General features: G+C 56.5%; 48 protein-coding genes and 1 tRNA gene (2 of these 49 running past the window's edge). 15 read left to right on the plus strand and 34 right to left on the minus strand.

The features are described from left to right. Positions 1–917, plus strand: the 3' end of a protein-coding gene (locus AC1RSM_RS13575; RefSeq protein ID WP_492933079.1) for a penicillin acylase family protein. Its footprint begins 1519 nt before the window's first position; 917 of the gene's 2436 nt are visible here — the last part of the coding sequence; the start codon falls outside the window, past its left edge; its stop codon occupies positions 915–917. A 64-nt stretch (positions 918–981) separates the two neighbouring features. On the opposite strand, the gene AC1RSM_RS13580 is transcribed toward AC1RSM_RS13575, so the two are convergent. Both AC1RSM_RS13580 and AC1RSM_RS13585 read right to left on the minus strand, forming a co-directional pair. After that, positions 982–2094, minus strand: a complete 1113-nt coding sequence (locus AC1RSM_RS13580; protein WP_492933080.1) for a GGDEF domain-containing protein — start codon at positions 2092–2094, stop codon at positions 982–984. Positions 2095–2209: 115 nt separating this feature from the next. After that, positions 2210–3133 carry a LysR family transcriptional regulator gene (locus tag AC1RSM_RS13585; RefSeq protein ID WP_492933081.1) on the minus strand — a complete coding sequence of 308 codons (924 nt, stop codon included), beginning with the start codon at positions 3131–3133 and terminating at the stop codon, positions 2210–2212. A gap of 106 nt (positions 3134–3239) precedes the next feature. Here AC1RSM_RS13585 and AC1RSM_RS13590 point away from each other — a divergent pair, with 106 nt between their 5' ends. After that, positions 3240–4829: a sulfatase family protein gene (locus AC1RSM_RS13590; RefSeq protein ID WP_492933082.1), complete on the plus strand. Its 1590-nt coding sequence runs from the start codon at positions 3240–3242 to the stop codon at positions 4827–4829. Positions 4830–4866: 37 nt separating this feature from the next. Next, positions 4867–5838, plus strand: a complete 972-nt coding sequence (locus AC1RSM_RS13595) for a Bug family tripartite tricarboxylate transporter substrate binding protein (RefSeq protein WP_492933083.1) — start codon at positions 4867–4869, stop codon at positions 5836–5838. A 122-nt stretch (positions 5839–5960) separates the two neighbouring features. Here the strand turns inward: AC1RSM_RS13595 and AC1RSM_RS13600 are convergent, their stop codons facing one another. The 3 genes from AC1RSM_RS13600 to AC1RSM_RS13610 form a co-directional block, all read right to left on the minus strand. After that, positions 5961–6935 carry a Bug family tripartite tricarboxylate transporter substrate binding protein gene (locus tag AC1RSM_RS13600; protein ID WP_492933084.1) on the minus strand — a complete coding sequence of 325 codons (975 nt, stop codon included), beginning with the start codon at positions 6933–6935 and terminating at the stop codon, positions 5961–5963. A gap of 23 nt (positions 6936–6958) precedes the next feature. Next, a complete protein-coding gene (locus AC1RSM_RS13605; RefSeq protein WP_492933085.1) occupies positions 6959–7852 on the minus strand; it encodes an MBL fold metallo-hydrolase in 894 nt (297 codons plus the stop codon). A 179-nt stretch (positions 7853–8031) separates the two neighbouring features. Further along, positions 8032–8817, minus strand: a complete 786-nt coding sequence (locus AC1RSM_RS13610; protein ID WP_492933086.1) for a GntR family transcriptional regulator — start codon at positions 8815–8817, stop codon at positions 8032–8034. 156 nt (positions 8818–8973) lie between these two features. On the opposite strand from AC1RSM_RS13610, the gene AC1RSM_RS13615 reads away from it, so the two are divergent. Beyond that, on the plus strand, positions 8974–12585 hold the full coding sequence (locus AC1RSM_RS13615; protein ID WP_492933087.1) for an ATP-binding protein: 3612 nt from the start codon (positions 8974–8976) through the stop codon (positions 12583–12585). A 40-nt stretch (positions 12586–12625) separates the two neighbouring features. Here AC1RSM_RS13615 and AC1RSM_RS13620 read toward each other — a convergent pair whose 3' ends face one another. Next, on the minus strand, positions 12626–14230 hold the full coding sequence (locus tag AC1RSM_RS13620; protein WP_492933088.1) for a phospholipase D family protein: 1605 nt from the start codon (positions 14228–14230) through the stop codon (positions 12626–12628). A gap of 153 nt (positions 14231–14383) precedes the next feature. Between AC1RSM_RS13620 and AC1RSM_RS13625 the strand changes: the two genes are divergently transcribed. Continuing rightward, a complete protein-coding gene (locus AC1RSM_RS13625) occupies positions 14384–15307 on the plus strand; it encodes an EamA family transporter (protein WP_492933089.1) in 924 nt (307 codons plus the stop codon). A gap of 13 nt (positions 15308–15320) precedes the next feature. Here the strand turns inward: AC1RSM_RS13625 and AC1RSM_RS13630 are convergent, their stop codons facing one another. From AC1RSM_RS13630 to AC1RSM_RS13680, 11 genes are all read right to left on the minus strand, one after another. Next, a complete protein-coding gene (locus tag AC1RSM_RS13630) occupies positions 15321–16805 on the minus strand; it encodes an NAD(P)H-hydrate dehydratase (RefSeq protein ID WP_492933090.1) in 1485 nt (494 codons plus the stop codon). Between the two features lie 93 nt (positions 16806–16898). Then, on the minus strand, positions 16899–17921 hold the full coding sequence (locus tag AC1RSM_RS13635; RefSeq protein WP_492933091.1) for an XdhC family protein: 1023 nt from the start codon (positions 17919–17921) through the stop codon (positions 16899–16901). A 24-nt stretch (positions 17922–17945) separates the two neighbouring features. Further along, positions 17946–19616 carry a TRAP transporter large permease gene (locus AC1RSM_RS13640; protein WP_492933692.1) on the minus strand — a complete coding sequence of 557 codons (1671 nt, stop codon included), beginning with the start codon at positions 19614–19616 and terminating at the stop codon, positions 17946–17948. Between the two features lie 11 nt (positions 19617–19627). Continuing rightward, a complete protein-coding gene (locus AC1RSM_RS13645; RefSeq protein ID WP_492933092.1) occupies positions 19628–20236 on the minus strand; it encodes a TRAP transporter small permease subunit in 609 nt (202 codons plus the stop codon). Positions 20237–20274: 38 nt separating this feature from the next. After that, positions 20275–21036, minus strand: a complete 762-nt coding sequence (locus AC1RSM_RS13650) for an ABC transporter permease (RefSeq protein ID WP_492933093.1) — start codon at positions 21034–21036, stop codon at positions 20275–20277. Continuing rightward, positions 21029–21808: an ABC transporter ATP-binding protein gene (locus tag AC1RSM_RS13655; protein WP_492933094.1), complete on the minus strand. Its 780-nt coding sequence runs from the start codon at positions 21806–21808 to the stop codon at positions 21029–21031. Before AC1RSM_RS13655 ends, AC1RSM_RS13650 begins: the two co-directional genes overlap by 8 nt. Beyond that, positions 21808–22827, minus strand: coding sequence for an ABC transporter substrate-binding protein (locus AC1RSM_RS13660; protein WP_492933095.1), 1020 nt, complete (start codon positions 22825–22827; stop codon positions 21808–21810). The genes AC1RSM_RS13655 and AC1RSM_RS13660 overlap by 1 nt, the downstream gene beginning before the upstream one ends. 44 nt (positions 22828–22871) lie before the next feature. After that, positions 22872–24056: a xanthine dehydrogenase family Fe-S subunit gene (locus AC1RSM_RS13665; protein WP_492933096.1), complete on the minus strand. Its 1185-nt coding sequence runs from the start codon at positions 24054–24056 to the stop codon at positions 22872–22874. Between the two features lie 3 nt (positions 24057–24059). After that, positions 24060–24896, minus strand: a complete 837-nt coding sequence (locus tag AC1RSM_RS13670) for an FAD binding domain-containing protein (RefSeq protein ID WP_492933097.1) — start codon at positions 24894–24896, stop codon at positions 24060–24062. Then, positions 24893–27283, minus strand: a complete 2391-nt coding sequence (locus tag AC1RSM_RS13675) for a xanthine dehydrogenase family protein molybdopterin-binding subunit (protein WP_492933098.1) — start codon at positions 27281–27283, stop codon at positions 24893–24895. The genes AC1RSM_RS13670 and AC1RSM_RS13675 overlap by 4 nt, the downstream gene beginning before the upstream one ends. A gap of 24 nt (positions 27284–27307) precedes the next feature. Next, the gene (locus tag AC1RSM_RS13680) at positions 27308–28405 is read right to left on the minus strand and encodes a TRAP transporter substrate-binding protein (RefSeq protein WP_492933099.1); all 1098 of its coding nucleotides are present in this window, start codon (positions 28403–28405) and stop codon (positions 27308–27310) included. 378 nt (positions 28406–28783) lie between these two features. Between AC1RSM_RS13680 and AC1RSM_RS13685 the strand changes: the two genes are divergently transcribed. The 4 genes from AC1RSM_RS13685 (at position 28784) to AC1RSM_RS13700 (ending at position 32300) form a co-directional block, all read left to right on the plus strand. Then, positions 28784–29098, plus strand: coding sequence for a non-heme iron oxygenase ferredoxin subunit (locus AC1RSM_RS13685; protein ID WP_492933100.1), 315 nt, complete (start codon positions 28784–28786; stop codon positions 29096–29098). Positions 29099–29131: 33 nt separating this feature from the next. After that, positions 29132–30409, plus strand: coding sequence for an NAD(P)/FAD-dependent oxidoreductase (locus AC1RSM_RS13690; protein WP_492933101.1), 1278 nt, complete (start codon positions 29132–29134; stop codon positions 30407–30409). Between the two features lie 70 nt (positions 30410–30479). Next, positions 30480–31769 carry an aromatic ring-hydroxylating dioxygenase subunit alpha gene (locus AC1RSM_RS13695; RefSeq protein WP_492933102.1) on the plus strand — a complete coding sequence of 430 codons (1290 nt, stop codon included), beginning with the start codon at positions 30480–30482 and terminating at the stop codon, positions 31767–31769. A 12-nt stretch (positions 31770–31781) separates the two neighbouring features. Then, a complete protein-coding gene (locus AC1RSM_RS13700) occupies positions 31782–32300 on the plus strand; it encodes an aromatic-ring-hydroxylating dioxygenase subunit beta (protein ID WP_492933103.1) in 519 nt (172 codons plus the stop codon). Between the two features lie 1229 nt (positions 32301–33529). Here AC1RSM_RS13700 and AC1RSM_RS13705 read toward each other — a convergent pair. The 4 genes from AC1RSM_RS13705 to AC1RSM_RS13720 form a co-directional block, all read right to left on the minus strand. Further along, the gene (locus AC1RSM_RS13705) at positions 33530–34105 is read right to left on the minus strand and encodes an N-carbamoylsarcosine amidohydrolase (RefSeq protein WP_492933693.1); all 576 of its coding nucleotides are present in this window, start codon (positions 34103–34105) and stop codon (positions 33530–33532) included. A gap of 34 nt (positions 34106–34139) precedes the next feature. Continuing rightward, on the minus strand, positions 34140–35192 hold the full coding sequence (locus tag AC1RSM_RS13710) for a 2,5-dihydroxypyridine 5,6-dioxygenase NicX family protein (protein ID WP_492933070.1): 1053 nt from the start codon (positions 35190–35192) through the stop codon (positions 34140–34142). 81 nt (positions 35193–35273) lie between these two features. After that, a complete protein-coding gene (locus AC1RSM_RS13715) occupies positions 35274–36098 on the minus strand; it encodes an alpha/beta fold hydrolase (protein WP_492933104.1) in 825 nt (274 codons plus the stop codon). Positions 36099–36100: 2 nt separating this feature from the next. Beyond that, positions 36101–37072, minus strand: coding sequence for an amidohydrolase family protein (locus AC1RSM_RS13720; RefSeq protein WP_492933105.1), 972 nt, complete (start codon positions 37070–37072; stop codon positions 36101–36103). Between the two features lie 290 nt (positions 37073–37362). Here AC1RSM_RS13720 and AC1RSM_RS13725 point away from each other — a divergent pair, with 290 nt between their 5' ends. Next, on the plus strand, positions 37363–37923 hold the full coding sequence (locus AC1RSM_RS13725; protein WP_492933106.1) for a MarR family winged helix-turn-helix transcriptional regulator: 561 nt from the start codon (positions 37363–37365) through the stop codon (positions 37921–37923). Positions 37924–37939: 16 nt separating this feature from the next. On the opposite strand, the gene AC1RSM_RS13730 is transcribed toward AC1RSM_RS13725, so the two are convergent. The 5 genes from AC1RSM_RS13730 to AC1RSM_RS13750 all read right to left on the minus strand — a co-directional run bounded on the left by AC1RSM_RS13730 (position 37940) and on the right by AC1RSM_RS13750 (position 44084). Then, positions 37940–38707 (minus strand): ABC transporter ATP-binding protein, encoded by a 768-nt coding sequence (locus tag AC1RSM_RS13730; protein WP_492933107.1) that lies wholly within the window; start codon positions 38705–38707, stop codon positions 37940–37942. After that, positions 38704–39720 (minus strand): FecCD family ABC transporter permease, encoded by a 1017-nt coding sequence (locus tag AC1RSM_RS13735; RefSeq protein ID WP_492933108.1) that lies wholly within the window; start codon positions 39718–39720, stop codon positions 38704–38706. Before AC1RSM_RS13735 ends, AC1RSM_RS13730 begins: the two co-directional genes overlap by 4 nt. After that, entirely contained in the window at positions 39717–40796 is a 1080-nt protein-coding gene (locus tag AC1RSM_RS13740) for an ABC transporter substrate-binding protein (RefSeq protein ID WP_492933109.1), read from the minus strand. The genes AC1RSM_RS13735 and AC1RSM_RS13740 overlap by 4 nt, the downstream gene beginning before the upstream one ends. 39 nt (positions 40797–40835) lie before the next feature. Next, positions 40836–42887, minus strand: coding sequence for a TonB-dependent receptor plug domain-containing protein (locus tag AC1RSM_RS13745; RefSeq protein ID WP_492933110.1), 2052 nt, complete (start codon positions 42885–42887; stop codon positions 40836–40838). Between the two features lie 294 nt (positions 42888–43181). Continuing rightward, positions 43182–44084 carry a LysR family transcriptional regulator gene (locus AC1RSM_RS13750; protein ID WP_492933111.1) on the minus strand — a complete coding sequence of 301 codons (903 nt, stop codon included), beginning with the start codon at positions 44082–44084 and terminating at the stop codon, positions 43182–43184. 117 nt (positions 44085–44201) lie between these two features. On the opposite strand from AC1RSM_RS13750, the gene AC1RSM_RS13755 reads away from it, so the two are divergent. Further along, positions 44202–45689 (plus strand): chlorohydrolase family protein, encoded by a 1488-nt coding sequence (locus AC1RSM_RS13755; RefSeq protein WP_492933112.1) that lies wholly within the window; start codon positions 44202–44204, stop codon positions 45687–45689. A 27-nt stretch (positions 45690–45716) separates the two neighbouring features. Beyond that, entirely contained in the window at positions 45717–46694 is a 978-nt protein-coding gene (locus tag AC1RSM_RS13760; protein ID WP_492933113.1) for a Bug family tripartite tricarboxylate transporter substrate binding protein, read from the plus strand. A gap of 29 nt (positions 46695–46723) precedes the next feature. On the opposite strand, the gene AC1RSM_RS13765 is transcribed toward AC1RSM_RS13760, so the two are convergent. The 6 genes from AC1RSM_RS13765 to AC1RSM_RS13790 all read right to left on the minus strand — a co-directional run bounded on the left by AC1RSM_RS13765 (position 46724) and on the right by AC1RSM_RS13790 (position 53124). Next, a tRNA-Val gene (locus AC1RSM_RS13765) sits at positions 46724–46798 on the minus strand. 95 nt (positions 46799–46893) lie between these two features. Next, a complete protein-coding gene (dnaQ, locus tag AC1RSM_RS13770) occupies positions 46894–47616 on the minus strand; it encodes a DNA polymerase III subunit epsilon (RefSeq protein ID WP_492933114.1) in 723 nt (240 codons plus the stop codon). A 92-nt stretch (positions 47617–47708) separates the two neighbouring features. Continuing rightward, complete coding sequence (locus tag AC1RSM_RS13775) at positions 47709–50786, minus strand: efflux RND transporter permease subunit (protein ID WP_492933115.1); 3078 nt, start codon at positions 50784–50786, stop codon at positions 47709–47711. Between the two features lie 9 nt (positions 50787–50795). Next, positions 50796–51842 (minus strand): efflux RND transporter periplasmic adaptor subunit, encoded by a 1047-nt coding sequence (locus AC1RSM_RS13780; protein WP_492933116.1) that lies wholly within the window; start codon positions 51840–51842, stop codon positions 50796–50798. 71 nt (positions 51843–51913) lie between these two features. Next, positions 51914–52366: a ribonuclease HI gene (gene rnhA / locus AC1RSM_RS13785; protein WP_492933117.1), complete on the minus strand. Its 453-nt coding sequence runs from the start codon at positions 52364–52366 to the stop codon at positions 51914–51916. Next, a complete protein-coding gene (locus AC1RSM_RS13790) occupies positions 52363–53124 on the minus strand; it encodes a class I SAM-dependent methyltransferase (RefSeq protein ID WP_492933118.1) in 762 nt (253 codons plus the stop codon). Before AC1RSM_RS13790 ends, rnhA begins: the two co-directional genes overlap by 4 nt. A 23-nt stretch (positions 53125–53147) precedes the next feature. Between AC1RSM_RS13790 and gloB the strand changes: the two genes are divergently transcribed. Genes gloB through fabI form a run of 3 tightly spaced genes read left to right on the plus strand, consistent with a single transcriptional unit; the run spans position 53148 to position 56194 of the window. Beyond that, on the plus strand, positions 53148–53957 hold the full coding sequence (gene gloB / locus AC1RSM_RS13795) for a hydroxyacylglutathione hydrolase (protein WP_492933694.1): 810 nt from the start codon (positions 53148–53150) through the stop codon (positions 53955–53957). Positions 53958–53967: 10 nt separating this feature from the next. Continuing rightward, the gene (locus AC1RSM_RS13800) at positions 53968–55377 is read left to right on the plus strand and encodes a transglycosylase SLT domain-containing protein (RefSeq protein WP_492933119.1); all 1410 of its coding nucleotides are present in this window, start codon (positions 53968–53970) and stop codon (positions 55375–55377) included. A 31-nt stretch (positions 55378–55408) separates the two neighbouring features. Next, positions 55409–56194, plus strand: a complete 786-nt coding sequence (fabI, locus tag AC1RSM_RS13805; protein ID WP_492933120.1) for an enoyl-ACP reductase FabI — start codon at positions 55409–55411, stop codon at positions 56192–56194. 120 nt (positions 56195–56314) lie between these two features. On the opposite strand, the gene AC1RSM_RS13810 is transcribed toward fabI, so the two are convergent. Continuing rightward, complete coding sequence (locus tag AC1RSM_RS13810; RefSeq protein ID WP_492933121.1) at positions 56315–57655, minus strand: sigma-54-dependent transcriptional regulator; 1341 nt, start codon at positions 57653–57655, stop codon at positions 56315–56317. Between the two features lie 2 nt (positions 57656–57657). Next, positions 57658–57671 carry the end of a sensor histidine kinase gene (locus tag AC1RSM_RS13815; protein ID WP_492933122.1) on the minus strand. The gene runs 1843 nt beyond the window's last position, so only the last 14 of its 1857 coding nucleotides appear in the window; its start codon lies off the right edge, out of view — the gene reads right to left on this strand; it ends in the stop codon at positions 57658–57660.

Here is a 57671-nt window from a genome sequence, read left to right on the forward strand (position 1 = left end):
ACAAGGCCTATGGCGCGCTGCTGGCGGATAACTCCAATTTTTCCTATGTGGATAGAGTCCAGGAACTGCTGGCTCCCCTGCAAGCCAAGCAACGCTTAAGCGACGAGGAAATATGGGGCATTGATTCCTTAGGCGCTCGCTCTGACCTGAATGCGCGTTACTTCTCCCCCATTATTCAGGAAGCGGCCAAGCTGCCACGCGCCAGTGCCCTGGCCCGCCAAGCTGCCCAGCAATTACAAGGCTGGGACTACAAGTTGCAGCTGGCTGGCAATGGCAAGCAGTACGAAGGTGCAGCCCCTGCCGTCATGCAGGCCTGGATGCGCGCTGCCGTACCCGTATTCCTGAAGGGCCGTTTGCCCGACAGCGTTTACGCCACCTACACTCAAAGCCTGTATCCGAACATGGATGACCCGCGCAGCGCTCAACCCGCCGCGGTCGCCAAGCTAATCTGGAACGCTATCCAGGGTGCCGATTCTGGTGTGCCTCAAAGCATTGATTTCCTGCAAGGCCGCGCGGCCCAGGAACTGGTTCTCGACGCCCTGGAACAAGCGGTAGCTTCACTTCAAAAGGAGCAAGGCCCTCGTGCGCAACAGTGGCGTGCACCAGCCGTGTCCATGCTGTTCGCGGCGCGCAATGCCATTGGAGTGCCATGGGGAGATCCAGCCCATGAGCGTCGTGTCTGGCCCTATCTGAACACCGGCAGCGCTCGCTTCCAATACGTGCTGGACCCACAGGGTGTGCGCATGTGCTCGGTGATGGCTCCAGGGCAAAGCGGCTTTATCAATCCCAAGGGCGAAGCCGATCCGCATCACTCGGACCAACTGGACATGTATGTCTCGTTCAAATGCAAGAGCGATGCCATTACAGAGCAAGATATCGCCAAGGCAAGCCAGAACAGCCAGACATTACGCTATTGATCCAATACGAAACAGGGCCTGGAGCATCTAAGGTTCCAGGCCCTGTTTGAATCGGATAGTAGGGTCAGCCTTCGGCAACCACTTGATTACGGCCCGCACGTTTGGCCCGGTACAAGCGTTCATCCGCCAGCTGCAATACGGCATCAATCTGCTGGCCAGGCTGGCATACCGCCAGCCCTATGCTGGCCGTAATCTGAAAGGGTTCACGGTCGTGGTTATAAAAGGTTTGTTCCTGCACCTGACGCAGTAAACGACGGGCAAAATCCAGCGCTTGATCGTCCTGGCGTCCTGCCAGAATCAGCATGAATTCCTCGCCACCGTAGCGCGCTGCCAGATCCTGCGGCCCCAGTTGCGACTTAAATAAAGAGGCGGTGCGCATCAAAACATCGTCCCCGACCGAGTGCCCGTGGGTATCGTTGATCTGTTTGAAATGGTCCAGATCCACCATCAGAACATGCAGGACTTCATGAGTCGCTTCCTGCCCCAACTGGCGGCTTAGCGCCCCCCGGTTCAAAAGCCCTGTCAGGGTGTCATGGGTCGCCTGCCGATATAAGCGCAGCAAGAGCCCCAAGTGGAAATAGTTAGCGGTCAGCGCCACCACCAATAAAGCGCTTAATAGCCACAGGTCCTGCAAACCTTTCACACTAAGCCAGGTTCCGCTACTGACGCTGGCCAAAATCTGCAAGGCAATTAGCGCGCCCCCGACCAAGGCTGATTCCAGCAAGGTGAAGGGAAAAATACTTAAGGTCGCAACCAATAAGAACGGGATAAAACCGTAGCCCAGCACCACGTAATGCCCGGCGCCAGCCAGGGTCAATAGCATATAGGCGTAAAAAGAGGCGGGCAGGATAAAAACCAGTCCGCTCAAAATATAAATACGCGTAATACGCTGGTGGCCATTAAAGGCCAGCCAGACACACAGCACCAGCCCGCCCAGGCTCAAAATACGCATACCCATCAAATGCGCAGGCCAGCTGGGTAAAACCAGCCAGTCCATCAAGGTCCACAAGGGCGTGAGCAAAGCAAATAGCAGACCAACCAAGATTACTCGGCTGCGCAAATACTCCATTCGGGCGTGGATGAAGTCACGAGAATGATATTTCCCACTCAGTGTGTCGCGCACCGAGCTGATACTGATCGCTTGCAAGTTTTTCCAGCCTTCCAGGATTGTTCCCATCAATCAATTCGCTTAGAAGAAACAAAGTAACATATTGGCAATTTTTAGTTACAACGAATTGAAAAACAAGCTGTCAGTTCTCTCAGGGTCAGCATCCACTGACCCGGGCCTACAATCACACTGATTGAGGTAACTGATGCTGCTTGCTCATCCAAGTAATAACCTCTTCCAACATAGGCTCGCCCGAGTCCTGCGGACGCCACAATAGACCAAGCTGACCGTGCAAGCGCGGGTCGCTCCAGTCCAGTTCCAAAATGCACAAGTCCGGGTAGACCGGCACCATGCTGCGAGTCATGGGCACCAGAAACTGGCTGTCCACCGCCACGCGGGCATTAGTATGCGCGTAAGCCGACTCAATTGCACACGTGGGATAGGTCAGCCCCCTGGCGTCCAGGGCCAGTTCAAAACTGCGCCGCATGGGGCTGTTTTTCGGAGGCAAAATCCAGGGGTATTCCAGCGACTGTTCCCAGGTCACTTCATCCTGCTGAGCCAAGGGGTGTTTGCGACACGCAGCAACCCCCAAAGGCACGGGACCTAGTGGCATATACGCCATTGCCGGATTGCGCCCGGCTTCGTCCACACGCCCGATAACCAAATCCAGCTCACCCTGCTCCAAATTGCGGCTGAGCACATCCAGCGTCCCTTCCTGAATACGGATATGGCATTGCGGATCGCGCTCGTACAAATACACCAATAGCTGGGGCAGATAAACCGCCGCCACCATAGGCGAAATACCCAGAGCAAATTGCTGGCGAAAGCCTTGTCGATATTGTTCCAGAGTCGCGTTCATGCGATCCAGACGATTCAGCACCCCTTGCGCTTGTGCCACCAGCGCCAAGGCAGCTGGTAATGGCTCAATGCCGCGAGCGTGGCGCTCGAATAAGGGCATGCCGATATTCTCTTCAAAATCCTTGAGCCATTTGGACAAGGCAGGCTGAGTCATATTGGACTGCCGGGCCACATCGCTCATGCTTTTGTGTTCGCATAAGCGAATTAAAACCTGCAGATGCTTTAAGCGAATGCGTTCACTCCAGCTCATGACTTACCTATATGAAAGAGGTATATATACCTGCTAGTTATTCAATTTAACATTATGGCTACTGCTTCCATAATGGACATACTAAATGCTACAAAATAGGCACTTTATGTCTCAATCAGTACCCAATTTTTTATTGATCATCGCGGATCAACTTCGCGCGGATCATTTAGCTTGTTATGGCAATAAAGAAGTAAAAACACCCAATCTGGATGCTTTGGCTGCCGGTGGTTGGTGTGCCGACCGTTTTTACGTCGCCACCCCTATCTGTATGCCCAACCGCGCCTCCCTGATGACCGGGCGCATGCCCTCCGTACACGGAGCTCGCCATAACGGCGTGCCGCTGCCACTGGACTCCAGCACTTTTGTTGATGTCTTGCGTCAAGCCGGCTGGAAAACAGCCCTGGTTGGCAAGGCACACCTGCAAAACATCACCGATACGCCTCCGCTATACCCACGCCCGGATGATCCTCCTACTCAAGGAGAAGCCCGCCCGCCCTTAGCAACGAATGACTACGAGCAGGAATGTGGCCAACTGTGGCGTGACCGCGCAGACCACAGTGTCAGCCTGCCTTTCTATGGCTACGAACAGGTGGATCTGGCCATTGACCACGGCGATCAGGTCTGGGGAGACTACGGCCGCTGGCTGCAAGACGAGCACCCGGAGATTGCTGCCATGTCCGGCCCAGAACACGCCATCCCGACGCCAGACTACGAGTTAAGCCGTATCGGCCAGGCTTGGCGCACCCGCGTGCCAGAAGAGTACAGCACCACGGCCTGGATTGGTGACCGCACCCGCGCTGTACTGGACAAATATGCCCAGGAACAACAGCCTTTCTTTATTCAGTGTTCCTTCCCGGACCCGCATCACCCCTTTACGCCGCACGGCCAGTACTGGGACATGTACAAGCCAGAAGAAGTGAGCCTGCCCGACTCTTTCCACCTGGGCCCTCATCCCTTGCCCGCCCATCTGCAATTGCTGCATCAGTTGCGGGACGAAGGCAAAGCCATCAAGCACACGCCCACGCTATTTGCCTGCACCGAGCGGGAAGCGCGTGAAGCGATTGCTTTGAACTATGGCTCCATTACGCATATCGATGCCGAGATTGGACGCATTCTGGACCACCTGGAGCAGACTGGCCAGGACAAAAACACCATCGTTATTTTCATGAGCGATCATGGCGATTTCATGGGTGACCACCAACTGATGCTTAAAGGCCCGGTGCATTACCAAAGCATCATCCGCAGCCCCTTTATCTGGTTTGATCCAACAAATGCGCCAGCACAAGGCAGCAGCCCGGCCGTGTGTTCTACCATTGACGTTGCGCCCACTGTTTTGCAACGTGCAGGTCAACTGCCCTACAACGGCATTCAGGGACGCTCCTTGCTGGATTTGATGCAGCAAACGCAAACCGACTGGCGCACCGGCGTACTGATTGAAGAGGAAAATCAGCGCAAGCTGTTCAACACGCCCATTCGTACCAAGCTGCGTTCGCTGGTCACCCAGCACCACCGTTTGAGCCTATACGAGGGGGGCCAGATCGGTGAGCTTTATGATCTGCAAGCTGATCCGCTGGAACAGCATAATTTGTGGAATGAACCCTTTGCACAAGCGTTAAAAACAACGCTTTTGTGTCAATTGATCGATACCATGATGGCTCACAGCGAAACCAGTCCACTGCCACTGGCCATTGCGTGAGCTGAACACTCTTAACCATCCCTATCTGGAGACATCTATGCCCACCCTTTCCTTGCTGCGCAAAGTAAGCATTTGTGCGCTGATCTTACCTTTGGCTACGCCGGTGCAGAGTGCCGAAGTGGCCACCATTGTGGTCAGCTCCGTGGCAGGCGGCCCTCTGGATGTCTTGGGCCGCATGTTGGCCCGCGAGGCCACAGAAACAACCGGCCAAACGATTGTGGTAGAAAACCGTGCCGGTGCAGCAGGAACTATTGCTGCAGAAGCGGTGGGGCGCGCCAAGCCGGATGGCAATACCTTGCTGTTGACGCTGGATACCGTTGCGACGGCCAATCCGCATATTTACGTCAACAGCAAGTTCAAGATCAACGAGTCTTTGGATCTGGTTTCTTTGCTCGGTACGTTTGACCAGGTTTTGGTGGTTCCCAGCAAGACCGGCATCAAAACCCCCGGCGAGTTTCTGGAGCACGCCCGCAAAAAGCCGATGAACTACGGTTCTGCAGGCATGGGCTCCCCTGGGCATTTGATGATGTCCGCCTTGACGCAAGACAGTGGTATCAAGCTGGACCACATTCCCTATCGCAGCAACAGCGCGGTGGTCAACGATATGTATGGAGAGCGACTGGACAGCGGCTTTCTAACGATTGCTGGCGTATTGGGTCCGATCAAAGAAGGCTTGCTGACTCCTTTGGCAACGTCCGGTGCCAAGCGTAATCCTCTGCTGCCTGACGTACCTACGATGTCTGAAGCCAAGTTGCCCGGACTGGAGAACTTTAACGAGAGCTTCTCCTACTTGGTATTTACCACCAAAGGTTCGCCACCCGAGAAGATCAAAGCCTGGAACGATTTGCTGAGCGATATCGTCAAGCGTCCTTCCACCGCAGAAACCCTGCGTCTGCTGGATATCCAAGCTTACGAATCCAAAACAGTGACTCCTGCTGAATGGGTCGCACAGCGCAGCCAGCGCTGGGAACAGATTGTGCGAGATAACAATATTCGCTCTGATCAGTAAGCATTCATTTGCGATTGACGGCCCCTGATGAGGGGCCTTTTTTTGGGCGCTGCATAAATGAGCCAGTCCAGTCGCTCCACTCCCCTACGCCTGCATCAAGCTCTGCCGCTCAAAAGCAAGCATCAGTCCAGGCTAATCCCCGCCCTCGTCACAATGTCATGCCAGTAATCCGCCTCCGCTGGCAGCCCTGCCCGAAACTGCTCGGCAGACACCTTGGACAGCAAATAGCCCTGATCCAGCAACTTGGCCCGAATTGATGGGTTTGCCAGCACTTTTTCCAAAGCACCTTCGATCTTGCCCACGATCTCCGTATCCGTCCCCGCCGGAACCGCCAAAGCCCACCAGTTGCTGATGACCACATCCTTGTAGCCCAACTCCTCCATCGTAGGCACATCCGGCAAAGCAGGGAAACGCTCAGGCAAAGCCACCGCCAGGGCCTTCAAGCGCCCTTCCGGCAAGAAAGCAGCTCCCAAACCATAGCTGCTGACAAACATCTGCACCTCATTGCTCAACAAAGCCTGAATGCCAGGCGCCGAACCCCGGTAATGAATTCCCAGCATGTCGCCCTCCAACGCCTCGGACAACTTCCAGGCAGACAACTCCGGCGTTGTTCCTGCCCCAGGAGTGCCGTAGTTCACCTGCCCTTTGCGCTGTTGAACATAGTCTCGGAACTCGGCCATATTCTTCACCGGCAATTGCCCATTCACATACACCAGGGCGGCAGCATCGGCCACCTTATTGATCACATACAGATCCTTGGACGGGTCGTAGCCCATGTTCTTGTACAGAAACTGATTGATCACAAAATTATTGGTGGCCGAAAACAATAAGGTGTAGCCGTCCGGCTTGGATCGCGCCACCATTTGAGTACCAATATTGCCGCCCGCGCCGGTCTTGTAATCCGTAATCACCGTCTGGCCCAACTCGCGGGACAACTCGGGCTGCAGAATACGAAAAATAATGTCCCCCGCTGCCCCCGGAGGGTAAGGAATCACAACCCGTACCGGATGATCGGGATAATCCGCCCAAGCTGTCCCCACAGCCCCCAGACAAAGCGCTACCGTCAGGCTCAGCACTGCTTTTTTAATTGCTTGCATCTTGTCTCCCCCAGCGCGCCTGTTTACAGGTCTATGCGCATCAAGTCAGTTGCCAATCGCAAATCGCCTTTGTAGCTTTTGCGAATGTCCCGAGCGACTTCGTCCAACCGTTCCGGTCCCATCAAATCTACCGGCAAATGGTTAGCAGCCGCACGTTTAATCACCGGGCTTGTTGAATCGTAATGCCCAAAATGCGTGGCCACTAAACTCTTCACATTCGCGCGGCGGGCAATCTCGCCCAGTTGCAAAGGGCTGGTGTGCGCAAAAGTGCCTACACCTGATTCGGCACGGTGCTTCAAGAAGGACTCGGGGAAAGTGCACTCGTGAATCAGCAAATCGGCATCCTGAGCCAAACGGATCATGGACTCACACGGGGCGGTATCACCACTGAACGCCACCACCTTGCCCTCGGCCTCCATGCGGATGCCAAAGCAGTCAGTAATTTCAGTAGGAATGTGATCCACCACATCAATGTAGATTTTCACATCCTCATCCTCGTACATCAGCCCTGGCTCCACCTCGAATACCTCGGGGCGTACCGCTTCAATATTCTTCTGGCGGGCGGGATACGCTGCACGAGCCTGAATATCCACCCGAAAAGCGCCATTCTCAAAGGAATGGTCCACAAAATCTTGCGTGCCCTTTGGGCCGAACACCTTCAGCTTGCCCTCGCGGTTAAAAACCCAGCTGGACAAGACAAAAAAGGGCAGACCACACACGTGGTCGTAATGCAGGTGGCTTAGAAACACCCAGGGCACATCCGCCGGGTTGATATTGGCCTTCACCATCTGGCGTGTGGACCCTTCACCGCAGTCAAACAGGTAATTCTTGCCATTGTCCAGCGTCACCAGAATGGATGACTGGGCACGGTCCGGATCAGGCAACGCAGCGCCGGTGCCAAGCATGGTTATCTTCACGTCAAACTCCTTCAAGCAGAAAAAACACCCGGCACCACACAGCGCCGATTCCCATAAAGTCATAAAGTCCTATTTTTAGGACTTTATAGAAAAAGTGTACACCTCGCTTTCAGGGCCGATAACTTGGTGTTTTTACCTAGGAGAAGAAAAAGGGACGCGTCGCGCTTAGAAAGGAGGAACTAGAGACTTGGCATCAACTCAGTCTGGATACTGAGATATTTGGCAGGGTAAAAAACCTGCGCTGCGTAAACCAATTGCTCCTGCCGATTAAAAATCAGGCGAATAACACGCACTACCGGCATGCCAATATCCATATTCAGATGACGGGCCAGATCCGCATCCGCCACCCGCACCGTCAAGGTTTGACGGATAGTATGAATTTGTTCGCGAGCCAAACGGTTCAAGACCAACAGCACAGGCTCCTGGCTTAATTCAGGCTGCAAAGTATCAGCCAAAGACTTAAGCACATAAACCGTATTCAGGCTATAGGCCACGCCCTCGGTGTAATTGACGCGATTGGTCCACCAATAATCATCGGGCAAAGCCTGGCCAGTAATTTCCAGGGGCAAGGCACCCATACCATTGCCTAGCTCGCGCATGACCGAATCCAGACGCATTAAATGCTCAATCAAGGCATCCCAATTGGTGGGGAGCATCAGCCAATGGTCTTGCGCCACGTCACCAATAACAAACGTGCCTTTGCCACGAGTGCGCTCGATCAGGCCCTCGCTTTCCAGCTCATCCAGCGCGGCGCGCACGGTGGCGCGCGATACGCCGTACTCCTGCATCAGCTCTTCCAACGTGGGAATACGAGTGCCCACCGGCCATTCGCCACGTTCAAGCCGCGCCCGCAAGGTGTATTTCACCTTGAGCGATAGGGGCAATTTGGACTGTTTGCGCAGCGAAGAACGCGTGGGATCGACCATACCAGGAGGCGAAAAAGCACAGATAAGTGACAAGGCCACATCATAGCCTGCGTCAGTAAAAACCGGAGATAAGCCAAAAAGGTTTAATCTTGAACAAGTAAAGCGTTTATTTTTGCAAAAGATCGTAAACGAAAATTAAACGGATCGGATACATTATCCCAATCATTGCTTAACTCTTGATACGAGCCCGAGCCCATGGATGTATTACCTTCCTCTGCCTCGCACTTGGCCCAAATTTATTTACTCGGTTCTTACCGATTACTGGTTCAAGGACAATCCCGCGCACAAATCATTAATTACGATAAAGCGCGCATCTTGCTGTCCATGTTGGCTTTGGCACAAGGCAAACCTGTCAGTCGCAGCCGCCTGGCTGAAACCATCTGGCACGAAGACCCCATCAGTGTGGGTCGCGCTCGTTTGCGCCACGCTCTACACGCCTTGCGGCGTGCGTTTGAGGGCTGTGATCATGCCTTGCACATTACCAACGAAACACTGGCGCTGGACCCAAGCCGCGCTCAGATTGATGTGCTGGGCCTGTTGCAACACCCCAGCCAGCCCGCGCTCAGCGATTTGGATCGGCTGAATTTGTATCAGGGCCCCTTGCTCGGGCAGGTAAAACTGCATCATGGCGAGCAACTTCAGGACTGGTTGCAAGATACACAACAAAACATTCGCCAAACTCTGTCGCAATGCCGTGACCGTTATATACAGTCTGGTTTAAACGACTTGCCCGGAACACAAGCGATCACATATTTGAAACGCTGGTTGCTGATCTGGCCGGAAGAAGAAAAGCTGCACCAGGAGTTGATCCGCCTGCTCAAACAGGAAGGGCAGCACGAGGCCGCTTTACATGCGTATGAGCAGTGCTCCGTCCTGCTGGCGGATCGCCTGGGTTGCGAACCCAGCGCCCAGACCCGCAGCTTGGTGGATTTGCCGCAACGTCAGCCGCAAACAAGCAGTACGGCCCTGCCCGCCGCCGTGTCACTACGCCTGCGTCCCTTGGCCGCCGTTGGTTTTTGCGTGCGCTTTGAACCCGGCCACCGCCAGGCCCGCGAACAAGGGGGCACATTGCTGGAGCGATGCCGCCAAACCTTGCACCGCTTGATTGAGGCGCATGGCGGCTGGCCTTGCGAAGCAGGCCCCAACCAGTTGATCGCGTATTTCGGTTATCCGGAACTGCTGGAATCGCCCGTTACCCAGGCTGCCGAGCTGGCACGTGCCGCGTCCACCCTGCGCATGGACGAACACATCAAGTTGAGTATTGCCATTCATGCTGATCTGAGCATGGATGACCAAAGCGCTTACCCCGACCCGTGGGGGCAATTGGCGCAGATCGTCTTGCCTCTGTGCTGGGATGCCGCCCCCGGTGCCCCTCGCATCAGTCCGCAAGCGGCACTGCGTCTGGACACCAAAGACATTCAAGGCCCTGTGGGCCGCCAGAATGAAACCTTGTGGCTCAGCCTTAGCCCCTCCGAAATCGACAGTAGCCGCTTAACCAGCCGGGTTTACGGTCGCTCGCAAGAGTTTGACCATCTGGTACAGGCCTGGTCACAAATAGGGCCAAGCCGTGCCTTGCACCATATTGCGATTCACGGTCGGGCGCACATTGGCAAAAGCTTGCTGGTGCACTCGCTGGCTGATTACGTACAGAAAACTGCACATCACTGCGTTGTTCTGTACTGCCGTGAAGATAAACGCCGCGTAGCCTGGCACCCCATCCGCCAATGGCTGCACGAGCAGATTGCCGATTACATCGCCGCGCAGTCAAGCAAACCACGCGACCCTTTTTCCATTCAGACCTTGCAAGAGGCCCTGGATGTCAGCCCCAAGCATGCCCAGTCTCTGCATCAATGGTTAAACAGCAGCCCCAACGAGCAGGATCTGAATGAGCCCTCTACCGCTCATATGGACTTGCTGTTCAACCTGCTAAGCGGCCACAGCAATTCGCCCCGTCGCCGTTTGCTGATTATTGAAAACGTCCAGTGGGCCGACCCGCCCACCCATCGCCTGATCCGTTTGCTGGCTCATACCGCGCCGCGTCACCCAACCCTGCTGCTGACCACCAGCCGCAAGCCCGGCCACGGTCTGGAGCGGGCCGAACACCTGACCCTGCGGGCGCTGGACCGTTCCAGCATCAATAGTTTGCTGGGGGGGCAACGCGGCCAAAGACTGGCACGCGACAAGCGCAGCCGCCTTGCCAAGTTGAGCGCGGGCAACCCAGGCCACGCCAATGAACTGCTGCGCTGCCATGAACTAAGCATGGAATCCAGCGACGCCCTGTGTCTGACCGACCTGATCTGTACGCAGTATCACAGCCTGCTGCCCGCCACACGCCATATCCTGAGCACCATTGCCTTGTATGAGCAGGCCATTGCGCTGGACGAATTGGCCTTGATGCTGCACCTGGACGCAGCTGCACTGAGCAGCGGCCTGGATACGTTGGCCACCCTTGACCTGATTGATCTGCACGACCAGCAAATCTCCTGCCTGCCACTGGTCGCCCAGGCGCTGGAACGTGTCGCCATGCAGGAAGAGCTGCGACAGGCCCACTACGCCATTGCCCAACACGGCATACGCAAGCGCCATGCCCCGGAACATATCGCCCTGCATCTGTGTGAAGCGGACAGCGCGGAAGCCGCTTTATGGTGGCAGCGCGCCGCCCGTGAAGCCTTGGCACAAAGCGAACTGCGCCAAGCCAGTCAGTATCTGCAGCGTTCGCTCAACCGCAGCGAATTGATTGACGACATGCAGGTACGCCAGACGCTGCAATTTGAATGCCGCATGTTGCAAGGGGCAATTGAATCGTCCTTATACGGCCCCGCCTCCGCTTCCACGGCAATGGCCTACGAACTGGGTCACGAGGTCAAGGACGATCAGGACTCCGATCAAGTCATGATCAGTTTGTGGACAGCCTGGTCGGCGTTTCAAGCCCAAGGCAACTTCGAGCAAGCGCTACAGAAAGCCCGGCAGTTGCTGGCACTGGCCAATGAAACCGGCCACGACCAGAACCGTAGCTGGGCTTTGTACGCGATTGGTCAGCACGAGCTGTGGAAAGGTAATATCAACAATGCCATCCAGACCCTGAACTTGAGCCTGGCGGTACTTGAGGACCTGAAAGAACAGAACAACCGCGTAGCCATTGCCGAGAACTTCCCCCAATCCATTACCTTGGGAACCCTAAGCGTTGCGCTGGCACTGAAAGGCGATATCGAAGGCTCGAATCAGCATACTGGCCTGGCCTTGCAGAGCCTGCGTTCTGACACGGCTTTTTCCCTGCGCGCCATCACCCACTTGTTTGTCATGCAGGCCTACTACTTGATGGAGCAATTGGATGATTGCTTGCAAGTGGCCGACCTTTCCTTGCAAGAGCTGCAACAGTCACACAATCCGGAACCCTGGTCCGCCCTGAGCCGCTCTTACCTGCACTACTGTCAGATCATGCTGCAGGGCCGTGAAAGCAGCCTGCCGCCCCTGCTCGATTGCGTGCAGATCGCACAATATGGTCTGCCCATTAGCACCGACGGCTTGATGAGCCGCATTGCCCGCGCCCTGATTCGCCTGGGCCGCAGCAATGAAGCCATGCCCTGGCTGGATAAAGCCGCTGCGCAAGGCTTGCGCTATGACACACACAGCACCAGCACCGAGCTGTATTGTGTGCGCGGCGACGCCTGGCTCTCCTTGGGGGAACATGCTCAGGCCTTGCAACAATGGAATCTGGCCGAGCAAAGTATGCAAAAACACGACTTGCAGCTCTATGCCGACTGGATCGAGGCACGCCGCCACGCGGTGCAGAAGCTGAAAGTCTAGCGATAAAAAAACGGGCCTGAAGTGGCCCGTTTTCTATTGGCTATAACAGCCACTCAATTGGCAATATCGACAACACCCCTACGCCGGCTCGCCGCCAGATACTGGCATTGGGTTCGGTGTTGAACACGCGCTGCGTGCCGTCTTCATTGCGCTGAATCCAGACCAGCTCCCCGTCTTCGTCCAGCTCCACCCGATAACTGCGGTAGGGCAAAGTCTCGTCAAAACCTTTGGACAAGGCCAAGGCCATTTCAGGGCTCTCGATAATAAAGCCCAGCTCTGTATTCAAATTGACGGAACGCGGATCGAAATTGAAAGAACCCACAAAAACGCGCTTATTGTCGACCGCAAAGGTTTTGGCATGCAAGGCCGAGCCCGAGCTACCAAACGGCCCCGAACCATGCCGGGTGGGCTTGTCCATGGTGGGACGCAATTCCCACAGTTGCACACCTGCCTCCAGCAAGGCTTTGCGTCGTTTCGCATAGCCGGCATGTACGGCCGTCACGTCGGTGGCTGCCAGCGAATTGGTCAGCACGCGCACTTGCATACCAGGGCGTTCCATCATGCCCTCAAACGCCTTCACACCCGCGGCGGTCGGCACAAAATAAGAGGACACTAGGTCAACCCGGCTCTTGGGCTGGCCCAGTAAATGATCCATTTGCCAGACCATCAATTGTTCTGGATTGACCGGCCCCAGCCCTTTGGCGGGGTCGTCACTGATCATGGTGGTGCGCGCCCATTGGAAGTCCAGCTCGCCCCGAACTAAATGACTGACCAGATCGGATTCACGCAAGACAGCCTGATAGTCTTTGGCGCGCGGTTGCGCCTGAGCCAGCTCTAATTGGCTTTTGAAGATGTTCAGCGCTTTGGGACCATCCGTCTTGATCAGGCTGTCTACCGGATAGGAAGACTGGCTGGCCCAATAGCGGTCAAAGTCTTTGGAGACATCCTGCACCACCGAGCCCACCGCCATGACATCCAGATCAGCAAACAGCACATCCTGGGTAGCACCGAAATACTCGTCCCCCACATTGCGCCCGCCAATAATGGTGACCTGGTTATCCACCGTAAAAGACTTGTTGTGCATGCGTCGGTTCAGGCGGGAAAAATCCGTCAAAAAACCCAGCGACTTGGGCCAGCGCAGCACAAAGGGATTGAACAGGCGCACCTCAATATTGGGGTGTGCGTTCAGCGCCGCCAACGTATTGTCCAGCCCGGTGATACCGTTATCGTCGATAAGCAAACGCACGCGAACACCGCGCTCGGCTGCCCCCAGCAAGGTGCCCAGCATCAAGGTGCCAGTAGTGTCACCGCGCCAGATGTAATACTGCACATCCAGCGTTTTTTGCGCCGCAAAAGCCAGCAAGGCGCGGGCGGCGTAAGCATCATGGGGATCGTACAAGGGGAAAATACCGGACAAGCCCGGGTGCTGCTGCGCCATCGGGGCAACGGCCTGGCCAATCATGGTCGCTTGCGCCTGGTCCAAAGGCAGGGCCTCGGACTGGCTGCGCCCTTCCAGCGAAGGCAGCGCACAGCCTGTCAAACTGGCCAGCAAGGCACTGCCCGCGATTAAGGAGCGCCAAAAGCGGGACGTGATCTGACCCTCTGAGCGGGGTATAGTCGGCTGTTCGGCGGGATCGATTTTCATGAAAGCATCTCTGTGGGCATGGACATCGCTCCACATAGTAGCACCGCGCCCCCAGCGACCCTAAGGGGCTTTTCAGCATTCAAGGCTTGCCCCCAGTAGCAGGCCGGACAACAATAAAGCCATCCCCCTTACTTTAAACCTGAAATAAGCAGCATGCCCCCCGCAACAGCCAACGCTTTACTGCCCCGCCACCTTGCCATCATTTTGCTACTTCTGCTGGGCAGCTCTTTTGCCGCCAATCACATTGCAGCCAAAGTAGCGCTGGATCACGGCACCGGACTGATTATCTCCGTTATTTTCCGCTCGGCGGCTGCTACGTTGGCCCTCAGTATTTTGCTGATCTGGCGCAAGCAGGCCCTGCGGGTGCCGCGCCCTTATCTGGGCTGGCAGCTCTTGCTGGGCGCACTGATCACCTTGCAGTGCATGCTGATTTATTCTTCGATTGCCCGCATTCCCGTCGCTCTGGCGTTGCTGGTCGCCAATATGTATCCCATCCTGCTGGCGCTATTGACCTGGGTGCTGGGCGGCCATCGGCCTAATCGCAAAACCATCATCATCATGGTGGCCATTTTGATCGGGCTGCTGCTGGCGCTGGATGTACCCAGCCTGATCGCGGGGGCGACGCTGGACTCCCAATGGGTGCTAGGGGTGGTATGTAGCCTGCTGACCGCACTGACCTTTGCCATTGGCCTGTGGATTACAGAAAATAAACTGGCTCCCCTGCCCGGTTTGGTCCGCAGCTTCTGTACCATCAGCCAGACACTCGTGTGCCTGATTGCGCTAAGTCCTTTAGGGCTGCTGCCCGGAGGCTCATCCCTGCCGCAAAGCCCTATCGGCTGGCTGGCTCTGTCTTTGGTCTGTTTGCTGTACACCACGGGCTTTGTCACGCTGTTTGTTCTAGCCCCCCGGCTGGACCTGACACGCAACGCGCCCTTTATGAATATGGAGCCGGTCGCCTCCCTGATTCTGGGCTGGCTGATCCTGCATCAAACCTTGAACTCCACCCAGTTGCTGGGCGGAGCGGTGGTGCTGAGCGGTATTGTGGGACTGGCCTACCAGCGAGCCCCACGCAAATAGCGAGCTAGCCGCCCTATTCCAGAGACAAGAGCCGCTGCCAGACGCGAGGCAGAACCTGCAAAAGATCTTCCGGGATCAAACCGGGGCCAAACTCCAGCGCGGCTTGAGAATGCAGCCAAACGGCGGCTCCTGCTGCTTCAAAAGCAGGCATGCCCTGGGTCAACAGGCCACATACCAAGCCTGCCAGCACATCGCCACTGCCACCTGTGGCTAACCAGGGCGGTGCGCAAGCATTGATCAAAGCTCGGCCATCCGGGGAGGCTATAACGGTATCCGCCCCCTTCAACACCACCACAGCACCACACTCCCGGGCGGCTAGACGAGCGGCTTCCAGGCGATCAGACGAGGCATCAAACACGCGGGCAAACTCACCGGCGTGTGGCGTCAGGACGCAATGCTCGTGCAAGGCATCCAGCAAAATCTGGGGCTGGGCTGAAAAGCTGCTGATGGCATCCGCATCCAGTACGCAGGGCTTTCCGGTGGCCAACAAGGCCAAGGTCAAACGACGGGTATCTTCACCCAAGCCGGCCCCCGGCCCCACCAGCCAGGCACGAATGCGTTCATCCTGGCTAACTGTTTCGTCCAGCGGGGCCACCATGATGCTGTCCAGCGCACTGGCGTAGACAGGCCATACGGATAGCGGCACCGCCATACTGACCAGCCCTGCCCCGGCACGCTGCGCCGCATGAGCAGCCAAACGGCTGGCCCCTGTCATGCGCTCCCCGCCAATAACCAGGGCGTGACCACGCGTGTACTTATGGCTGTGAGCGTTGAGCTGCGGCAAATAAGATCGCCATAAGGCGGGTTCATTCAACCAGGTATTGGCCTGCTGCAAGGCGGAGGCAGGCATCCCGATATCGGCCAGCTCCAGCTTGCCGCATAAGTCTCGCCCCGGATACAAGACATGGCCTGGCTTATAGCGCACAAAACTCACCGTCACGCTGGCTGGCGCCACCACGCCCCTTACCAGCCCCGTCGCGCCGTCCAGGCCCGAGGGCACATCAACGGCACAGACAGGGACCTGGGACGCCGCCAGCGCCTGAATCAAGTCGGCTATTTCGCCTTCCACGGGCCGGTCCAAGCCCGCTCCTAACAAGCCGTCGACCACTACGGAAAAACGGCGGAAATCCGGACATTGAGCCTCCCAGCGGCCTTGCCACTGCGCTTGCGCCCAGGCAGCTGCCCCTCGTCGTGCAGCAGGCCCCGTCAGGCTGAATACGGAGACCACGCGCCCCTGTTCACGCAAAATCTGCGCGGCCACCAACGCATCGCCACCGTTATTGCCCGGACCACATAAAAACAAAACGGCCCCTTGCGGCCAATGACGTTGCACCGTGCGTGCCACCGCTTGGGCAGCGGCCCGCATCAACTGTTCGATGGGCACCCCGAAACTGGGAGCCGCCGCGTCCATGCTGGCACACTGCGAAGGGCTATATAAAGCCTGCTTTCCTGGGGCGGCGCTCAGAGGCAAAAAACCGTACTGGGAAACGAAAGACATGGATGGCTCACAAAGGCAGAAAAAAAGAACGGGCGCGCCCGTTCTCTTATCTTAGTGCTATTCATCTGAATGCAGAACTTTGCCTACAGCGGCTCAGATCGACTGCTGCTCCTGCCTGTCCTTGACCGAAGCGACAGATAGCTCACGCGGCACCGTTACGCCATTTTTGATGGCGATGATCTCGGCCATGATGCTGACTGCAATCTCTGCCGGGGTCTTGCTGCCGATGTACAGGCCAATCGGCCCTTTCAGCTTGTCGATTTCCTGCTCGGTCAGGTCGAAATATTCGGCCAGCCGTTCGCGTCGGCTTTGATTATTGCGCCGTGAGCCAATCGCCCCCACGTAGAAAGCACTGCTTTTCAGCGCTTCCAGCAAAGCCATATCGTCCAGTTTGGGATCGTGTGTCAAAGCCACGATGGCCGTGCGCCGGTCCGGCACGCAGGCGATGACCTCGTCATCTGGCATGCCGCTAACAATGCGAGCACCGGTCACACTCCAGCCTTGAATGTGTTCGCTGCGCGGATCGCAGACCGTCACGTCAAAGCCGTTGAACAGGGCAATGGTGGCCACGTATTCAGACAACTGACCGCCCCCGATCAACAAGAGCCGATAAGAGGGGCCAAAAGTGACGGACAGACAATCCTGCTCAAGACGCAGGGCCGCTGGCACGCGGGTGGCGCTGCCCCAGGCCCGACCAGTCTGCAGATCCACATGGCGTTGCACCAAATGGCGCTGCTCCAGCAAGGCTAGTAGGTCCGCCAGTGCCTGCGGGCAAGGGTTGAACTCCACCAGCAGCCGGATAGTGCCGCCGCAAGGAAGCCCAAAACGATGGGCTTCGTCGGCACTGATGCCATAGGTGAACAACTGGGGAGAGCCATCGCCCTGCAGGCGCTTATCCACACCGGCCGGATCATGGTAGGCGCGGATCAGGTCGTCTTCGATACAACCTCCCGATACCGAACCGACCACCGCCCCGCCCTTTTCCAGCGCCATGATGGAGCCTTCCGGACGCGGGGACGAACCCCAGGTCTGCACGACTGTCACCAAAATAGCGTCGCGTCCTTGTGCGCGCCAATCGTGCAACTGGCGCAATACTCTGACGTCCAGGCTCTCCATGTCTGTCTCCTGTCTTTCCTGTGTTTACTTGAATACCGGCATGCCGTCGCCCGAATCATCAAAGGGATTGGAATCCGCGCCGTATTCATCCTGCATTTCTATGCTGACCGTGCTGGGATCAATTTGGGCTGCATTACCCTTGTAATGCGTCACCAGACCAGGGAACAAAAGCACGATGGCAATCATCACGATCTGGATACCGATAAAGGGTACGGAGCCCCAATAAATGTCGCCGGTGGCAACACCTGGGATCTTCTTTTTGGTCACTTTGTCTATGTAATCATCCTTAGGCGCCACCGACCGCAAATAAAATAGTGAGAAGCCAAATGGTGGATGCATAAAGGATGTTTGCATATTAACGGCTAAGAGCACGCCAAACCAGATTAAATCGATGCCCATCTTGTCGGCTACCGGTCCCAGCAAGGGCACGATAATGAAAGCCAGCTCGAAGAAATCCAGGAAGAAAGCCAGCACAAACACCAGCACACTGACCAGAATCAGGAAGCCGTATTCGCCACCAGGCAGGTCAATTAACAAGTGCTCTACCCACAAATCGCCATCCACGCCACGGAAAGTCAGCGAGAAGATGGTGGAACCGATCAAGATGAACATCACAAAGCAGGACAGCTTGGCCGTGGTATCCATGGCTTGTTTGAGCAGGTCAATGCTCAGGCGACGACGGCTGACAGCCATCAGAATGGCACCGACTGCGCCCATGGCGCCACCTTCCGTCGGTGTGGCAATACCCAGGAAAATCGTGCCCAGCACCAGAAAGATCAAACCCAGTGGGGGGATCATCACAAACACCACGCGTTCCGCCAGTACTGACAGCAAACGCAAGTTCAGCCACTTATTGATCAGGGCCAGCAAAAAGGCCACGCCGCCAACCAGCAAGATGCCGATAATGACTTTTTCATCAACCGGGCCGTTGGGATCAACCCAGAACTCGTCCAGCAGATAGCCGGACACCAGCGAAATCAGCAGCAGTACACATAAGGAGCGGGCACCCGAGCGGCCATTGGGCTCAGAGTAAGTGCGGTGCTCAACGGGAATCGGCGGCACGTCTTTAGGACGCAACACAGCCAGCACCAGGATGTACACCAGATACGCACCCGTCAAAACCAGACCGGGAATCATGGCACCGCGATACATATCACCGACCGAGCGACCAAGCTGGTCAGCCAGCACAATCAGCACCAGGGAAGGCGGAATAATCTGCGACAAGGTGCCGGAGGCGGCAATTACACCAGTCGCCAGGCGACGGCTATAGCCATAGCGCAGCATGATGGGCAGGGAGATCAGGCCCATGGAGATCACCGAAGCGGAGACCACACCGGTTGTGGCTGCCAGCATGGCACCCACTGCCACGACGGCAATCGCCAGACCACCGGGCATGGAGCCAAACAGCTGGCCGATAGTATCGAGCAGGTCTTCAGCCATACCCGAGCGTTCCAGAATCAATCCCATAAAGGTAAAGAAAGGAATCGCCAGCAAGGTATCGTTGGCCATGATGCCAAACACGCGCAGCGGCAGGGCCTGGAACAAGGACCAGTTAAACAGGCCCATTTCCACGCCAATCAAGCCAAACACCATGCCATTGGCAGCCAGGGCAAAGGCTACCGGAAAGCCCAGCAGCAAGAAAATAATCAGTGATACGAACATCACCGGCGCCATATTGGCGACAAATAAATCCATCATGATCAGGTTCAGCCTTTGTGTTGATGCTCGAACTTGGCTTGCGCTTGCCGGGCGATTTCTTCAGCCAGCAGCTCTTCCGGAGACTTTTCTTGCAGCTTTTTATTGGGATTGGGGCAATTGCCAGTCAGAAAACCGATGCACTTGATCAGATGCGAGATCCCCTGCAAGGTAATCAAGGCAAATCCGATCGGGATGATCAGCTTGGCGGGCCAGCGGATCAGGCCACCCGAGTTAGAGGACATTTCCTGAGTCAGGTATGAATCCATGAACACCGGCCAAGACAGCGCCATGATGGCGATACAGGCGGGCAGCATGAACAAGAGCACGCAGACCGTCTCGATCACAATCTGTTTGCGCTCGGACAGGCGCGAGGCCAGCACGTCCACCCGCACGTGTTCATTACGCAAAAAGGTGTAGCCGCCCGTCAGCAGAAACAGGGCACCGAACAGATACCACTGCACTTCCAGCCAGGCATTGGAGCTGGAATCGAAAAATTTACGCGCAATGGCGTTATAAGAGCTGATCACCACCACTACCAGAACCACCCACATGACCACCCGGCCACATAGTTGATTCAGGCAGTCGATCGCCCTGGATAATTTAAGTAAAGATTGCATCAATCCCCCAGATTTTCTGCGTTGAAGTTAGTTGAAATCTAGTTGGACCGAAAACGGGTGGCGCGCTTTTCGACTGCATCAAGCAGGAAGTACAACACCAGGCCCATGACGGCCAAAATAAACAGGGCAGAGAACACCCGCACGGTGTCAAACACACCTTGGGCGCTCATGATCACAAAGCCCAGACCGCGCTGCGAGGACACAAACTCACCCACAATGGCGCCGACCAGGGCAAGCGACAGCGCCACCTTCAGCCCGGCCATGATGGACGGCAGTGCAGAGGGCAAACGGACCTTGAAAAACAAAGCGATGGGGCCGCCTTTAAGCACCCGGCCCAAGTCCAGAATGTCGGACGAGACCGAGCGCAGGCCTTGCACCGTATCCACAATCACGGCAAAGACAGCGATCAAAAACGCGATGGCCACTTTAGGTTCGTAGCCGGTACCCATCCAGACCACAAACAGGGGCGCCAACGCCACTTTGGGAATACTGTTGAAACCCACAATCAGGGGATAGCAAAAACGCTCGAACAGGGGCGAACCCACCAAAGCCACCGCAATCAGCACGCCCCCTACGGCGGCCAATACAAATCCAGCCAGCGTGATGCCCAGTGTGTATAGCGCCTGACCCATGTACCAACCCAATTCACCATACAAATCCTTCAAGATCAGCGAAGGCCGGGGCAAAATGACTTCTCGCACCTGTCCCAACCAACAAATCAATTCCCAGGCCAGCAACACCACAAGCGTGGAGATCACACCGGCCAACCAAGTGGGCATGTAACGCAAGGCTTTACTCATGGCTGTCTCCCGCGCCATCGGCAATGCCGAACAATTGACGGATATGGGCCACATGGCGGCCAAACTCCGGGGTCTCGCGCAAGGACAGCGGGCGCGGACGCGGAAAGTCGATCTGAATCTGTTCCAGAATGCGACCGGGACGGGGTGAGAACACCAGCACGGTGTCAGCCAGAAAGACCGCCTCGGCAATGCCGTGCGTCACAAACAAGGTGGTGTTGCCCGTTTTTAGCCATATGCGTTGCAACTCCGCGTTCATGTTGTCGCGTGTCAGCGCGTCCAAAGCACCGAAGGGCTCGTCCATCAGCAAGAGCCGGGGATCGTCCACCAAGGCGCGGCAAATGGACGCACGCTGGCGCATGCCACCGGACAACTGACGCGGGTAGCTGTCTGCAAACTGGGAAAGCCCGGTCAAGGCCAGCAACTGATCTACCTTGTCCAGGTAATCGGAGCTACGCTTGCCGGCAAACTCCAACGGCAAGAGGATGTTGTCGCGTATGCTGCGCCACTCCAGCAAGGCATCACGCTGGAACACCATGCCAACCTGATCAGGCGGGCCTTTAACTGGCTGTTGATCCACCGTTAGCGAGCCACTGCTAATGCTTTCCAGACCCGCTACGCAGCGCAAAAAAGTACTTTTCCCGCAACCGCTGGGGCCCAGAATGCTGATGAACTGGCCAGGCTGAATGTCTACATTGATGCCGTCCAGTGCCAGCACATCGCGCGCGCCCTCAAAGCGTTTGCGCACATCGTGAGAGATCACCCGCGCCGCCATTACTTCAGCTCCAGCTGGCTCAAAGATTGCGGTGTCACCACGCCGGACTGGTAATAGTCCGAAGCCTTCTGGCCGGCGGGAATCAGTTCCACACGCTCCAGGGTGGCAATGGTCTTGTCCCAGTCTGCAGGCAAGTTCACCCCGATGCTGCCCTGCTCCACGGCGGGACCAAAGTAGGTTTTCAGAATATTTAGCTGGTCCAGCAAGATGGCTTTATCCAGACGCGCATTGGGGCGCTGGGCCACAATCGCATCTACCGCTTCCTGCTCATGACCGCTATAGATGTAGTTCCAGGACTTGGCGACTACGTTGGAGAAGGTGTTCAGTTCCTGGGCACGGGCGGCCAGCTTGGCTTCGCTGGTGAACAGACCAAAGCTGACCATATCCAGGCCATGCTGGGCAAAGGGGATAGCATTGGAGGGGCGCTGGCGCGACACCGAGGCCAAAACAAAAGGAATGGTGGAAATCACAGCATCCGCACGGCCTACCGCATACGTAGCGGCCTTGCCTGCGGCATCCACACTGAGCAAATCCACTTCACTGCGGCGCAAGCCCCCTGCAGCTAGAAAGGCGTCTACAAAAGGTGCTTCCAGCGAACCTGCGGTATAGGCAATCTTGCGGCCCTTCAAGCCTTCAGGCCCGGTGATGCCGGAGTCCTGGGGCACCAGTACGCCGATGTCGCTGGACGTGGCAAAGCTGGCCAGGCCTTTGACCGGCAAACCTTTGCTGCGCGCAATCACCATGGACGCCAGAGCAGCCTGCCCCACGTCGAAGCGGTCGCTGCCGCCCACAATCTGCACAGCCGTCACCGAGCCATTGCCGTCTTCAAGACGAACATCCAGGCCAGCTTGCTTGAACCAGCCCTTTTCCACCGCCAGATGGAAAGGGGCGTGGACGGCCCAAGGGGTCCAATCCAGCTTCACGTTCAGCGGCGCAGCGGCGACACCCCAACTGCTCAACAGCAAGGTGGCTCCCAGCGCGAGGCGCACACGTCCCCCCAAAGCATTGTGCTCTGTCATCTCCTTACCCCCGTTTTATTTATAGAGTTGCGTCGTCTATGCGCTTATGAGCGCCGGAAAAGTCCTTTGAAGCGATCCCACAAAATGCTGAAGAACATCTTGACCGGATTAAATTCGGCCACCACCGGCTCTTCGCCTTCGGCCAATGGTTTTTCCAGGCGCAGATTCACGTTCTTGCCAAATTCCGCAATCATGCGGCGCACGAAATCCTGAACCAGACCGGAGCGCGAGAACTGCGCCAAAGGCCCTTGCAAGGAATACACCAGTTCCACTTCCACGCGGCTGCGGGCATCCCCTTCAGGAATCACCTGATAGCTGACATCCCCGCGAGCACGTGACTGGCTCAGTGAATCCACACCTTCGCCGCGCAACACAGCGGCACGGCGTTCGTTGTCCTCTTCCAAGGTGGCGTTGCCCTTGAAGGCAGCAGACATGGGGCCGAATTTAATGGCGATCTTGCCCTGCACCGTTGCCCCTTCCTGAGACTCGATAATGGCGCCCGGCAGACAGCCGGCCACTTTGGGCAAATCCTTCATGAAGGTCCACACCTGATCGGCCGGGAAGCGGGCCTCAAACCCACCTTGAATGGCCTGGCCTTTGCCCTTGTCCGCATTGCTCGCTGCCGCCGGACTTGCCGCTACGGGCTCGGGAGCCTGAACCTGTTCCTGCACCGCCTCAAAGGGGGTAAAACCTTCTTGAGCCCATTCTTGCGGCACGTTTTGCACCACCGCCGCCCGCAAAGCGTCAACCTGTTCATCAGGCTGTTCACGCAGGGCTTTCAATACGGACAAAATGGCGGCAGTAATGCCTTGATAGCCTGTGCAGCGGCAAATATTGCCGGACAACTCAATACGCACACGCGCTTCATCCGCGTCGGGCAGGCGCAGCACAATGTCACGGCTGGTGGCCAGCATGCCGGGCGTACAGAAGCCGCATTGCAAAGCATGTTTTTCCGAAAAAGCCGTACGCAAACGGCTCATGATCGGGTCGTCGCCATAGCCTTCTACGGTGGTCACTTCATGCCCGTCGCAAGCGCCCGCAAAAGTAATGCACGAGCGCACTGGACGGCCATCAACCAGCACCGTACACGCACCACACACACCATGCTCACAGCTCAAATTGGTGCCGGTCAGGCGGCTTTTCTCGCGGATGAAATCACCCAGATGGGTGCGCGGTTCGGCCTCATGCTTTTGCTGACGGCCGTTAACTTGAATCGAGATTTCTGCCATGTCTTAACCTTTCACACCCAGCGCTTGTTGCAAGCTGCGCTCTACAACCGTTCGGAACAACACCTGCTGGGCATCGTCGCCTTGTGCAAGATACGGCTGCAAGGCCGCTGCAATTGTGTCCCCTTCCAGGGCAGCCGCGCCTTGCGACGCCACCTTTACGGCCAGTTCCGGCAAGGAACGCGGTGCCCCTTCCAGCGCGCCAATCACCACCCGAGCGGTCCGGGTGGACGGGTCGAAATAGCAGGCGCAGCTGGCATCGGCAAACTCACCCACTTTGCGGGTGAACTTGTAATAGCCCCATCGCGCCGAGCCCGACACTTCAGGCACATCCACGGACTCAATGAACTCACCGGCTTCCAGCACGGTGGTGTAGGCGGCCAGCATGAACTCGCTCATGGGCACAGTACGGCTGCCCTGAGTGCCCCGTATATTGATGTTGGCGCCCAGCGTGGCGCAGGTCAGCACCCAGTCGGCCGCCGGATCAGCATGAGCCAGACTGCCCCCCAAAGTGCCGCGATTGCGCACACCACGGTAGGCAATGCGACCAGCCACTTTCTGCATCATGTGGCCGCGCAGCAATTCATGAACGCCATCTTCAATCTGGGCATGCGTAACTGCCGCCCCAATACGAACCTGTGCTTTAAGGGCTGACACCTGGCGCAGCTCCGGCACTGCCGACACATCCAGCACACGGTCGGGGCGCACCAGACGCAAGTTCAGCATGGGGCCCAGGGACTGGCTGCCGCCCATCAGGCGTACCGCCGAAGGATCAGCGGCAAAGGCGTCCTGGATCTGTTTCAGGCTTTGTGCCTGTTGATATTCAAACTTGGCGGCCTTCATGCCTGAACCTCCGACACGGGCTGGGTTTCTTGCTTGGCTGCAGCGCGAATGGCGCTGAGCAATCGATGCGGAGTAACGGGGGTATGAGAGACCTGGGCCCCCGTGGATCGCAACGCATTATTGATGGCGGACATGATGGCGGCTGGTGGCGCAATCGCCCCGCCCTCGCCCATGCCCTTGGCACCGAATTCGGTATTGGGCGACGGCGTTTCCATATGTTCGATATGAATATTGGGCACTTCACACGCGCCGGGCATGACGTAGTCTGCCAAGGTGGAGGCCAAGGGCTGGCCGAACTCGTCGTAGGGCATCTCTTCGTACAAGGCGGTCCCTATTCCTTGAGCAATGCCACCAATGGTCTGACCTTCCACAATCATGGGGTTGATCATGATGCCGCAGTCTTCAACCACCACATACTTGAGCACTTCCACGCCCCCGGTATTCGGGTCTACCGCCACTACGACAGCATTGCTGGCGTAGGTAAAGCTGCCGGTATCGACCTTGGGTTTGTAGCCTACGGACAGCTCCAGGCCTTGCGGGTCCACATCGGCGGGCAAATGCTGCGGATTGATGTACCAGGCATCAGCCACTTGCGAAATAGTGACCTGACGGCCCTCTGCGCTGAACACATCGCCCTGATGCCGCATGCTGTCCTGATCCGTCTTGAGCATATGAGCAGCAATCTTGCGCACACGGGGCAGCAGATCTTTACAGGCACGCGACACAGCACCACCCGACATCACCAGCGAGCGCGATGCATACGTTCCGGTGGAGAACGGCGTGCGGCCTGTGTCACCGTGCACCACTTTGATTTTGGCAACGGGGATGCCCAGAATTTCACTGGCGATCTGCGCAAAAGAGGTTTCCATACCCTGACCATGCGAATGCACGCCAACGCGCACTTCCAGACCACCGTCGGGAGTCATTCGTACAAATGCCTGATCAAAACCGGGGATTACGGCCGTACCCCAGCTGGCGAACACAGAGGTGCCGTGAGCCGATTGCTCCGTATAAGAAGCCACACCCAGACCGATCAAACGGCCATCAGGTTCACCTTGCGCCTGACGTGCCAGAATCGCATCCACATCCACGGCGGCCAAGGCACGACGCAGGCTTTCAGGATAGTCGCCAGAGTCATAGTGCTTGTTGGCCACGTTGACGTAAGGCATTTGTTCGCCCTGCACCAAGTTCAGCAGTCGCACTTCCCAACTGGTCTTGCCGACCGCCAAAGCGATCTGATCCATCATTTGTTCAATCGCCAGACACACACCCGTACGGGCGACGCCGCGATACGGCATGAAGCCTGGTTTGTTGGTAGCTACACCGCGCGTGCGGCAACGGTAACCACGGAATTCGTAAGGGCCGGGCAAGTTGCCCAAGGCTTGGCCCACTTCCAGCCCAACCGTAAAGGGCCAGACGGAATAAGCGCCGCCATCAATATCAATTTCTGCGTCCAGGGCCAACAAACGGCCTTCATTGCTGATATGCGCTTTCAGACGGTATTGGTGCTCACGCGTATTCGCTCCGGCAATCAAGTGCTCGCGGCGGTCTTCCATAAAGCGGAACGGTTTGCGATAGGTCTTGGCTAACCAGGCAACGCACAGCTCTTCCTGATGCAGCACGCATTTATAGCCAAAGGCCCCGCCCACATCGGGCGAAATTACGCGCACCTGAGCCTGATCCATGCCCAGAAATTGGGCAATGCCGGTGCGGTGCATATGGGGAATCTGGCTACCGCAATACACCACCAACTGATCGGCCTGGAAATCCCAATACGCCAGCACAGCCTTGCCTTCCATAGGCAACATGCACTGTCGAGACAGGCTGACCGAATGCTCGACCACGCGATCAGCCTGGGCGGCTAAGTTGTCAAAGCCGATGTCCGAGCGCAGCGTCACAAACACATTGTCCTGCCAGCCTTCGTGCAGCAGATCCCCTTGCGCGGCCAAAGAGGCCTGCACACTGCCGTAAACGGGCAGTTCGTCGTACAAGGCTTCAATTTCTTCCAGTACGTCTTCGGCGACGGCACGGCTTTCGCCAAAGGCCAGCGCCACCGGCTCACCCACATAACGCACGCTGCCAGACGCCAATGGCGGCATGCTGGAGGACTGATAACTGGGTAAGGTGGACGCTGCGTAAATATCCAGACAATCGGGCATATCGGCGCGGGTAATCACCTGCGCGCGTGCGCTGTCTTCAATATTGATCTGACGGATACGGGCATGTGCCATGGGGCTGCGCAGGAAGGCGACTTCCTGCAGCCCTGGCATGGTCATGTTTCCGATGAAGTTGCCCTGGCCATTGAGATGGCGCGCATCCTCTTTACGAAGGACACGCGCACCCACTCCCTGGCCACCCGGGCTTGACGGGTGACTGTGCTGACTCATTTCACTACCTTAAGAATGTGCTGCTTAACTGCGCTTGCCCAGCTCGCTGAAGGTGAAGTTATCCAGGGCGCTTTCAGCGACGCGGAACCAGCTGGCTTCCTGCTCCTGGAAGGCCTTCCAGCTTGGATAGATCTTGGCAAAATCAGCGTTGCTGTCTGACAGCTCTTTCCACAATTCCTGGGACTTGTCGTAGGCCGCCTTCATGACGTCCTTGGGGAAGTAACGCAACTTGGCCCCTTCAGCCACCAGCTTGCGCAAGGCGGCGGGGTTCAAGGCATCGTATTTGGCCAGGCTCAACATGGTCTGCTCGTTACAGGCAGTCTCGAACGCAGCTTTGAACAAGGGTGGCAATGCTTCCCAGGCGTCTTTATTGACCATGGTGGTCAAGGAGGCGCTGCCCTCGAACCAACCGGGCGAGTAGTAGAACGGGGCTACTTTGTTCAAGCCCAGTTTTTCGTCGTCGTAAGGACCAATCCACTCTGCTGCATCAATCGTGCCTTTTTCCAGCGAGGAATAAATGTCGCTAGGCGGAATCTGTTGTGGCACGGCGCCCAGCTTGGACAGCACCATGCCGCCAATGCCACCGATGCGCATCTTCAAACCCTGCAGGCTATCCAGGTCCTTGATTTCCTTGCGGAACCAACCGCCCATTTGCACGCCCACGTTGCCGGCCACAAAGTTCACGATGTTGTACTGGCCGTACATCTCACGCAACAACTGCAGGCCGCCACCGAAGTGGACCCAGGAGTTGTGTTGACGGGCATTCATGCCAAAGGACAGGCCGGTATCAAAGGTTACGGCGGTGTTCTTGCCCACAAATGCTGTGCTGAGCACGTGGTTGCATTCCACCGTGCCGTTGCTGATGGCATCCATGTTCTGGGCATAGGGCACCAGCTCGCCACCCGGAAAAGCGCGGATCTCGAACTTGCCTTCTGTCAGCTCGCTTACCCGTTTGCACAAGGCTTCGGCCGAGCCGTAAATGGTGTCCAGGCTTTTGGGCCAGCCGGTGGACATGCGCCAGCGCACTGTTGGGTTGCTTTGCGCAATCGCGGGGGCAGCCACTGCTGCCAAACCTGCGCCCGCTACCGTTGCCGACTTCAGCAGAAAACTACGACGCTCCATCACTCACCTCTTTGTATTTTTTAATTTCTTCACATCCCCTGCTCGATAGGGGCCTAGGTATTTCCCGCCAATCTGGCAGAGCCCTCAGACGCACACCGCCTGCCCTTGCCAGACCGTCCCCCCACGGGGTCAGACGGACATTCCAGGTGGTGCCACTGTGCTGTGAAAATCACATCCACCACCTCGATAATAGTAAGTGTGCTGATTAATTAAATTCTGGTCAAGCAGGGAAACTACTGACGCATGTCCTTGATGGGATAAAGGAAAGCCGCATCAATAGCTTAAGCTTAAACTAGCGCAATCCCTTATAAAAACGATATTTGATTTTATTATTTATACAGTATACTGAGTAATTGAAAGCACAATACGGAGACAACTTTGAACTGGACAAAAATTTCCGAAACCGATGCCATCGACAACGAAGAGTCTCTGGCAATCGACTGGCAAGGCAAGAAATTGGCCCTGCATAAACTGGACGACGAGTTCTACCTGACCGACAACATCTGCACCCACCAATACGCCCTTTTGTCTGAAGGCTATCTGGAAGACGGCTGTGTGGAATGTCCCTTGCATCAGGCCAAATTCTGTCTGCGAACCGGCAAGGCCATGAATGCGCCTGCCACGGTAGACATCAAGGTTTATCCGCTGCGCATTGAAGGCAGCGATATCCTGGCTGACCTAAGCCAGGCTTGACCGCTTTTTCTTGCTGACGAGACCTGCAACATCATGGCAAACCACACTTCCGTACTGATCATCGGCGCCGGCCAGGCCGCTTCGGTGCTGGCGCGCGAACTGCGCAGCCTGGGCTACACCGGCAGCATTACCCTGGTGGGCGATGAGCCCCACTTGCCTTACGAACGCCCGCCCCTGTCCAAGGACGTACTCAAGGCCAGCGCCGCTACCGATAGCGTTTTCCTGCAAAAAGCCGAGTTCTATCAAGAACAAAATATTGAACTGCTGCTGGGAGTCACGGTGCAGTCGCTGGACTGCGCCAAGCGCCAGGCCACCTTGAGTAATGGGCAAAGCTGGAATTTTGAGCACGCTGTGTTGGCCACCGGCGGCGCAGCGCGCGAACTGGCGCTGATGCCTGCCACGCAAGCGAATGCTCTGTACCTGCGTACCCTGGACGATGCACTCTGCCTGCAAGCACGACTGCGTCCCGGCCTGCGCGCGCTAGTCATTGGTGGCGGCTTCATGGGTCTGGAACTGGCTTCTACTGCCAGCGAAACCGGCGCCCAAGTCACTGTTATTGAAGCGAATGAACGCCTGCTGGCACGCAACGCTCCCGCCCTGCTTTCGCAGTGGCTGCTGGAACGTTTTGAATCCAAGGGCATCAAGGTGCGTTTGGGCCAAGGAGTCAGTCAGGCCCACTTTGTTGCAGACAAGGAGCCCCCCGTGCAGCTGGAGCTCAGCAACGGTCAGACCGTTCAGGGCGACTTGGCCATTGTGGCAGCGGGCCTGACCGCCAATTCTGCCCTGGCTCGTGCCAGCGGCATTGCCGTGGACGACATGACGGCCGGCATTATTGTGGATCGGCAGGGCCGCAGCAGCGTAGCGGGCATTTATGCCGCAGGCGATTGCACCACCCAGATCTGTCCCGACACCGCGGTGCGCAGTCGAACTGAATCCTGGCAGAACGCTAATGAGCAAGCGCGGCAGGTGGCCCACGCCATCGTCGGGCAAGACGCTCCTGCACAAGCAGTCAGCTGGTTCTGGACTGATGTTCTGGGCTGCAACATCCAGATGCTAGGCCAGGGCAGCCCCGATTTGCAGTATCAGGTACGCGGCATCATGGACAGCCAGAGCGATGCCATCAAGTTCATGCTGCTGGCCTTTGAAGCTCAACATCTGCGCCACGCCATTGCCGTGAATGCGGGTGCAGATCTTCGCGCCTTGCGTAGCGTCATGGAGCAGGATTTGCCGGTTGATCCGGCTACGGTGCTGGACCCGGCCACCAACCTGCGCCAATACGTCAAAGAAGCGGCCCGATCCGCCCATGCCTAATAAATAGAAGCGGCCTTGCTGCGCCGCCTTGTCAACACGAATCATTAAAGAGTTATCAGAGGAGATCCCCATGTATCAGACGCAAACGGTGATAGGCCAGACGGTCGGCTCCAAAGACCGCCCGGTCGAGGAGTGCACCTGGCCCGAGGACGTGCTCAACACCATTCCAGACTGGGTGTACACCAGCAACGATATTTACAACCGCGAGATGGAACGCATTTTTCACGGCGACACCTGGAACTTTGTCGCCCTGGAAGCAGAGATCCCCGACTCGGGCGACTACAAGCGCTCGTATGTGGGTTCCACACCGGTTGTGGTTGCGCGTGCTGAAGATGGCAGCATCAACGTTTTCGAGAACCGCTGTGCACACCGTGGTGCCGAGTTCTGCCGCCACAACCAGGGCAACACCAATGAATTTGTTTGCCCTTATCACCAGTGGTCTTACAGCCTGAAGGGTGATCTGCAAGGTATTCCCTTCAAGCGCGGCGCCAATAAAGAAGGCGGCATGCCACGCAGTTTCAAAAATTCCGAGCATGGTCTAAAAAAACTGCATGTCACCACGCACAATGGCGTCATTTTTGCGTCCTACAGTGACAAGGTCGAACCGATTACGGAATACCTGACTCCTGGAATCTTGCAAGATTTCGAGGCGGTTTTCCCCGGCAAGAAGCTCAAGATCCTGGGCTACTACCGCAACGAGTTGCCTTGCAACTGGAAGATGTACCACGAGAACTTGAAGGACCCTTACCACGCAACCTTGCTGCACTCTTTCCTGGTGGTGTTCGGTCTGCTGGTAGCGGGCAACAAGTCGCAGATGTATGTGGACCCGGTTCATGGCCGCCACGGTTATATGGCTTCGGCGAAGTCCGAGGACAAGTACGCCGAGGTCAGCGAGGACAACAAGAAGGAAATGCGTTCGTTTGTGGACGATATGCGTTTGCGTGACGAGCGTTTCCTGGACTACATCAAGGAATTTGATTCGCCCTGGTCGGTGACGATGCAAACCATCTGGCCCAATCTGATTGTTCAGCGCGAGATGAATACGCTGGGTGTGCGTCAGATTGTGCCCAATGGCCCCAACAGCCTGATCATGCAATGGACCATGTTTGGCTACGAGGACGATACCGAGGAAATGACACGCCACCGTCTGCGTCAGGGCAACCTGATGGGGCCTGCTGGTTTCCTGGGTCTGGAAGATAACGAGGCCATGAAGTTTGTACAGGAAGGGGTTCGCCGCTCCAGCAGCGACGTGAACATCATCAAGCTAGACGAAAGCAAGCTGGGTACATCCAACACCTTGATTTCTGAAGCGGCGATCCGCTCCATGTACCAGTACTACCGCCAAGTGATGGATCTGTAAGACGAGCTGACTATGAAAATGGATTTTTCTTTCAAACCCACCCAGGTTCCCGCCGAGCGTGCTGTGGCTCTGAAGGCGGAAATTGAGCTATTCAATGCCGAGTACTGTGCCACGCTGGATCGCGGCAGTATTGAGAACTGGCCGATGTTCTTTGTGGAGGACGCCCTGTACCGGGTGACTTCTCGCGAGAATGCGGATCTGAAGTTACCGGTTGGTCTGGTCTATGCGGAAGGTCGTGACATGATGCATGATCGTGCGGTCGCAATTGCCCGCACGCAGATGTATGCACCGCGCTACATGCTGCATCTGGTGACCGATGTTCGTGTAATCAGCGAAGCAGACAATGGGGATATTGAGGCTGAAGCCAACTATATATTGATGCAGACTTTGGTTGAAGGCCCTTCTACGGTGCATCTGGTGGGCAGCTATTTTGATACTTTCACCCGTGTGGACGGGCGTTTGATGCTCAAAGAGCGTCAGGTGATTTTTGATACGTCCATTCTGGCGAACGATCTGGTGTTTCCTGTTTAAGGCTAGAACTCTCCGAGCCACTTGAGTCAGGCTGTTTATTCAGTTTGGCTTTTTAGGGCGCTCTTCTTTGGAAGGGCGCTTTTTTTATGCGGTTTACAGGATAAAGAGGATCAGCAACGGAACCGCTAAGGTGGTAGTGGTGGGGGCAGTGTTACTGCTGATGCTGATGCTGATGCTGATGCTGGTGTTCCTGCCTGGGGTCGCTGCGCCGATGAAGAACACTTTCTGATGTGGCTATGTCAAAAGTGGATTCTGGAAGAAGTCTCTGTGAAGACGCCATTCAGGTACGGGGGGAGGTGTCTGGGCTGAGCACTTGCCGGTGCTACGCACCGGTGCCCTAGTCAGGAGATAGCTACGGGCGCATCCTGAACTCGCGGGGTGCTTCGTCCCCCGGACGAAGCACAATCGCCCCGCTCAAACAACAGGATGCTTGCACCCCTACGCTATCCCCTGCCCGCGGCAAGTTCTCTGACCCGCCCAGCCCCCTCCCCCCAGTACCTGAACGGCTCACAATGACATTTTCATCCACCAAACCACTGCAGTTTCTTTGGTGACACAAGACAGGTGAAACCGACTCTGAGAACACTCTCACACACAGACTATGTTCCTAGAGCAAACCACTCCCCTCTTTTCTCCAACATCTCAATCTGCCCCCCTGTCTTTCACTTCCCCTCTGCAAATGCAGTTTGAGCTTTCACCGATGCCACTCGTTTTCTTGTGGGGCCCGTGTGCGGCTTAGCGGGCGAGTCAGGCCCCTTGCCGCAGGCAGGGTGACGAGGCGGGATGCAAGGGTCGTGCTGTTTGAGGAGCACGCTTGCGGCTGGTCCGGGGGACCAGTCGCGCTCCGAGTTCACGACCCGCCCGCAACGGCGCGCTGACTAGGGCACCCACGCGCAGCGTGGGCAAGGGACCCGCCAAGACAAGCCGCACACGGGCCCCACAAGAAAACTGCCGCCCCTATCACGCAAAGCTCACCCGGCACGTTCAGTGGCCCTACACCAAGGCCCCAATGCTGCGCCACAGTGCACAAAAAAGCCCCCGAGAGCCATTCGACTCCCAGGGGCCCAGGTCCGACAGCCTGCCCCCAAGCGGCAGACCACCGATACTCAATCACAAGTCCGTAGAAACAGACCTGTTCAAAGACGACACAGGTTCCGTCAATCAAACTGCTAAAAAATGACGGAACACCTCGTTCTTCTCAAAGGCTCAAAAATCCAAAACCCCAAGCCTTAAACTCCAATCAGCTTCATCGCCTCTTCACGCGTTGCCACGGTGGCGTACTTCTGACGCATGTCGAACAAGTTGGCCTCATGAGGACCAATCGCCCGGTCCCCCACGCAATCAGACACCACCAAGGGGCGGAAGCCCAGTTGCATCGCATCGACCACGCTGGAGCGCACACAACCACTGGTCACGGCACCGGCGACCAACAGCGTTTGCACACCACGCTGCGTCAACCACGCTGCCAAAGGCGTACCGAAGAAGGCCGAAGGCACGTTCTTGCGAACAACAAACTCGCCCGCAGCCGGAGCCAGCTCCGGCACGATATGGCTGTTGTGCGCATCTTCCGTCAGCCCCAGCATGCCGGGGACCTTGATGCTGAAAATATTGTTATCAGCGCCATCGTCGGCATACACGATACGGGTATGAGCCACCGGCCAGCCCTGCTCACGCGCCGTCGCCAAGAGCTTTTGCGTGTTCTCGATCGCTTCAGGAATATTGCCACCACCAAACACCGCCGGGTCGGCAAAGCCGTTCACCAGATCAATAATCAGCAGTCCATATGGAGCTTTAGGCTCCAGCATCGACCCAAACCCTTGTTGAGCGTAAACCGCTCCTTCATTCGTACTCACCAACGCCTCCGTCCAGTACTTTGCCATCACGCACCACAGCGCGACCATCCAGGCTCACCGTGCAATTGCGCAAAGGAATATCAATGTGGCAGGCCGTTGTCCGCTTGCCACCCGCTTCATTGTTCGGTCCCAAGGAGAACAAGAAGTTGCCCTCGAACGCACGCGCATCCATGCCAATGGTGTTCTCACGCGAGTACAGACCCAAAGTGGACCAGTGGCAACGTGGCTGCAGACCCCAACCAATGTGGGAGATGGCATAGCCTTCGGGATCGTTAAAGGACTTCATGTACTCGTCCAACAACTCGGCCTCGATACCGCCTTCAATCTTGGTGGCGTAGCCATTTTCTACCGTCAGAATAATCTGCTCAGTCGAGTACTTTTTCTGTGGCAACAGGATGTCGCCCTTGTCGATCACGATGGTGCCGTTGGTGCCCAACTCATTGGGCCAGGTCAGCACAAAACCGCTGGGCCAGTGGTCCCAACGTCCGGGCTCATCCACAAAACCGTACTCACGAATGGCGGGGAATTCACCCAGCGGGCAACGCAAATCCGTACCGGCAGCCGAAGTGATGCTCATTTCCTTGGCGGCTTTGATCAAGGCCGCTGCCGCTGTCACGCGTGCACGATCTGCTTCGGTCGGAACCGTGCGAACCAGAATTTCTGGTGGCTCTACCGCCAGCAAAATCTTGGTACCCGACTTCAGAATGTCGATCTGCTCGGGCGAGAAGAGCAAGGTCATCAAATCCAGCACCAGATCGCTGGCCTTCAAAGCCGCAATCGCCGCTTCATTACCTGTCAGCGGAGTCGTGCCCAAGTAGGCCAACGAGTCACGGCTCAAGGCTTTTTCCGCATTGACCGGCAACAAGTCCAGACGGTTCACAATAGCGCCCATGGACTGGGCGGCAATCTGTGCACACTGCATAGTCTGCGGGTGCGTGGTCGAGCTGGTCAGCAAGGTCACTGTTTGACCGGCCTCCAGCTTGGACAGACGCAGCACTTCCTGCCACGCCTCGATAAGTTGGTAATCACTTACTGCCATCTTGTCTCTCCTTGTGAAAGGTTCCGACACTGACGCGGAACCTCTGCATCACGACGGGCCACCCATGTGGCCCTTTCAACATCACACCAGGCGCTGCCCCAGGAAATCACCGAAGGCCTCGTAAAAGCCGGCTTCGTTGTCCCAAGGAATCATGTGACCGGCGTTGGGCACGCGCACGTGCTGCACACCAGAAGCCAGTTGCTGGATCTCGGCCACGTCTTCATCGCGCACCACATCACCACGCTCGGCAGTCATCAGCAAAGCAGGGACCTTCAAGTGCGGGAAATCAACGTGAATATCGTCGGTGTGGAAACCTTCAAAGCTGGCCAGAATCGCAGGCTCGTGGCAGGTGTGCAGCCACTGAGCACGCAATTGCAATTGCTCTTGGGTCCAGGTCGGGCAGAAGGCGCGCATGTCTTCCGCAGTGCACCCCTTGCGCGCCATCGCCATGGAATCCACGTACCACGGCAACTTGGAAGGATAGGCACGGCGATCCGGGCCGGATACAGGAGGATCAACCATCACCAGACGGTTCAAGCCATCGCTGTTCTTATGCGCCGCACGCAAACCAATGCGCGCACCCATGGAGTGGCCGACCACAATGTAGTCCTTCAAACCCAGGGCTTGAGCCAAGGCGATCAAGTCCTCCGCTTGCGCGTCCAGGCTGTAATCCATGCCTTCAGCCGCTTCGCTTAAGCCCCGACCACGCACGTCCTGAATGTAGGTATCAAACTGCTTGCCGAACTGCTCGCCTACAAAACCCCAAGTCACGGCTGGGCTGGTGATGCCCGGCACGATGATGACCGCAGGGCGCTGGTCGCGAACTTCGCTGGAACCACCGTAACGCAGGTAATGCTGACGAATGCCATTGGCATGAACATGCGCACCGTACAGAAAAGTGCTCATGCTTAACTCCGGTCCAGCTTGAACAGACGGGCCGCATTGCCGTAACACACCAGCTCGCGAGTGGCCTCGTCCATAGGCGCGGCTTCAATAAACTCGGCAGCCAGTTCGGTGGATTCGTAAGGGTAATCAACGGAGAACAACACCGCCTCAGCACCCATCTCGCCAATCGCTCCCATCAGTGTCGGAGCAGAACAGACGCCAGAGGTAGTGATCAAAATATTGCTGCCGATGTACTCGGATGGCTTGCGCTGCAAGGTGACACCATGCGGGTAAACCGCAAAGCGGCTGTCATAGCGCCAGCGCTGGAAGGGCAAGCCTTCACCCATATGACCCAGAATCACTTTGACGCCGGGACAGCGATCAAACACGCCACCGAACAACATGCGTAGCGCATGAGTACCTGTTTCTACACCCCAACCCCACGTAGCACCGGTCAGCTCGGGGTGGCCCGAGTAAGCATGGGGCATTTCATAGGCATCAAAGGGATGCAGATAAAACGGCACATCCAGCTTCTGTACGGTTTCCCAAAAGGCATCGTATTCGCGGCCATCGTAGTACACGCCGTGCGTGTGACCATTAACCAAAGCGCCCTTCAAACCCAGGTCCTGCACGGCACGAGTCAGTTCCTGTGCGGCGGCGGCGGGGTCTTGCATGGGCAAAGTGGCAAAGCCGCCCAAACGGTCCGGATGACGCGCAATTTGCTGCGCCAGAAAATCATTGTTTTGACGCGAACGCTCGATAGCAACGGAAACATCTTTTTCCACTTGCACACCGGGGCCAGTTTGCGACAGCACCACATATTCAATACCGGCACGATCCATGACTTCCAAACGCTGGGCGTCAAAATCATGCAAACGAGCCATCAATTCACGCGCATCCGCACTGTCGATATGTTTGACAAAGGCTTTGGAATAATCCTCAAAGCCGACAGCGTTGAAGTGCTCCTCCAGTGCTATTTTTTTAATACGTTTCACCGTAAATTTTCCCTAAATTATTGATTTACATAAGGTCAATCCTTTGACCCCCCAACAATATCTATCAGTATGCTGATTATTATTGTTTTCAGCAAGTCGGGAAATCACATATACTTTGGGGCGTGGACAGCGCCTTCAAAAATGACTACAAATCAGAAATTGGGGGCGCTGTTCACATTAGCGCGACCTCGCTTTTTTTGTAGACGCCGACCTGGCTGCCGTACCCTTTGCAGGTCGTCCTGCTTTCAGTGTGCTGCCTATTGGGCAATATGTTGAAGGCCACTCAATTGATGACTGACTTATCCATGAAGAATCACGCCGAGCAAAAGCAAGAAGAACGACTGGAAGCCGACGAGGCCGAAATCCTGGGTCCAGTGGAAGAAGAAAATGCCGAGCTGTATCGACGCAAACTGTGGTCCCGGCCCGGTTTTCTGGTTCGACGTCTTAACCAGATTCACTACGCCATGTTTTATGAAGAATGCAGAAACGACATCACCCCTGTACAACACGGTGTGCTGTCGGTTTTGATGGGTTCGCCCTGGCTGGATCAAACCACCATTGGCTATGAACTGGGACTGGACCGCACCACCTCTGCCGACGTGATCCGCAGGCTGGAGGAAAAAGGTTTGCTGGGGCGACGTGTTAACCCCGAAGACCGCCGATCACGCCAGACCTACATTACCGAAGCAGGACTGGCCGCCATGCAGGAGATCAGTGCCGGGATGAGCCTGGCGCAGGAGCGCTTGCTCGATCCCCTGACGGCCAAGCAACGCCAAACCTTCATGGCAATGCTGACGCGCGTTGTGGAGCACAACAACCAATACGGGCGTGCTGCTCTGAAGAATATGTAAAGGAATTAGAGGGGCCTTAAGCCCCTCTTGCGTACCAATCAGGCAGTTCAAACGCATGCGCTGGCAATTGGTATAGCTGGCGCAAACTTGCCTGGCTGAGCATATCGCGGGGCTGGCCTTGCGCCAATATTCCCCCATCACGGTACAGAATCACCCAGTCAGCAACACGGGCCGCATGTTCGGGCTGATGGGTACACAACAGCACACCCAGACCTTCCTGACGCAAGTGCGCCACCTGATCCAGCACACGCAACTGATTGGCAAAGTCCAGGCTGGAGGCCGGCTCGTCCATGATCAGAAATTGCGAACGCTGCGCCAGGGCGCGTGCAATCACACATAGCTGACGCTCTCCACCACTGATCTGATCAATGCGCTTTTGCCCCAGCTGGGCAATCCCCAGGCGCTCCAGGCATGCGCCTACCCACTGCCTGTCTTCTTCTCGGGGTTGCGTGTACCAAGCCAGTTCGCTGGCACAGCCCAGCAACACCCATTGTTCTACGGTGAAGGCAAAGGCGGAGTCCTGAGCTTGCGGCACATAGGCCAGTTGCCGGGCCAGGGCTCGACGACTCCATTGCTCCAAAGGCTTGCCCTGTACGTTTATCTGCCCTTGCAAAGGAGCTTGCAAGCCCAGCAAGGTGCGTAGCAAGGTGGACTTGCCGCTGCCATTAGGGCCCAGCAAGCACACGACCTGCCCAGTCTGCAGGTGCAAATTCAGATGACTGGCCACCTGCTTGCGCCCATAGCCCACTGCCAAATCAATAGCCTCTATACCTTGCCCCTTCATTTCTGCCTCGCGCCGCGAGCCAGCAGCAGCAAAAAGCCGGGAGCACCCACCAAGGCCGTCAACACGCCCAGGGGCAATTCCAAGGTACCGATACTGCGCGCCAAGGTGTCAGTCAACAAAAGAAAAGCCGCCCCCACAATCAGGCAGACGGGCAATAAGCGCGAGAAATCTGGACCCACCAGCAAGCGGGCCACATGGGGAATCAAGAGGCCAACCCAGCCAATAATGCCTGCCAAGGCCACGCAAACCGCCGTCATCAAGGTTGCACACACAATCAGCAAACCACGCAAGGCTGATACGGGCATACCCAAGGAACGGGCCTCATCATCTTGCAAAGCCAGAACATTGATACGCCAGCGCAGCAGCCAAATGGGTACGATGCAAGCCCCAACCATCATCACTGCAGGCCAGACCTCGTAGGAGCGCACGGCGCTTAAGCCTCCCAGCAACCAGAAAGTCATGGAGGGAAGCTGGGAATACGGGTCAGCCAGAATTTTGATCAGGGACAAACCTGCCCCCAGCAAGGTGCCTACCGCCATCCCGGCCAGCACAAGAATCAAGATAGGTGGATGATGACGCAAGGTACGCGCCAGGCTCAATACAATGCCTACTGCCAGCAAACCGCCCACGAAGGCCGCCATCTGCACGCCAAACAAAGACCAGTTCAAGTAAATGGCCAGAATCGCCCCCAGACCCGCCCCCGATGACACGCCCAAAATATCCGGGGACACCAAAGGATTGCGGAACATGGTTTGATAAGCTGCCCCTGCCGTAGACAAGGCTGCCCCCACCACCAGCGCCGCAGCAATACGTGGCAGGCGTAATTCCCAGACAACGCGGGTAGCCTGATCTTGCACCGCTCCCGAGTCAGTCGAAAAGCCCGCCACCAAAGCGCGCAGCACTTGAGGGCCAGACAAGGGATAGGCCCCCTGCCCCAAGGCGAAAACAAGCAGCACGGCCAGCGCCAAGGTCAGAGCCATCAGTAAAAGCCCGTAGCGCAGACCCGATGTCATGAGTGCTTAGGCGAGCCTGTTGGGTCCAATCCTTGGACTAGTCTTTGCATTTGCTCAGTGTCCAGAGACATGCCATAAAACGCAGCGTAAAAGCTCTGCAGTTCGGACATCATGCGCGGCATGGCAGACGGGCCTTCCAACAAGGCACTTAACCAGATAACGCCAGCCAGACGATTGATACTGGGCGGGCCATCCAACCAACCAAAGGGCAAGGCAGGCACGCGATACAAACGCCCTTCACGCACGGCTTTAAGTTGGTTCCAGGGTGCCTGAGTACGCGCCAGCTCAAAAAACGCTTCATCCTGGGCGAACAGAATGTCAGGGTTCCAAGCCAAGAGTTGTTCGTAAGAAATACGTCCTAAACGGTTGTCAGTCTGCTCGTCACCCATCACAGACAAACCGCACAGACGCAATACCTCTGTATGGATGGACTGACCCATGCCCGTTTCCAGGCCATCGTTGCCACGCGCTAAATAGGCTTTTAAGCCCTGGGCCCGAGGCCGGGCAGCCAACTGAGCCTGAGTCAATATATCTTGGGCATGCTGGCCCAATTGCCGGCCACGTTCTTGCTGACCCAGCAAGTGCCCGCCTTGGCGCAATTGCTCTGGGCTGTCGTTCAAGCGACCGTCCAGCAAAACATAAGGCACTCCGGTTTGTTCCTGTACAGACTTGGCCGCCGACTCGTAATAGGGATTCACATCACCTATGTCTATCACCATATCCGGCTTTAAACCCAAGAGGCTTTCCAGCGACAAGGTACTGCCCCGGCCCGCCAGACGGCCCAGATACGGCAGAGAAGACCCAGCAGACGCCAGCATGGTTTGAGCTGCCGGTGCCAGCTTGAAAGGCCAGCCCAACAAAGACTGCGGGGCCAGACAATACACCAGCACCGCCGCAGGTGGACCTGCCGCCACCACCCGGCGAACCAGGGCCGGGTCAGGTAGCTGCCCCGACACACTGATATGCAAATTAACGGAGGGGCTGAGCCCAGCCTGTTCAGACTGGGCCAGCAAGCGGGCGTGAGGCGCCAGAGCTGGCAGTGCCGCCAAGGCACGCAATAGATCACGACGCTTCATCCCAACTATCCCCCTTTAACTGCTCATCACAGCACTGCTTTAGAAACGATAGCTTCCGCCCACAAACCAGACGCGTCCGGGCATGGGGTAGCCCTCTTTATATTGGTACAACTTGTCGCCCAGATTGCGTACACCCGCCTCCAGGGTGATATCCGAATTGGGTCGCCAGATCCCTTTCAGACCCAGCAAGGCAAAGCCCGGTGTTTTCTCGTAGATCGAATTACCCTTGCTATCGGCATAGGAGTAATAACGACCACTTTCGGTTTCAACCGAACCCATGACTTCCCACTGTGCGGAGGGCTTCCAGCTCAGGTGTGCAAACAGACGGTGCGCTGGCGTATCCACCAGTTTGACGTCTGGATCGGACTGGTTGCGACGATTCAAATAAGTGTAAGCCAAGCCGCCTGACCATTGAGTAGAAAACTGTTGCTGCAAAGACAGTTCCACACCCATTTGACGAGCCTTGCCGACGTTGGTGGCCTGGTCGCAAAAGCCGACAGGACGATACTTGTCGCAACCGGGAGCCTGGATAACCGTGCTTTGAATCATGTCACGCACTTGGCTCAAGAACAGAGCCGATTCCAGCTGAGCGCCTTCCCAAGGTTGACCCCGCATACCCAACTCGTAGTGGATGGCATGTTCAGGTTTTAAGTCCGGATTAGGTTGGGCGTAACCCATACGGCTGGAGTAACGGTCTTTAATCGTGGGAAAGCGCGTTTTGTAGGCCACGCTACCGTAGACCTGCATCGCTTCGCTCCAGTCGTAGCCCAATTCCAGCAAGCCGTTGGTGGCATCGGTATCGCCGGTTTCAAAGTTATGGGCTTCTTTGGCTTTACGACGCTCATGACTGGCGCCCACACGCAACTGCCACAGATCCCCCAAGGCGATCCGGTCCTCAAACGCCAGGGACGTTGTCACGTCTTTATAGTGTTCTGTGCCCGAGGGTTTGGGATCGCGGTGCGTATCTTCCTTGTAGTGCAAGGCAAAGTGCAGTTCGTGATTATTCAGGCTGGTGTTGACCCATTCCAGCGCCGCACCACGGGTACGATCCGAATACTCACTGGTTGGGCCGGTCAGCGTGGCGTACTGGCCATCGCTATACATGTCCAGACCGTTGCTGTACTTGTCCTCGTACACGCGGGTTTTGATGGTATTGCTCTCACCAAACTGAGTAGAGCTTAGGAAGTACAGGCTTTCCTTGTCCCAGTAAGGCCAGCGCCAGTAGCGTTGACCCAGCTTGGCATCGTTTACGCCGGTGTAAACAGGATTATCTTTCTGGCCTTTCTGATTCACATAACCGATCACATATTCATCAGTTGCATTCGGAGTCAGGCCCAGTTTGAAGGATGCCTTCTTGTCCATTTGCGAGGCATTGCTGCGTGTGCTGCCGGTATCTGTAGGACGCGCTTTTTGATCTTCAAAGCCACGACCCAAGGGAAAGGTGCGCTCTCCCGACCAGGACAAGCCCGCTTGCAAATACCAGCTGCCTTGGTTGGTACCCACGTTCAAGGCGCTGTAGCGCTGGTCGCCCGTCGCGTAGCCGGCACGAAACTCGCCTTCAAATTCCTTGACGGGTTTGCGGGTTACCAGGTTGATGGCGCCGCCCATGATGTTGGGGCCATACAGTAAGGAGGCTGCTCCCTTGGCCACGCGAATCTCGCTCAAGTCCATCGTGGTAAAGCGGGTGAAGTCCACATAGCCGTCATAGGGCACGTACTGTGGAATACCGTCAAGGAACAAAGGCACCTGACGCGAATCGAAGCCGCGCACATACACCATTTGCTCATTGCGGGCACCGCCTGCAGACACGCTCACGCCGGGCATCACACTAACGGCAGCACCTACATCGCGCAGATCAAAAGCCTGCATGGTTTCCTGGCCGACGGCGCTCTCGCCCAACGGCGCTTCCCGGTCCAGATTGGAGCGTACAACCACCTTGCCCAGCTCGAAGACCCGGTCATTATTTTCCTGAGCCTGAGCTTGGCTCATGGCCAAGGCCCCCATCATGCTCAAGACTAAGGCGCGAGGTACAAAATTGACGGATTTTTTATTGTGGCGCGCAGCAGTGGCACGCTTGGATTGATGTCTCATTCCACTTCCCTATCGATTCTTTCTAATTGATTTATGAATAAGTACGACAAAAAAAAACGGGCCCAAGAGGGCCCGTAAATAGAACCCATCATCGAGCGATGAGTGATGGTTCTTTCGAAAACACCGCTATATAGTAGAGCATATAGCGAGAAAGTTCAACTAGCCAGAAACTTTAAAGTTCAGGCCTTTACAACTTAAAAATCTGATGCTCCCAGCCAACAAATAGGGGTGTACTGACTATTTTGACCGCAGACACAAAAGCTGAAGGCCCGCTTTTAGCGGGCCCTTTGCAATCTAAAGTTCACGGCAAACCTGACTGACCTGCTCCCTGAACCAGGCGTAGGCTCCGCTGGCGCGAGTGCGCTCATGCCAAATCTGATACACAGAAAACGGGGCCAGCTCCAAGGGATGCGTCAATACATCAAGCTTATGACCGGCACAAAGCAAACGCGCCATGCGCTCGGCCAAGCTGATCACTAAGTCGGTTCGCTCCAACAAAGCAGGAACCGCCAGAAAATGAGGCAGGCTGGCTTGCACGCGTCGCTGCAACTGCCGGGTTTGCAAAGCATCGGCCAAACGACGCTCCCGGCTCCCATTATGGCCAGGCACCCCAATATGGCTTCGGCTGCAGAACTCATCCAAACCCATTGCCTGCCCATCCCGCCCACAGGCGCGCATCACCACCACATAACGATCCTGGAAAAGCTCTTGGCGAAACAAGGGATAGGAGACAGCGGCCGACGAAGACAAAACAAGGTCTGCTCGCCCGCCCAACAGCCAGTCTTCAGCCCCTAAATCCGCCATATCAAGGACCTCAAGGCTGCTGAGCGGAGCTAAGTGCTGCAGGTGCGCGGTCAGTGCCGGGATCAATAAATAAGACAGATATTCAGTCGTTGCGATCCGGAACCGCAGCGTCAAACTGGATGGATCAAGCTGCTGTTTATCGGTCAGCAACAGATCATCCAGCAAGGCCACCGCCTCTTCAATCCGGGGAGCCAAGGCGCGGGCTTTATGGGTTGGTTCCACGCCCTGGGCCGTACGCAGAAACAAGGCGTCATCAAAATACAGACGCAGCTTGGCAATCTCTTTGCTGACCGTGGACTGGTTGGAATCCAGCGCCAAGGCAGCACGGCTGACATTCCCTTCTCGAAAAACAGCCAAAAAAATACGCAGCTGTATCAGGTCCAGATTATTCATCTCACTCCCCTGCTTGAGTCTTTCTATTTCAGCCTAATCAATCATTCCAATACGGAATTGCCACGCTCTCTCGCCTCTCGGACACTGGTATGAAACCTTACTAGCACAGGAGAATTCATGAGAACACTGATTAAAGCGCGCTGGCTCATTGCATTTGAGCAGGGGCGCCATTGCGTCATCGACCACGGCCAACTGGTTTATGAGGGCGAACACATTCTGTACGTGGGCTCGAACTACACAGGGCAAGCGGACCACGTGATAGAAGCTCCCGACAGTGTGCTGGCCCCCGGTTTTATTGATACCCACGTCCACTCAGGTCACCGTGCCTTGCACAAGCTGCTGGCCGACGGCGGCCGACCCGCCTTGTTTGGTCAACCCTATATGGACGTCACCATTGCTCGTAAAGGCACGCAGATTCGTGGCTATCCCAACTACCTGGATAAAGAACAAGCAGCACAAGATCCCGGCATAGCCCTGCATGCTGCATTTACCGCTGCCGAACTGCTGCGCAACGGCGTCACCACCTTTGTGGAACTAGGCGGGCATGTGCTGGTGCAGGAAGCATTGTGGGCTCAATGTGAAGCGCTCGGTATCCGTGGATACCTAGGGCCTGGCTACGATAGTGGCCGCTGGCAAGCCGATGACAAAGGCCAGCTGGAACGCATCCCCTACCCTGACAAGGGTGAGCAGCTCTTTCAGGATGCCCTGGCCTTTATCCACCGGGCACAAGCTCATGAGTCCGACTTGGTTCACGGCATTCTGGTGCCCCGCGAAATCGAAAACTGTAGTCTGGACTTGCTGCGACAAACAGTGCGCGCAGCCGATGAATTCAAGCTGCCTATGGCAACACACGCAGGCTACAACGTCATCGAATTCATGGAAACGGTACGCGAACATGGCATGACCCCCATCGAGCTACTGCACCATGTGGGGATGCTGCGCCCGACACTGAACATCGGCCATGCCAACCTGATTTCCAACAACCCCAAAATGAATTATTCAGGGGGGGATGATCTGGGTTTGATGGGACGCGAAAACGTGTCCATTTCCCATTGCCCAGTCAATATTGTGCGTCGGGCGCGCACGCTGGATAACTGGAAGGCGTATCGCCAAGCCGGCGTGAACATTACCATCGGCAGCGACACCTACCCGCGCGATATGTTCATGAATATGCGTACCGCGTCCTACCACGGCAAAGTCATGAGCCATGACCTGACTGCCGCCAGCGCCGCCGAAGTCTTTGAGGCTGCAACCTTGGCGGCTGCACGCTCTTTGGGCCGGGACGATTTAGGCCGCCTGGCAGCAGGTGCGCGTGCAGACATGACATTGGTCCGCATAGGGCGCGGTGATGTTCTGCGCTATGGCCCAATCTGGGACCCGATCCGCAGCATGGTCGAATGCGGCATTGGCGACGATGTAGACACTGTCATCTGCAACGGCAAGATCAGCATGCAAAACGGAGTCATACCGGGAGTTGATCTACCAGGCTTGCGTCAACAGGTACAGGATTTTGCTGAAGATATTTGGCCCAGCCTGCAAGACTGGGACCAGCTCAAACGCAGTGCTCAAGATATGTGCCCCATCAGCCGCTGTACCCATTTATAAAAAACACCCTCACTGAGGAGACAAAACATGCTTAAAAAACTAAGGCTCGTCCTGGCTGCCGCTGCGCTCACCACACTGCCGCTTGCTCAGGCGCAGCCAGTGGACTTCCCACAAGGGCCAGTTCGCATCATCGTGCCCTACGGAGCAGGCGGAAGTGCCGACATTCTGGCCCGTGCAGTCAGCGACAAGCTGACGCAACTGTGGGGGCAAACCGTCATCGTGGAAAACAAGCCGGGCGGCATAGGCACCATTGGGATCATGAGCGTGGTCAAGTCCAAGGCCGACGGCTATACCCTGGTTTCGGTGCCAGTCTCCGACCTGGCCGTTAACCCGCATCTTTACAAGAAAAGACCTTTTGATGTGCTGAAGGATTTGGACCCGGTCAGCCAAGTGGGCTCAGTACCGAATGTCCTGATCGTCAACCCGGCCTTGGGCCTGCAAAGCACGGCTGATTTAATCAAGCTGGCCCAGCAAGCAGGCCAAAGCCTGACCTACGGCTCCCCTGGAGTCGGCAGCCAGGCTCATCTGGCCGCCGAAGTATTTGCACGCAAACACAATCTGACGCTTAACCATATTCCCTACAACAGCGTCTCCGCCGCCATTACTGACGTCGCGGGTGGCCATGTCGATTTAATGTTCGCCCAGCTTCCCAGCGCCTTGGGATTCATTCAAGGCAAAACTGTCACCCTGCTTGGCATCGCCGCCCAGCAGCGCAGTCCATTACTGCCTGACACGCCAACACTGACGGAATCCAGCGGCACCGTATATGGGGATTTTGTATCGTGGTCCGGTTTGATGGCTCCGGCAGGCACACCCATCGCCATACGTGAAAAAATCGCACACGATCTTAAACAGGTGATGGATAACACAGACTTAAAGAGTGTGTTAGCAGGCTCGGGGACCGTGGGGATAGGCAGCACACCACAAGAGTTAAGTGCCACTATTCGAGAGGATTACGATCGCTACGGACGCATCATCGCCGACCTGCAATTGGTCTTGGACTGAACAAGGGGGGGAATAAAGGAAGGTAGAGATGGTGGGCGGTACAAGGTTCGAACTTGTGACTTCCACCGTGTGAAGGTGGCACTCTACCACTGAGTTAACCGCCCGAAGCTTGCAAGAGCTGCAAACTGCGAAGAAAAAGACTATAGCACGGCCCTTCTCGATTGACAAGATTGGGGCCGGCCCTTTTTTTCTGAAATTTTTACTCGGCTGAGGGGTTCAGCATTTCGCGCCACATAGGCGGTTTCTTGTTCTGCTTTTCCAGCTGATCCATGTACTTTTCATGCTCGGCCAAGTCCGCTTCGGAAGCACGTACAACCTTCAAGACACCGGGATCAAATTTGCCCAGGCTCAGATCGCTGCCATCCCCGCCCTCGTCTGAATCATCAAAGTCCATTAACAAGGCGTCTTGGCCACGCGTCATGGCAAGCCAGACATCGGCCAGCAGCTCCGAGTCCAGCAAGGCGCCGTGCAAGGTACGGTGGGCGTTGGAAATACCGTAGCGTTCGCACAAGGCATCCAGAGAATTACGCTTGCCGGGGTGCAGCTCACGCGCCACCAGCAAAGAGTCCGTAATGGAGCCACAGTATTGGGAGAACGGGCCCTTGCCTACCTTCTCCAGCTCCGAGTCCAGAAAGCGCGTATCAAAGGATGCGTTGTGGATGATGACTTCTGCATCCTGCACAAAGTCCAGCACCTGATCCACCACATCTTTAAAACGGGGATGCTGGGACAGGAAGGCCGTGGTCAGGCCGTGGATAGCCAGGGCCTCCGGGTCCGAGTCCCGGTCCGGATTTAAATACAAATGCAGGTGGCGGCCCGTCAATTTGCGGTTGAACAGTTCGACGCCGCCCACCTCCACAATACGGTGCCCTTCGCGCGGCTCCAGACCGGTGGTTTCAGTATCCAGAATAATTTGACGCATTCACTTTCCCTACAAATTCAATCAGAGTGGCGGCTTCAAACCGACCGGCAGCAAAAACACAAACCAATCGGGACTCCACGCACTGCTTAAGTTCAGACTGAGGCCTCGGGCTTGTCAATCAGCTCCAACTGCTTGTCGGCTCCGGTCTTTTTACCTGCAATCAAGGTATAGGCCACCGGCACCACAAACAGAGTCAGCAAGGTCCCCAAAGACAGGCCGCCCACCAGCACCCAGCCAATCTGCTGACGGGACTCGGCACCGGCACCAGTGGCATAGGCCAGCGGCAGCACGCCCAGCACCATGGCACCGGTCGTCATCAAAATGGGGCGCAAGCGCATCTCGCAAGCGCGCACCACGGCATTGTACAAACTGGCTCCGGCCTCGCGCTGTTGGGTGGCAAACTCCACAATCAAAATACCGTGCTTGGTAATCAGGCCAACCAAAGTAATCAAACCGATCTGACTATAGATGGACAAGGTGCCCCCTGATAGCCACAAGGCCAACAACGCCCCCGTCATGGACAAGGGCACGGACAGCATGATGATGAGCGGATTGCGCCAACTTTCAAACTGCGCCGCCAACACCAGATAAATAAAGGCCAAAGCCATCAGGAACACCAAATAGATGCTGCCTGAAGAATCTCGGAACTCACGCGACTGCCCGTCCAGGTCCGTCTGCACCGTTTCCGGCAAAGTCTTGCGAGCGACATCGTTCATGTGTTCCAGCACTTCGCCCAAGGCGTAGCCGGGAGCCACCGAGGCTTCTACAATCACGGCCCGCAAACGGTTGAAGTGATTCAGGGACTGCGGCGAAACACTTTCCCGCACTTTCAGGAAGTTGGCCGCCTGCACCATGCCCCCATCCTGGGTGCGCACGTAAATATCCAGAATGTTTTGCGGGCTGGAACGGGCTTGCTTGTCCACCTGAACAATCACGTCGTATTGCTCGCCATCGCTCTTGTAACGAGTAACCTGGCGTCCGCCCAGCATGGACTCCAGCGTGCGACCTACCGCCTCCACTGACACACCGGTATCAGCCAGCTTGTCGCGGTCCACATCAATACGGATTTCCGGCGTATTCAACCGCAAGTCGGTATCGACGTTAAGCAGACCCGGATAGTCTTTCAGCTCCGCCAGAAAGTTGTCCACGATCTTGGCCAGCTCCGGATACGGGGCCTGGCTCATAATCACAAATTCCACTGGCTTGGAAGTAGCCCGCTGCCCCAGAGAGGGCGGGTTGGTCGGGAACGCGCGTGCCCCTGGAATCGCGGAAAAATGCGGCTGCAATTCCCGAGCAATGGACTGCTGGCTGCGGCTACGCTCTTCCCACGGTTTCAAACGCAAAATCGCAAACGAATCCGTTACGGTGGGGAAGCCAATTACAGACTGATAGCCTTCCGTTTCGGGGATGCCGCGGTACAGCTCTTCCACCCGCTCCACATTGTGCAAGGTGTAATCCAGCGTGGCCCCTTCAGGCGAATTCACAATCCCGAAAATGACACCCCGGTCTTCGATAGGGGCCAGTTCGCTTTTGATCACACTAAACAGCAAACCACTGCTGGCGGCCACTGCCACCCCCATCAACAAGACCAGATAACGCCAGCGCAAGGCACGGATCAAGACGCGACGATAGCCGCGCGTCAGCCACACCAGGAAGTTCTCAATCGTTTGACTGACCCGGCCCACTTTTGCACCATGCGGGCGCAACATGCGCGAACACATCATGGGCGTCAAAGTCAGCGCCACAAAACCGGACACCAGCACAGCGGCTGCCAGCGTCAAGGCGAACTCGATAAACAAGCGCCCGGTACGCCCCGTTGCAAACGCCAGTGGTGCATACACAGCAACCAGCGTCAGGGTCATGGCGATAACGGCAAAGGCAATTTCACGCACGCCCAAAAAGGCCGCCTGCATCGCCGTCTTGCCTTCTTCAATATGGCGATAGACGTTTTCCAGCACCACAATCGCGTCGTCCACCACCAGACCAATAGCCAACACCATGGCCAGCAAAGTCAGCGTATTGATGGAAAAGCCCAGCATATACATGATGGCGAAGGCCCCGATCAAAGAAATCGGAATCGTCACAATGGGGATCAAGCTGGCCCGGAAACTGCGCAGGAAAAACACAATAACCAGCACCACCAGCAAAATGGCTTCGGCAATGGTGGTGTATACCGAATCAATGGATTTTTGAATAAAGATGGAGCTGTCATAGGCGACGGACAGCTGCATATTGCCGGGCAAGCTTTCGTTAATACGTTCAACCTCAGCACGGACGGCTTTGGACAAATCCAGCGGGTTGGCTGTGGATTGCTTGGTCACCCCGATATTCAGACTGTTTTGCCCGTTAAAGCGTGCCAGCACGCGCTCCTCGGCTGGTCCAATACGCACTTCGGCAATATCGGACATACGCACCGGGTAGCCTGCAGCCCGACTGATGATGATGTCTCGAAACTGCTCGGGGGTCTCCAGGTCGGTAGAGGACACCACGGAGAACTCGCGGGCATCTGACTCAATTCGGCCCGCAGGAATCAGCACGTTTTGCTTGCGCAGGGCATCTTCCACGTCCTGCACCGTCAGCTGATAGGCTCCCAGACGAGTACGGTCCAGGTCGATACGCATAGCCGGCAGGCGCTCACCAAATACGCGTACCTCGGCCGCACCGGGCAAGACGGACAAACGCGTCTTGATATAGCGATTGATGTAGTCCGAGGCCTCCAGCATGCTGTAGTCGCCGGTATCCACCCCTACATAAATAATGGGAGTAGAGTCCGCCTCCACCTTATTGATAATGGGTTCGTCCACTTCATCCGGGAGAAAGCGGCGGGCTCGCGACACCTTGTCCCGCACATCGGCAGCAGCGGCATCCGGGGCACGATCCAAATTGAATTTAATATTGATCAGGCTGCGTTCGGAGCGGCTACGCGAGGTCATCACGTTCACGCCTTCAATCCCAGACAGCTGGTCTTCCAAGGGCTTGGTGACCTGGGACTCGATCACCTCCGGAGAGGCCCCTTTATAGTTGGTGATGACGGACACCACCGGCTCATCAATGGCCGGGTATTCGCGTACGGTCAGGCGTTCGTAGGAAATAAAGCCGACCAGCACGATCACCAAAGACAGAACCGTGGCAAAAACCGGGCGACGGATACATAAATCAGAAAGAACCATGACTCTGTCCTATGGCTGCGGCTGTGTTTGGACGTCGATCACTTCCTGAATATCGACCGGCACACCGTCGCTGACCTTTTGCAGGCCCGCCACCAGCACATTGTCTCCGGCATTCAGCTCGCCGGTAACTTGCACCCAGCCTTGCTCACGCACGCCCACCTGCACTTGGCGACGTTCGGCACGGCCATTTTTGACGATATAAATGTATTGATCCTGCCCCGACGGTGCCAAGGCGGTTTCAGGAACCATCAAGGCTTGATAACGCGACAGTTCCAAACGTACACGGCTAAACAGCCCCGGACGCAAGGCACCATCCTCATTGGGAACTTGAGCGCGCAGCAAAATAGAACGGCCTGCTACATCCACCACGGGGCTGACCGCCAGCACCGTGCCTTTGCGGGTTTCACCCTGAAAAGCGTCAAAGCGCAGCTCTACCGGCATGCCAGTACGCACGTCAGCCAAATATTGTTCGGGAATACGGAAGTCCACATTCAGGGTGGAGACGGCCTCCAGCTGCACCAGATCGGTGCCAGGGCCCACGTAGTCACCCACCGACACATTGCGCAATCCGGTCACCCCATCAAACGGGGCGCGAATACGGGTTTTGTCCAAATGAACACGCGCCAGTTGCACTTCGGCTTGCTGGACAGCCAAACGGCTGCCGGACTCATCTTTAGCCTGTGCGCTGATAAAACCCTGGCGGCTGAGTTCCGCAGAGCGTTTGTGCTGGCTGCTGGCCAGATTCAAATTCGCTTGTGCCTGATTTAACTGTGCCTGCGCCATGGCCGGGTCCAGCTGGATCAGCAACTGCCCTTGTTTAATGGGCTGCCCTTCTTCAAAGCTGATAGCGGAGATGCGCCCGCTGATCTCGGGGCGCAATATGACGGATTCTCTGGCTACCAACGTACCCACTGCCGCCACATCACGTATTAATTCACTTTGCCGCACCGGGAGCACTTCAACTCGTGTGGCATCAGACTGAGCCCAACTCGGTGAGCTGCCTGCAAACAGCACGGCGAAAAGAATAAAAATAGTGTGGCGCAGCGTGGAAATCATGAGCGGCTAATCCTGACCGGCCAGGCCGGTAAAGCTGTCTGACAAAATATGACGAGTGGCTAATAGTACTATCAGCTGGCTTGTAACTGCCGGGCTATTTCCACCCCTTCATTAGCCAGCTGATCAGCCCGTTCGTTCCCTGGGTCGCCAGCATGGCCGCGCACCCACAACCAGCTCAACTCATGCTTTGCAGCCTGCTTTTCCAGCTCCTGCCACAGGTCGGCATTTTTAACGGGCTTCTTGTCGGCGGTGCGCCAGCCGCGAGCTTTCCAGCCGGGCAGCCATTCATTCATGCCTTTTTGGACGTACTGCGAGTCGGTATGTACGCGCACCGTGCAAGGACGCTTCAAAGCCCGCAGGGCTTCGATCACTGCCATTAACTCCATCCGATTATTAGTGGTATCCGCTTCGCCACCGCAAATCGTTTTTTCGCGACCACCGTGACGCAGCAAAGCGCCCCAGCCGCCTAAACCCGGATTGCCCTTGCAGGCGCCATCCGTCCAAATATCAACAACATCGGTCATGTTTTTGTAATTCCTTCATCGGCAGTGCGTCCTGCAACCACCATAGGCCGACGCAGACGCCGACGGTTTTTCTTCCACTTGGCCCCGACCAATCGCATGCCCGGAGTCCGTTTGACCGCACTAATCATATAGACGGCACCTGCAAAGCCCCACCAGCGCTCCCCGCTTTGCTCCATCCAGGCCCAGCGATCCAGCCAGACCTGCTGACGGCACAAAGGGGCATAGCACCCCATTTGCGTGCCCTGCACATCAAAAGACAGCAGCTTGAGCCAGTCGCGCAGCCGCTGGGCCGACAAGACATCGCCCGGTAAGGTGGGGGTGCCGCGTTCCAGACCCGGAATCCACTCGTGCGCGCCCCACAGACTCCAGGGATTAAAGCCAGTCAGAATGATGCGCCCTTCGGGCATCAGCACGCGCTCGGCCTCGCGCAATACCTGGTGGGGATCGCAGGCGCTTTCCAGCGTATGGGGCAAGACTAAAAGATCAATGCTTTGCGTATCAAAGGGCAGGTTCTCGGGCTCGGCATACACCAGGTTTTTCTGGCTGCCTGCCGACACCCCGCCTTGAGCCGTGCAAAGCTTGAAGGAGACGCGGCTGTGCTCCAGCAGGTCCCAATGCGGCAATCCAATTTGTATGGCATGATACCCGAAGGCGTTGACCACCTCGGCATCGACCCGGGCTTGTTCCCAGGCTCGCACATATCGCCCCGGTACGGTTTCCAACCACTGGGCAAATTGATCATTCAAAGTCTGCTCCACTGGCGCTCACTCCCTCTACCATGATGAATGCATTTACCTGGCCTGTGCCAAGCGATGTTCGCCTGATTCCACTGCCCGCCCTGAACGATAACTACATCTGGGCTCTGGCGCGCAATGGTCATGCCCTGGTTGTTGATCCTGGGCAGGCCGCACCCGTTCTGGATTGGCTGGCCCGCGAGTCCTTACAACTGGATGCCATTTTACTGACACACCACCATGGTGACCACGTTGGCGGTGTAATAGAAATACTTGCCAAGCACCCGGCACGTGTCTGGGGCCCGGCCCACGAGCGTTTGCCCGCCTGTGACGTGCGAGTTGCCCAGTCAGACAAAGTGCATTTACCCACGCTGGATCTGACTCTGGACGTACTGGACATCCCTGGCCATACCGCCGGGCACGTTGCGTACTTTGGTCAAAATGAGGTAAAACAGCCCTTTGTTTTCTGTGGTGATACCTTGTTTGCCGCCGGTTGCGGACGCCTTTTTGAGGGCACCCCGGCACAAATGACGGATTCCCTGGGCAAGTTGGCAACGCTGCCATCTGACACCCTGATCTGCTGTGCGCATGAATACACCTTATCCAATCTACGTTGGGCTTTGCAGGTAGAGCCGGACAATCCCCAACTGCATGAGCGTTGGGAACAGGATAAGCTAAAACGTCAGCAAGACCTGCCTACGGTACCTTCCACCTTGAAAACAGAATTGGCTACCAATCCATTTCTGCGTTGCGACAAGACCGCTGTTATTGATGCTGCCCGGCAATATGCTGGCCAGCCCCTGAATAGTCCTGTTGAGGTATTTGCCAGCCTGCGCGACTGGAAAAACAATTTCTGAAGACTCCGCGATGAACCTAATGAGACTTTTTGCGCTGCTATGCGCTTTTGTGCTGGCAGGCTGCGCTACAGGCCCCAAGGTCGATCCTAGCAAAGCTGCCAAAACCACAACGAACATTGCTGCCGATACGTCTCGCACTGTGGATCTGACCCACCCGCCTAAAGATATGTGGGACCGGATGCGCCGCGGATTCTCCATCCCCAATCTGCATACGGATCTAGTTGATTACTGGACCAACTATTACGCCTCCCACCCCGAGTCCATCCGCACCATGAGCCAGCGCGCATCGCGCTATCTGTATCACATCATGGACGAGCTCGACAGCCGTGGCCTGCCTTCTGAACTGGCCCTGCTGCCCTTCGTGGAAAGCGCTTACAACCCTATTGCGTACTCGCGCTCGCATGCCTCCGGCCTGTGGCAGTTCATCCCCAGCACCGGCACGCAGTACAAGCTGGAACAAAACTGGTGGGTAGACCAACGTCGTGACCCGGTTGAATCCACCCGCGCCGCACTGGATTACCTGTCCTACCTGTATGAATTCCAAGGCGACTGGTATTTGGCCCTGGCCTCCTACAACTGGGGTGAAGGTTCAGTACGCCGCGCCATGGAGCGCAACGAACAAGCGGATCTGGGCATTGACTACTTATCGCTGAAGATGCCGGACGAAACGCGCAATTACGTCCCCAAACTGCAAGCGATCAAGAACATCGTGGCCAACCCTGAGCGCTACGGCATCACCCTGCCCGCGGTCAGCAACACGCCTTACTTCACAGCGGTTCGCAAGAACAAAGACATCGACGTCGCCTTGGCTGCCGAGCTGGCTGAAATTACCGTGGACGAATTCAAGGCGCTGAACGCTGCCCACAACCGCCCCACGATTCCCGCTGACAGCGGCACCTTGCTGCTGCCTGCCAACAAAGTCGATATTTTCAACGCCAATCTGGCCGCCTACCAAGGCAAGCTCAGCAACTGGAAAGCCTACCAGTCCAAGCGCGGCGAAAGCTACTTGGCGATTGCCCAGCGCCACGGCATTACCTTGTCGCAGTTGCGCTCCATCAATGGTTTAGGCAGCAAGAGCACCAAGGCCGTCGCCCAGACGCTGCTGGTGCCCAGCTCCACCTTGGGTGAAGGCAGCTTGCAGCTGGCCTCCCTGACCAGCACACCGGCCGCACCCGTGGCGCAAACCGCCAGCCGCGCCCGCACGCAAACGGTCAGCGTCAACCGCAAAAACGATACCGTTGTTTTGCGTCGCGGTGCCAACGTCCGTACCCATACCGTTCGTCAGGGCGATACACTCTACGCCTTGGCCAAACGGTACGACACATCGGTGGCTGAATTGCGACGCCTGAACAATATCAAAGGCAGCTCTCTTTCCAGGGGTACACGTTTGCGTGTTCCCGGTTCCAATATTCGTGGCTAGGCCACCCACTATTACATAAAGGATTTTCAGCATGGGTTTCCTTCAAGGAAAACGCATCCTGGTTACAGGCGTCCTCTCGAATCGCTCCATTGCTTACGGGATTGCGCAAGCATGTCGCCAACAAGGTGCTGATATTGCCCTGACTTATGTGGGCGAGCGTTTCAAAGAGCGCGTAGATGGCTTTGCCAAAGAACTGGGTACCGATATCGTGCTGCCCTGTGATGTATCCGATGATGGCCAGATTGAACAAGCCATGGCCTCGCTGGGCGAGCGCTGGGACGGTCTGGACGGACTGGTGCACTCCATTGGTTTTGCCCCCCGTGAAGCCATTGCCGGCAACTTCCTGGATGGCCTGTCGCGTGAGTCCTTCCGCGTCGCCCACGACATTTCCGCCTACAGCTTTCCCGCACTGGCCAAAGCCGCACTGCCTTTGCTCAAAGGCCGTAAAAGCTCGGTGCTGACCCTGACCTACCTGGGCGCTGAAAAAGCCATCCCCAACTACAACACCATGGGTGTGGCCAAAGCCGCTTTGGAAGCATCGGTACGCTATCTGGCGGTGGCGCTGGGTGAATACGGCATTCGTGCCAACGCCATCTCGGCCGGCCCCATCAAGACCTTGGCGGCCAGCGGCATCAAGGACTTCTCCACCATTTTGAAGTTCGTTGAGACGCACGCGCCTTTGCAGCGCAACGTCACCATCGAAGAAGTAGGCAATGTGGCCTCCTTCCTGATGTCCGAGTTGGCCAGCGGTATTACCGGCGAAATCACGCACGTGGACGCTGGCTTTAACTGCATCGTCCCCGGCATGCAGGAATAAAGCGCCCCGCTTTGGAAGTACAGAAAATGGCGGCTATAGCCGCCATTTTTTATTGCCTGATGCTTTCACGCTGCCTATTCAGCGCAGCGATCAGACAACACAGACCACGAGCCCAAAAGACTATTCACCCTGAGCCACCTCCTCCACAAAGTCGCTGCGCAAAATACCGTGACGCTGCAGTTTGTCGTAAAAGGTTTTGCGTGGGATTTGCAGGTCCTGCAGAGTCGCTTTGATATCGCCTCGATGACGCGCCAAGGCCTGGCGAATCTGCTGCGACTCAAATTGCTCGATACGTGCGGGCAGGCTTAAATCCTCGGACTCTGATTCTTTGATATCTGGATGTGCAACGCCCAACACTTCACGTTGAGCAAAATGGGCCAATTCACGCACATTGCCCGGCCAATGGTGCGCCTGCATATACGCCAGACTGCGTGCGTCCGGCATTTTCTGGGGCATGCCGTATTTTTTTGCGGCCAGCGCTGCAAAGTGCGCGAACAGCATAGGGATATCTTCTTTGCGTTCCCGTAGTGGCGGCAAACGCAAGGTCACTACATTCAGGCGGTAATACAGATCCGCACGAAAGTGCGCACGCTGGGCAGGATCCGCCAGATCCACCTTGCTGGCTGCCACAACACGAATGTTGATGGGGTGCTCCTCGTTCGAGCCCAAGGGCGTCACGCAACGCGTCTCCAGAACACGCAACAGACGCACTTGCGCGATCATGGGCATGCTCTCGATCTCGTCCAGAAACAAGGTGCCCTGATTCGCATGGGCGATACTGCCCACTCGTTTGCGCTGTGCCCCGGTAAACGCACCGGCCTCATGGCCGAACAACTCACTTTCGATAATCGTTTCTGGCAAGGCACCACAGTTCAGCGCCACAAAGCGATGTTGGGCCCGTGCTCCCCAGCGGTGCAGCAACATGGCCACCACTTCCTTGCCCGTACCCGTTTCCCCCTCTACCAGCACGTCTACATCGGACTGAGCCAGATGCCGCAAGGTAGCGCGCAGATTAATCATGACTTCGGAATTGCCCAACAAGGCCGGACCCTGACCGTCTTCGTCCAGCTCCTCGCGCAGTGCGCGGTTTTGCAAGACCAGACTGCGCTGCATGGCGGCATGGCGAATGGCGGTCAGCAAGCGTTCGGCTTGATAAGGTTTGGTCAGAAAATCAAAGGCACCGTCGTGCATGGCTTGCACCGCCATATCAATATCGCCGTGGCCGGTAATCAATACCACAGGCTGCTCAGGATCGCGCGCATGCAAGGCACGCATCAGCGCCAGGCCATCCATGCCCGGCATACGAATATCCGTCACCACTACGCCGGGGTAGTCCTTGGGCAAGCGACTCAATGCCTCCTGACCGCTGGCACAGGCCAAGACCTTCAAGCCAGCCAATTCCAGACTTTGCACCACGGCAGCCCGCAGGTCGGCATCATCATCTACAAACGCAACTTCCATGCTTATTTTTCTCCCT

The organism is Alcaligenes sp. GW821-FHT11D07, assembly GCF_058808495.1.

What these genes read in the sequence shown, in the direction of transcription:
- AC1RSM_RS13780 (WP_492933116.1), bottom strand. Translation starts at nt 51,842, where the DNA reads ATGATTTCCACGCTGCGCCACACTATTTTTATTCTTTTCGCCGTGCTG.
- AC1RSM_RS13800 (WP_492933119.1), top strand. Translation starts at nt 53,968, where the DNA reads ATGAACCTAATGAGACTTTTTGCGCTGCTATGCGCTTTTGTGCTGGCA.
- AC1RSM_RS13615 (WP_492933087.1), top strand. Translation starts at nt 8,974, where the DNA reads ATGGATGTATTACCTTCCTCTGCCTCGCACTTGGCCCAAATTTATTTA.
- AC1RSM_RS13705 (WP_492933693.1), bottom strand. Translation starts at nt 34,105, where the DNA reads ATGCTGGAGCCTAAAGCTCCATATGGACTGCTGATTATTGATCTGGTG.
- AC1RSM_RS13750 (WP_492933111.1), bottom strand. Translation starts at nt 44,084, where the DNA reads ATGAATAATCTGGACCTGATACAGCTGCGTATTTTTTTGGCTGTTTTT.
- AC1RSM_RS13630 (WP_492933090.1), bottom strand. Translation starts at nt 16,805, where the DNA reads ATGTCTTTCGTTTCCCAGTACGGTTTTTTGCCTCTGAGCGCCGCCCCA.
- AC1RSM_RS13755 (WP_492933112.1), top strand. Translation starts at nt 44,202, where the DNA reads ATGAGAACACTGATTAAAGCGCGCTGGCTCATTGCATTTGAGCAGGGG.
- AC1RSM_RS13675 (WP_492933098.1), bottom strand. Translation starts at nt 27,283, where the DNA reads ATGAGTCAGCACAGTCACCCGTCAAGCCCGGGTGGCCAGGGAGTGGGT.
- AC1RSM_RS13700 (WP_492933103.1), top strand. Translation starts at nt 31,782, where the DNA reads ATGAAAATGGATTTTTCTTTCAAACCCACCCAGGTTCCCGCCGAGCGT.
- AC1RSM_RS13670 (WP_492933097.1), bottom strand. Translation starts at nt 24,896, where the DNA reads ATGAAGGCCGCCAAGTTTGAATATCAACAGGCACAAAGCCTGAAACAG.
- AC1RSM_RS13680 (WP_492933099.1), bottom strand. Translation starts at nt 28,405, where the DNA reads ATGGAGCGTCGTAGTTTTCTGCTGAAGTCGGCAACGGTAGCGGGCGCA.
- AC1RSM_RS13600 (WP_492933084.1), bottom strand. Translation starts at nt 6,935, where the DNA reads ATGCAAGCAATTAAAAAAGCAGTGCTGAGCCTGACGGTAGCGCTTTGT.
- AC1RSM_RS13740 (WP_492933109.1), bottom strand. Translation starts at nt 40,796, where the DNA reads ATGAAGCGTCGTGATCTATTGCGTGCCTTGGCGGCACTGCCAGCTCTG.
- AC1RSM_RS13625 (WP_492933089.1), top strand. Translation starts at nt 14,384, where the DNA reads ATGCCCCCCGCAACAGCCAACGCTTTACTGCCCCGCCACCTTGCCATC.
- AC1RSM_RS13590 (WP_492933082.1), top strand. Translation starts at nt 3,240, where the DNA reads ATGTCTCAATCAGTACCCAATTTTTTATTGATCATCGCGGATCAACTT.
- AC1RSM_RS13580 (WP_492933080.1), bottom strand. Translation starts at nt 2,094, where the DNA reads ATGGGAACAATCCTGGAAGGCTGGAAAAACTTGCAAGCGATCAGTATC.
- AC1RSM_RS13695 (WP_492933102.1), top strand. Translation starts at nt 30,480, where the DNA reads ATGTATCAGACGCAAACGGTGATAGGCCAGACGGTCGGCTCCAAAGAC.
- AC1RSM_RS13635 (WP_492933091.1), bottom strand. Translation starts at nt 17,921, where the DNA reads ATGGAGAGCCTGGACGTCAGAGTATTGCGCCAGTTGCACGATTGGCGC.
- AC1RSM_RS13595 (WP_492933083.1), top strand. Translation starts at nt 4,867, where the DNA reads ATGCCCACCCTTTCCTTGCTGCGCAAAGTAAGCATTTGTGCGCTGATC.
- AC1RSM_RS13760 (WP_492933113.1), top strand. Translation starts at nt 45,717, where the DNA reads ATGCTTAAAAAACTAAGGCTCGTCCTGGCTGCCGCTGCGCTCACCACA.
- AC1RSM_RS13745 (WP_492933110.1), bottom strand. Translation starts at nt 42,887, where the DNA reads ATGAGACATCAATCCAAGCGTGCCACTGCTGCGCGCCACAATAAAAAA.
- fabI (WP_492933120.1), top strand. Translation starts at nt 55,409, where the DNA reads ATGGGTTTCCTTCAAGGAAAACGCATCCTGGTTACAGGCGTCCTCTCG.
- AC1RSM_RS13650 (WP_492933093.1), bottom strand. Translation starts at nt 21,036, where the DNA reads ATGAGTAAAGCCTTGCGTTACATGCCCACTTGGTTGGCCGGTGTGATC.
- AC1RSM_RS13585 (WP_492933081.1), bottom strand. Translation starts at nt 3,133, where the DNA reads ATGAGCTGGAGTGAACGCATTCGCTTAAAGCATCTGCAGGTTTTAATT.
- rnhA (WP_492933117.1), bottom strand. Translation starts at nt 52,366, where the DNA reads ATGACCGATGTTGTTGATATTTGGACGGATGGCGCCTGCAAGGGCAAT.
- AC1RSM_RS13620 (WP_492933088.1), bottom strand. Translation starts at nt 14,230, where the DNA reads ATGAAAATCGATCCCGCCGAACAGCCGACTATACCCCGCTCAGAGGGT.
- AC1RSM_RS13665 (WP_492933096.1), bottom strand. Translation starts at nt 24,056, where the DNA reads ATGGCAGAAATCTCGATTCAAGTTAACGGCCGTCAGCAAAAGCATGAG.
- AC1RSM_RS13690 (WP_492933101.1), top strand. Translation starts at nt 29,132, where the DNA reads ATGGCAAACCACACTTCCGTACTGATCATCGGCGCCGGCCAGGCCGCT.
- AC1RSM_RS13655 (WP_492933094.1), bottom strand. Translation starts at nt 21,808, where the DNA reads ATGGCGGCGCGGGTGATCTCTCACGATGTGCGCAAACGCTTTGAGGGC.
- AC1RSM_RS13725 (WP_492933106.1), top strand. Translation starts at nt 37,363, where the DNA reads ATGACTGACTTATCCATGAAGAATCACGCCGAGCAAAAGCAAGAAGAA.
- AC1RSM_RS13645 (WP_492933092.1), bottom strand. Translation starts at nt 20,236, where the DNA reads ATGCAATCTTTACTTAAATTATCCAGGGCGATCGACTGCCTGAATCAA.
- AC1RSM_RS13640 (WP_492933692.1), bottom strand. Translation starts at nt 19,616, where the DNA reads ATGGATTTATTTGTCGCCAATATGGCGCCGGTGATGTTCGTATCACTG.
- AC1RSM_RS13775 (WP_492933115.1), bottom strand. Translation starts at nt 50,786, where the DNA reads ATGGTTCTTTCTGATTTATGTATCCGTCGCCCGGTTTTTGCCACGGTT.
- AC1RSM_RS13660 (WP_492933095.1), bottom strand. Translation starts at nt 22,827, where the DNA reads ATGACAGAGCACAATGCTTTGGGGGGACGTGTGCGCCTCGCGCTGGGA.
- AC1RSM_RS13710 (WP_492933070.1), bottom strand. Translation starts at nt 35,192, where the DNA reads ATGGCAGTAAGTGATTACCAACTTATCGAGGCGTGGCAGGAAGTGCTG.
- dnaQ (WP_492933114.1), bottom strand. Translation starts at nt 47,616, where the DNA reads ATGCGTCAAATTATTCTGGATACTGAAACCACCGGTCTGGAGCCGCGC.
- AC1RSM_RS13735 (WP_492933108.1), bottom strand. Translation starts at nt 39,720, where the DNA reads ATGACATCGGGTCTGCGCTACGGGCTTTTACTGATGGCTCTGACCTTG.
- gloB (WP_492933694.1), top strand. Translation starts at nt 53,148, where the DNA reads ATGAATGCATTTACCTGGCCTGTGCCAAGCGATGTTCGCCTGATTCCA.
- AC1RSM_RS13810 (WP_492933121.1), bottom strand. Translation starts at nt 57,655, where the DNA reads ATGGAAGTTGCGTTTGTAGATGATGATGCCGACCTGCGGGCTGCCGTG.
- AC1RSM_RS13715 (WP_492933104.1), bottom strand. Translation starts at nt 36,098, where the DNA reads ATGAGCACTTTTCTGTACGGTGCGCATGTTCATGCCAATGGCATTCGT.
- AC1RSM_RS13730 (WP_492933107.1), bottom strand. Translation starts at nt 38,707, where the DNA reads ATGAAGGGGCAAGGTATAGAGGCTATTGATTTGGCAGTGGGCTATGGG.